This window comes from Brevibacillus schisleri, from assembly GCF_055685845.1.
This window is the reverse complement of the sequence record NZ_JBVNDM010000001.1, coordinates 27,501-84,022: the sequence shown is the minus strand read 5'-3', so window position 1 is coordinate 84,022 and position 56,522 is coordinate 27,501. Positions and strand designations below refer to the sequence as shown.

The following is a 56,522-nucleotide window of genomic DNA, read 5'->3' as shown; positions in this document are numbered from 1 at the left end:
TCGATATTCGGGTTGGTCGCCAAAATGACTTCCTTCACCTGCTCGTCACCGAGGCGCTTCAAGAGGTCAGGAATGCGAATATCCTCCGGACCGATCCCATCCATAGGAGAAATCGCCCCGTGCAAAACGTGATAATACCCTTCAAACTCTCGCGTCTTCTCCATCGCTACCACGTCTCGTGGCTCTTGCACCACACAGATGATGGAGCCGTCACGGCGTTTGTCCCGACAAATATGACATGGATCAAGATCGGTAATATTGTTGCAGACCGAGCAGTAATGAAGCTGACGCTTGGCATTGACCAATGCTTTTGCCAGATCAAGCACGTCGTCCTCTTTCATATTGAGCACAAAAAAGGCAAGCCGCCCAGCCGTTTTGGGACCAATGCCGGGCAATTTCATAAAACCATCAATGAGCTTTGAGACCGGTTCTGGATAAAACATCGCCTACTCCTCTTTTCCTGCCCAATTTTTAGAACAGGCCTGGGATGTTCATGCCTCCAGTAAATTTGCCCATTTCCTTGCCTACCATTTCATCTGCTTTGCGCAGTGCATCGTTCACAGCAGTGAGCACCAGGTCTTGCAGCATTTCCACATCTTCAGGGTCTACAACTTCTGGCTTGATCACGATGTCTTTGATTTGCTTATGTCCATCAATTTTCACAGTGATAGCACCGCCACCAGCAGAGCCTTCCACGATTCTCTCTTTCAAGCCTTCTTGCGCTTTTTGCATTTCTTCCTGCATTTTTTTCACTTGCTTCATCATTTGTTGCATTTGCTGCATGTTTTTCATTGAGGTATCCTCCCTAAATGGTTATGAGTGTATGATTTAGTCTTTGACTTCAACAAGACCTTCTCCGACGAGCTTGATGGCTTCCGCAAAAAACGGGTCCTCTTCCGGCTCATCAGAAGCGTCTTTTTGACCAACCTGCTGGTCTACACTTTGCCACTCTTCCTCCATGACAGACAAGAGCTGCAAGGGCCTGCCCAACACCGTAGACATAACGCGCTCGATCACGCTCCGAAGCTCTGCCTCCATCGTCTTATCGCAATGGATAGCACTGTTAAAGGTAACGACAACCGCTTCATTGCCAGCAGCTACCGGTTGACCATTGACTAGCCAAGCCTGGTACTGGATCTTGATCTTTTTCAGTTCGGTCAAAATTTGACTCCACTGCCCACGCACTTGTCTCGTCAAATTCTCATCCATGGCCTTCGCGACTTCCCTGACTCTATTCATCGGGGTTCGTGAACCACCCGAAGCCGCAGCTATGCGCCTTGGTTCGCTCTTGCGCGTTTCTTCGGCCTTTTGCTGGCCGGGAATGTTCACCTGACCTTGCATCACTTGAACCAAACGCTCTTCCAAAACGCGGATACGATTGGACATCGCTGTCAGTTCCTCGCTGTTAACGGGTGAGGCTCCCATAGATTCCGTCGCATTCGCATTAGGCTGGCACATTTTGACAAGGGTCAGTTCAACCAGCACCCTTGCATAGGTCGACCATTTTAATTGCGACAAAGCCTGATTGCAGGTCTCAATCGCTGCGTAAAGCACCGGAAACGAGTACAGCTTTGCAACCTCTGCAAACTGGTCATCAATCATGGTCCGCTCGACAATCTCTTCTAGCTGCGGCGCTGTCTTCAATAACAGCATATCGCGGTAATAGTAGAGGAAATCGTGCAGGAACTGCTCCGGGTCCTTCCCTTGCACCATGACTTTATCAAATTGCTCCATGACCTGCGCAATATCATTTTCGGCAATATGTCGCGCAAGCACAGAAAAGTGAGATTGGGCAACTGTGCCCGTAATCTGCATAATATCACTAGCACGAACCTCGTCCTTGCTATAGCTAATCGCTTGGTCCAACAAGCTAAGAGCATCACGGGCTCCACCTTCAGCCATCTTCGCTACGAGCTGCAGGGCCTGCTCCTCCACCTGCACCCCTTGTGATTGGCAAATCCTTTGCAAAAGATCGACCATCACTCTCAGTGGAATTCGGTGAAAATCAAAGCGCTGGCAACGAGAGATAATCGTAGCTGGCAGCTTGTGCGGCTCTGTCGTCGCCAAAATAAAAATGACGTGGGACGGCGGCTCTTCGAGGGTTTTTAACAAAGCGTTAAATGCCTCTGTCGTCAGCATATGCACCTCATCGATGATGTACACTTTATACCTGACGTCGCTCGGGGCAAATTTCACTTTGTCGCGAATGTCGCGGATCTCTTCAACACCACGGTTGGATGCAGCGTCGATTTCCAGCACATCCGTTACAGAACCGTTGGAGATGGCTCTACACGTATCGCAATGATTGCATGGCTCGCCATCTATGGGCTGCTCGCAGTTCACTGCTTTCGCCATAATTTTGGCTGCACTTGTTTTTCCCGTACCTCGGGGACCGTTGAATAAATAGGCATGGGACAGCCTATTTTCGCGTAAAGCATTACGCAAGGTTGTCGTAACATGCTCTTGTCCGACTACGTCTTGAAAAGTCTGCGGTCGGTATACGCGGTATAGCGCGGTATAAGCCATGTTCGTGTGACACTCCCCATCTGCACAGTCCTCTTCTATATCCTATTCAGTATACACGATTGCCACCGTTCGTACAAAGTGAACGGACATGTCTCACTTAAAAAACGCCCCGTTCACAATTGTGCGGGACGCATTCTACACCTAATATGGCAGCATGATATGGAAGGTCGTCCCAAACCCTTTGGAGGAGACACGGATTTGACCGCCAATATCGTGAATGATTTTTTGGCAGACAGACAATCCGAGCCCTGTCCCTTCCTCTTTTGTCGTAAAAAACGGATCAAAAATCTTATCAATAATGTAAAGCGGGATGCCTGGACCTGAATCGTGAATATCGATACTCACTTTGTCGCCATCCTGATCGAAATGATGGGAAATCTGAAGCGATCCCTGCTCTCCCATTGCTTCTATTCCATTTTTGCAGATATTAATGAACACTTGTTTCAATAGCTCGTTATCCCCGACGACCATCGGAAGCTTACCGCAAGAGGCAAACTGGACATCAATTCCGTACAGATTCGCCTGCGACTCGACGATCGGCAAAATCTCCTCAAAAACGGTATTTAAGTCGACCATGGAATATTGAATATTACGCGGCTTGCTCAATAGCAGGAATTCACTGACTAAAGAATTGATGCGATTGATTTCTGTGAGCATGATTTCGGTGTAGGTTTTCTCCCTCTCCATGCCACTGTCACCAAATAACTTGAGGAACATTTGCAGAAAACCTTTGATCGAGGTAAGGGGATTGCGAATCTCGTGTGCTGTACCAGCAGCAATTTGCCCGATCATCGCCAAGCGTTCATTCCGCTCGAGCTTTTGGGCGAAGGATCGCAGGTTTGTTATGTCTTTGAAAAGAATAAACGCCCCCACTATTTTCCCTGACTCGTCTTGGAGTGTATTTGCGTCGACAATCAGCTCATAGCGTTGGTTGTCATTAGTCCAGGAAGTCGCGACATTTTGCAGCTTTACGCCTTCCAACAATTCTTTTTTAATGAACCGATGTGGTTCGGGGATGCCGCTAAATACTTGATCGACGTGCTTATTGATGACGTCCAGTCTCTCCATACCCAGTAGCTTACACGCCGTCTGACTGGCTTCGATAATGATCGATTTCTCGTCGAGGATAAACAAGCCCATGCTTGTATCATAGGTCAGTTTGGTCAGCAATCGTTGCGATAAAAGCTGATCGCTTTCTTTTAGGAGTTGGGGAAAATGAATCATGTACAGAAGTTCTTCTGCTTGCTGTGCCATGATCATGACAGATGTGTTCCTGCATTTCCCTTGTTTATCACACCATTCCAGTTCGACCTCGCCTTTGGTTCCCACTTCTTCTTCCCTTCGCAAATATTCCTCATACAGGTGCTCTATGGAACCTCGATGGGGAAGAAGAGAGCTGATTGGCTGATTGACTAGTTGATCGCGTGAATATCCGGTTACACGAAGCAGTTGTTCGTTGACCTCCACGATACTACCCGCTTGATTCACCAATAAAACGGCAGTAGGCAGTTGATGCATGAACCGCTGCAATCGACCGGACGAGCCAACGAGATGTAACGAAGAAAGTGCACTCATTGCTTGTCCCTCCTGGCCTATGACGTATTTTGAAAGGAAAGAAACCGAAATCCTTTCCGCCTATTATGAAAATTCGTGAAAATATTCATAAAACCTTCATTCTATCCGCTTGAAAAGCATGGAAATATTTCGCTAGTTATCGTCAAATTGCAACAAAAAATAATTGTATCGTAAAATAAACATAAACAAAAATAGCATGCTTCCCTTAGGAAACATGCTATCTGTACATGCGTGATAAGTACCGTGCACCTATCTTCGATAATTCTCATCCGAGCGTTACTTATGGTAGCAGCTCAGAGCAGGCTACCCTGCGGCACACGCGATGATCCACTTATGGCTGCTTCCTTCCGGACCTGACCAGATTCATGGGTTCGCGTTGCACAGGACCCGCTCCTCAACACCGCCGCCATAAGGCAGCCTCACATAAGAAAACCTAGGATAGGAATTCAACCCTGCTATTGCGGATTGCAGGTTACAGGGCACCGCAACCTCCCCGTCTAGCACGGTAGAATTAGAATACCAAAGTTAATAGCCGATAGCAAGGAGTAAACCTATCCAGTGTTAGGAAATCTCTCTATCCTTACTAACTCTTCCCTTGCAATTCGCCGATTGTGTAATCTGAATAGCTCCATCCTCAAAGGCCTTCTTAAAAATCGAAACAATGGAGGGATCAAACTGTGTTTCTTGGCATCGCAGAATTTCTTCGTATGCCTCGTTTGCTGACATGGCTTTGCGATAGGAACGTGTAGAAGTCATCGCATCAAACGTATCTGCAACGGCAAGAATACGCCCGATCAGCGGGATTTCTTCCCCTTTGAGCTGATCAGGGTAACCTTTTCCATCCCATCGCTCATGATGATGTCGTACCCCTGGACTGATATGAGACAGGTTTTCTATCTGCTCCACAATTTTTCCACTGATGATGGAATGAGTTTTCATGCATTCATACTCGTCGGGTGAGAGCTTTCCTGTTTTTAAAAGGACGTGATCAGGAATAGCTACTTTTCCGATATCATGCATTAATCCAGCATAACGTAAATCATCTCGTGAAACGGCAAGCTGCTCCTGTTGCTGTAAATAATCATAGATGATAAGGGCGTAGTGTGTAACTCGTTCTGAATGTCCTGCTGTATAAGGGTCCTTCATCTCTACGGCTAAATAAAAGCTGCGAACGATTTGATCCAGGCTCTGTTGCGAATACTCCCGCTCTCGGATAATTAACGAATGCATCTGTTCTGCCATGGTGTTGAACTTATTCTCCAATAGCGTTATTTCTTTCATTCCCTGTATCGGGACGCGTATAGAAAAGTCACCTTTCAACAAGGAGTCAGTGGCGGATACCAAGCTATAGATCGGCTCACCAATCCATTTTGATAAACGATGAGCCACATAACAGGCAAATAAAATAACGATAAAAAGGGTGAAAAAAAAGAAGAGGTTCAATCGTTGTAACCGTTCATTAATCCCGTCTCTTGGCAACCACTCAAAATAAGCACCACCGCTTTTTTCAGATACTTGACGGTATACGTAAATGTCCTTGCCTTGGATGAGCAAAGAAAAGAGTCCTTTTTCATTGGATTGTTCCCACTGATTGCGCACGATTTCATAATGAGGTAGCCCCGAAACATGGCTTCCAATCATCGCTTTATCGGTGTGAATCATAATGGTTCGGGAGGGGGAAAGAACCATCATGCCATACTCTTTTGGAACGACGTAGGTACGAACCCAGTCAGTCAGTTTGTCCAGATCGATTTCCACCAATAAAAGCCCCGTAGCTTTTGAATTCGAATCCTCCAGGCGCTTCTCGAGAAAAAATGATCTTGGATACTCCTCTTTCTCCCTTTTGGTTAGAAAATCTACCCTGCTTTCTCCGGTTCCCCAATGCTCTCGTTCCATAAATTGATTATCCGCACTCCAGCTCTTATCTTCGCGTAAGGAGAAAACTCTCCCATCTTCACCGAGAAAAACAATATTGCCTACCACGTTTTGTTTGTCGGAGAAACGCTCGAATAGATTTTGGACGGCTTGTTCCTGCGATGGCCATCCACGCCGGATGCCATTTTTATTTCCCTCGACAAAAGATGGTCCCTCTGTCATACGCACTGTCAGCCTAATCGCCAATTCATCGGTATCCTTTTGGATAGACTGAAAAAGAGACAAAAGACGTTCATCGACGAGTCCTATATTCGCATTCATGTTCGTCTTGTATAGCTCAAATACTGCCTCTTTGGCTTGATCGTAAAAAAGGAAGCAAATAAAAATAGTCGGGCCTAGAACCAATAATAAAAATGTGGAAAATAATCGATCCCTCCACTTCAGGTACACAAGCCTCCCCCTTTTTTCTAAGCTGTTCACTAATCCTATAGCTACACCATTTGTAGTGGGTACGATTATATAGTGTCACTTCACTATTTCCCGCTGGGATCAAACTCAAACCTTTGTTCGAACCAAAAATGGAATCTTTTTCATCCATAGACAAACGGACGCTGTCGTAATATTCTAGCTAAGAATTATTATCGTATGTGAGGAGATGCATCAGATGAGATACATCCTCCTGGTTTTTCTCGGAGCATGTAGTTACGGCATACTATCAACCATCGTAAAGCTTGCCTACAAGCAAGGCTATTCGCCCGCAGAAGTAATTGGTGGGCAAATGTTTTTGGGCTTTGTGCTGACCTGGATACCCGCCCTTTTCTTCCTTCGGACCAAGCCTCCCCTTCGCCAGTTGCTATTATTGGTCGCTGTAGGTCTGACTGTCGGTTCGACGGGAATGATGTACTACAATGCCCTGCAATATATCCCAGCCTCGATCGCCATCGTCCTTTTGTTTCAATTCACGTGGATGGGCGTATTGATTGAAGCTGTGATCACTCGCCGGATGCCTGGAAAGGAGACGATTTTTTCCCTCCTCTTATTGCTGACAGGGACCCTTCTTGCAGGAGGAATTTTTGAGAGCGGTGGATTGGCCCAATTTCATATCCTCGGTGTCATATTCGGCCTTCTCTCAGCCGTTTCTTTTACGTTGTTTATTTTGTTCAGCGGGAAAACCGCCATTTCTGTTAATCCGTGGCTTCGTAGTTCCAGCATGGCGACGGGCTCTTTTCTGTTGGCCAGCCTGATTTACCCACCTGCTTTTCTATTCAACGGAGCATTGTTGGACGGGTTGTTTCCATACGTATTTTTACTCGCCTTTTTCGGGATTTTGATCCCGACGGTTTTTTTCAATTATGGTATGCCCCACATCGGCCCGGGGATGGGAGCCATATTGGGAGCAGCTGAGCTACCTATGGCTGTACTCTCCTCCTATGTCATTCTGAATGAATCTGTCTCTATTCTCCAAGTGAGCGGTGTCGTGATCATTTTACTCGGAATCATCTTGCCGGAATGGCTGCGCCAGCGAAACATTCGAAGAAACAAGGTTACCTCATAAACGTTGTCCAAAGCCCATCCATTGTGCCTCTACCGCACATACGGACGGGTTTTTTTATGATAAAAATAAAAAAACCTCTGCTCCACGCAGAGGGGTTGTTGACTTCGTCATTATTCCATTCGGGTTACTCTTTTCGATCTGGATCGATCATCAGTGGCTGTGGCGCAGCTGCCATGCTTTTTTGTTTTCTCCAAACGGTAAATCCATAATAAGCAGCAGCAATGAGAATCAGTACACCTAATACAGAAAAAATCACAGTTCGATTGTTCAACAAGGCCACATAGGAAGTAAGCAGCTCCACCTTATTGCCCATGAAATGACCGAGCAAAAACAAGATCAGTGTCCATACAAAACCGGTTGTGTACGAAAACAGAGCGTACCGTGGAAACGTCATTTTCCCGATTCCGACCAAGTAAGGAACCACATGCCTGACGACAGGAAAGAAATAGCTGATACATAGAGCGTAGCTTCCGTAACGATCGAGCAGCGACTGCGCTTGCTCTACGTACTTGTTCATTCCTTTTTTTCGACTGATCCAGTTCAGTGCAGGTGCACCTAGCCATCTCCCGAGCACATATCCCAATGACAGCCCAGACACAACACCCAAATAGGTCGCAATAAATGCAGGAAAGACATGCAGAAGTCCCATCGAGGTCAGCACTCCCGCAGACAGCACGATCACCTCGTCAGGAATCGGCATACCAACAATCCCTAGCCATAACATAAAGAAAAGCGCAAAATACCCAAACTGACCCACAGACTCGGACAGCATATCGACAATCATTTTGAAATCCTCCTAGCCGACACCCTCACCATCATCCTTTCGACAGATGTAGACAAAGGCAGGTGGCAGATTCAATGGAACCATTTTCACCGATACTTGTTCAAATACAGAGGAAAGCTGCTTTTTCATTTGCAACGAATATTGAAAGGCGACAAATACTCCGCCTGGTTTTAGCGCATGATATACCTGATCCATAATTTGATCACGCAGCTCTTGAGGGAAGTTGGCAAATGGCAATCCTGACAAAATACAGTCGGCTTTCCCCAATCCCGCTTCCGTAAGAACCCGATTCAAATCTACCGCATCTTCGTGGAAGCGTACATCGGGAAATTGTGGTTCCAACCTCTTGCGCATCTTGGTCTCCTTTTCAAAGGATACCAATACGGCTTCCGGTTTTTTCTTTTGCTCGATCCACTTCGTAAAAATCCCCGTTCCTGCTCCTAATTCCACAATTGTATGAGCTTGCTCCCAGTCGATGGGCGCAACCATTTGTTTACAAAGCGCACGGGAGCTAGGAGTAATACTGCCTACTTGGCCAGGTGACCGTAAAAAATTATAGAAGAACATCATCCGATCCTTCATGCTGGATGGATGATGATAATCGATCATCATGTTTATATACTCCCTTCTCAGTTCTTGCTTATCCATATATCATATCCAAAAAACATTACGAATTATCTACCAAAAACGAAAGATTTTCTTACTACTATAACAGTAAACGAATGTAAATAAAAATTCCTCCGTCTATAGTCGGAGTAAATAATCACGCTTATGATGGTTTTTTGAGTGATTTCTATACGTTACAATGTCACTAGATCAAGTTTTACATCGAATCAAGGAGGACTTATTTATGGATTATAGAGGTGTAAAAGTCATAACGCACGCTAGCACATTTTTTGCACCGATCCTTGTGCCCATTCTGGTCTGGCTGCTCGTACAAAATCGTGACGCCAAAAATATGGCGCTGCAAGCTTTGTTCTTCCACATCATGATGACGGTGCTCATCGCGATTTCCTGGTTCTTCACCTTCTTGTTGATCGGGATTCCGTTCCTGATTGTGTTTGGACTGATGGCGATCTACTACCCGATTAAAGGTATCCTTTACTCCTTAAATGGACGCCCGTTTTCCTACCCATTCGTCGGTGGGATTGGCCGATAATCTCGATACACGACAAAGACCAGCTATCCTTTGGTAGGAAGCTGGTCTTTTTGTTCAGGTAGAGCCTAATTCCAATCGAGATTAGGAGCCTACTGTGAAGCGCTCATTTTGATGCTTCGGATTTTCGATTTCATCGAGCATCGCCACTGCATAGTCAGCATAGCTCACATAGCTCTGTCCACTCGCGTTCACTAATAGATGGTCTTTTCCGAGTTGGTACGCACCTGTTCTCTCTCCTGCTGCGTCAAAAAAGGCAGATGGACTGATATACGTCCATTGAATGCCGTTTGACTCTTCCAATACACGCAAGTACTCTCCATGCTTTTGTGCAGTTGCCAAGTAAGCCTTAGGGAAGTCAGGAGTTTCTACTAGGCGCAGTGTTTTGGCTTCGTCTACAAACAAGCTGCCTGCACCACCTACAACGAGCAAACGAGTAGAAGGAGCACCCTTCAGTGCTTCAATCAGAGCCTTCCCAGACTCGACATGCAGATGTTCTTGACCTGCTGGTGCGCCAAAAGCGTTTACGACTACGTCAAATCCATTCAAATCTGCTGCTGTCAGGTCAAACACATCTTTCTGAATCACAGCTACATCTTTTTGCTCGATTTTGGATGCATCACGCACAATCGCTGTCACTTGATGGCCACGATCCAACGCCTCTTTCATAATTACCTTACCTGCTTTACCGCTTGCTGCTACAATTGCAATTTTCATGATGATATTCCCTCCGTTTTGTATGTTGTAGATGTAACCAAATTAGTTACAACACTTCCAAAAAGAATGGGCGTTTACTGCATCGCCCTGTTGTAATTATTTTAGTTACAACAAAACCAAATGTCAACCCTGTTTTTTCAACACATAAAAAAGCACCCGGGTATTCACACATACACCAGGTGCTAGCTGTTACTTCTTTTTTTTCGGACCACTCCATGTGATGAACCCGCCTTGCAGGTGAGCCATCTGCGAAACGCCGTGTTTCTTTAAAATTTTTGCTGCCCGCTTGCTACGCATCCCACTCCGGCAGTATAGCAATATATCGTTTTTGCTGGAAATTTCTTTTGCACGTTGGTCGAGCGCAGACAAAGGGATATTCACTGCTGATGGAATGTGACCCGCTTTATATTCGTGCGGTTCGCGTACATCGATGAGCAGCACCCTGCTTTTTGGGTTAACCCGTTCCTTGAACTGATCTGACTTGAGATTTTCCAAACCCTTTACAGGAAGGAAGCGAGAGATGAGATACCAAATAATGACCGCATAGGCGAACAGCAAAAGAATCGTAGTGAAACTCATAGGAAGCTCCTCTCCAAAATCGGTTTAACGGCTCTTGACCAAAAGCTCTACGGCTTCTTTCACCAGCTTGCTCGTGTCTCCTCCAGCAGCCTGCTCCTCTAGCAAACAGCGTTGCAGGTTTTCCGCTACAATCTGGGCAATCGCCTTGTCTGAAGCGTTGCGAACAGCAGAGAGCTGCGCTACTACGTCTTTGCAATTTTTCTGCTCGTCCATCATTTTCAGTACACCGCGGACTTGTCCTTCGATTCGTTTTAAACGTCTTTTGATATCGTCACTATAGTTGTAATCCATAAGAATTCCTCCTGTTTCACGACAAGGCATACGTATCAATCTTGGAACTACCTTACATACAGGTATCTTATGCGAAATCCAGGCAATGTCAAGCCAAGCGCCTACGCGGGCTGTATTAAATAAACAGGTTTACTTTTGCCTGTGTCGCATCCCCCAAATAAGCAGCTACACCTGCATACTCCATTCCGTCGAGCAATTCCTCCTGCTTGAGGCCGAGCAAGTCCATCGTCATCGTACAAGCGACCAGCTTCACTCCCTGCTCCTGTGCCAGCTCGATGAGTTGTGGAAGCGTCAGGGCATTGTGCTTTTTCATGACATGCTTGATCATTTCTGGACCCATGCCCATCATGTTCATTTTAGACAGTCCAAGCTTCTTGGCGCCCCTTGGCATCATCCAACCGAACGCTTTTTCAAGCCATCCCTTTTCTACCTTCACGATCTCATCCTTGCGCATCGTATTGAGTCCCCAGAAGGTGAAGAAAATCGTGACATCATGATCATAGGCAGCTGCTCCGTTCGCAATAATAAAGGCTGCAATCGCTTTATCCAAGTCACCGCTAAACAACACAATCGTCGTTTTTTCTTTTTGTTTTTCCATGTAAGAACACCCCTTCATAATACTCATACTTGTATAGGTATAAAAATAAGCGAAAGAAGCTTTTGCAACGAAAAGCGTCTTTCCTTATAGAATGTCACTCCAAATCTTGATCGCCGTTGCACAGATCAGCACAATTAGGCCATAACGCAAATATTTCACATCGCTCTTGGCGCTGACCATACTGCCCACCGGCGCCCCCAAAACACTTCCGATGACCGTATACAAAACGGGCAAGAGCGGAATTTGCCCACCCGACAGCTTCCCGATCACACCACCTATTGCGGAGATGAATACAATAGCCAAAGATGAGGCAATCGTCACCCGCGTAGGTATTTTCAGCACGGTCAGCATGATCGGAATGAGGATGAACGCTCCCCCTGCACCGACAATCCCGGATACGATTCCCACAACAAATGCAGCACCAGAAGCAATGAAGCGGTTATATGCGACCTCGCCTGCTGCCGCTTCTGTCCCTCTATTTTTCACGAGCATCAAAATCACAGCGATGATTGCCAGTATCCCGTACACCAAATTAATGCTTTCATTCGACAAGTATCGGGAGAGAACTGCACCAATCAGGCTTCCCGCCAAGATGCTTACCCCCATATCTCTGACGAGTCCTTTATGAATCAGGGGCGAGCTTTTCCCGTTTCTTTTGCGGAAAGCCAGTACGCCAGACAGCGACGCGAAAAATACTTGAAACATCGATATCACGGAAACCTCCTGGGCGGAAAACTGCGCCACCCCTAGTGCCGGTGGTATAAACAGGAGCATCGGATAGCTGATGATCGCTCCGCCAATCCCAAGCAACCCGGAAAAAAAGGAGCCGACAAAACCAATAGAGACCATAAGCAGAAGCAGCAAAACGTCCATATATCCTCCTTGCATTCCTACCTAACACATAGGAATGCTCAACCCTCTTTTCAAATGAACCATCATCAAGTAAAATTAATTCCAAGTAAATAACTGTGAATAAGGTGATTTCGATGATTCCCTTTTTCAAATCCATTTTTCAGCATCGGTGCCCTACCTGCCAAGAACCTTTGCGCTCACACAATAATGCCTTGTTCAGTGAAAAGCAGTGCCCAAATGGCCATTACAAAGAAGAAATCTATACGCACCTTGGCGTACGTATCGTTTATGAAAATCAGGAGTAAGCGAGCACTACACGAACCGTTAGCGGCTTCATCCAAAAGTGCTCGCTTCTGTCTTCCTACAGCTTTTTCACTAAAAATTTGTATACACCGTTCTTAACCTCATGGGAAACCAGCTCATTCCCGGTTTGCTTGACCCAAGCGGTGAAGTCGTTCAGAGAGCCTTTGTCCGTCGAGAGTACCTCCATGGTTTGACCGGATTGCATTCTGTCCATTGCTTTTTTTGCTTTGACGATTGGCATCGGGCAAGCCAGGCCTTTTGTATCTACCACCATATCCGCCATTTTTTATTCCTCCTGTTATATAAATGCGTGATCAAAAGACGATTTTTTGAACTACCTCTTGGTTATTTATCGTGAATGGCGCAGCGATTTGGCCCTACTTCCATCTCTTGTTGTTCCTCTTCGCTCGGTTTTAATTTCCCCATGTTCACTTGACGAATCTCTTGGTACGCATTCGGCTGTGGCGGCAAATGATGCGTAACGATATGCCGGAATTCACTTTCATCCGCAAACGTTAGCCCTGGATTGTTGCGATACAAATCACCCAAACGGGCGGATACGACACCCATCGAACCAATCTCCGTGTAGCTGCCAAAATGAGCAGGCAACACGACTAAATGCTCCGGAAGCTCTTTATATCGATTATACAAGGTGTTGTGCAGGTCTCCCACCCAATCTTCTGCTTTCCCGGCCAAATCCGGGCGCCCGATCGAAGCGACAAACAAACTGTCTCCTGTGAGAAAATACGTATCATCGACAAGCAGCGACGTACTCCCGATGGTATGCCCGGGGGAGTAGATCGGCAGGATCGCGATTTTGGTTGCACCCACCTGAATTTCCTGCCCTTCCTCTAGCTTACGATAGGAATACGTAACTTCTTCCGCATCTTTTTCTGGAAGCCAATACGATGCATCGAGCTGATCTGCCAGCTTCTTTCCACCGGAAATATGGTCGGCATGGAGATGGGTATCGATGGTGTGCTTGATCGTCCATTGATGCTTGGCTGCAAATGCTTCGTACACATCCGTCATCCGCAATGTATCGACGACAGCCGCTTCCCCTCCTGATACGATCATGTAAGACAAGCAGCCTTTTCCAATGCGGACAAACTGATAAATTGCACCGCCATCACGGAGGTCTCCTACCCTCACTGGCTCCAGATGCTCACTCCACGCCTTCATGCCACCTTGCAGGTAAGAAACGTCCGCAATGCCCCCTTCTGCCAGCATCTCTGCGATAAAAATGGACGAGCCCTCTTTTGCACAGACGACCAACACCTTTTGATTCACAGGGATTTTCTCCAGAACACTCTCCACCCCATCCAGCAAATCAAAGTAAGGGATGTTCATGCTCACGACTCTATGCCCTTCGATTCTCCAATTCTCGTAATCGCTCGTATTGCGAACGTCGAGTATAAACAATTCCTTCTGCGCAAAGAGAAGCTGCGTTAATTCGTTTGCTGCCATCGCTCGTACGTTTGTTTGTTGTTCCATCATCTTTCTCTCCCCCTTATTGTTTTTCTGCCGGGCCATTCCAGCCAGACATACCCGGTACTACATTGGTGATTTTGGTAAAACCTTTTTTGGCCAGCAACTGACATGCCATGTCGCTGCGTTTGCCGGATCGGCAGATCATGTAGATGTCGTCATCGAGCTGTAGCTCATCCAAGCGCTGCTCCAATACTCCCAGGGGTATCGAAATGGCTACAGAAATGCGGTGAAAAGCGTATTCCGCCGGTTCTCGCACATCAATGAGCGTCAGTTTCTCGTTGGCTTCCAGCTTTTTTTGGAGTTCTTCATTAGAAATGGTCCGCAAGAAATTCGTCTCCTCCTTCACCTCATGGGTACTCGCTTTTCGCAGGAAATGCTTCAAGACTTCCCCCTCCTGAATCGAGCCCAAATATTCATGCCCCGTATTGTTTGCCCAGCTCTTCAGGTCAGCCAATGACCCTTTATCCGTCGCCTGTACCTCCATCACTTGACCCGGTAACATCTCTTCCATTGCTTTTTTTGTGCGTACGACAGGCATTGGACATGCCAAGCCTTTGCAATCTAATGTTTTATCAGCAGAAAATTCGATTGTACGGACATGTTGTCTACCCCCTACGTTTTTGAATGGAAATGTGATTGATCAACTTTATACGTATACCCCTATGGGTATTATAATATGCCCCTCGTTTTTCTTTGTCAATAGTCGAAACGTGACCGACCTACTCTTTCATACGTATTTTCTTAGAAATGAACTTGTATCAACATGGAGGCGCCCAATGAAACTAGCTGACCGGATGAAGGAAAAGAACACGAAGACAACAGAGCTGTCTATTTGGGGACCATACTTACGGGAAGAATGGGAAAAGCATTTTGCGAGCCATCTGACCGAAGAGGATAAAGAGAGGATTTTTCTCAAAAATAAAGACGGCTACCAGGGGTATCTGTGGCATTTATTCAGCTATAAACTGAGGGATTGTCTTGAACGCGAGGAAGCGGATGAAGCCTTTCAACAGGTGGCCCATGAGTCGTACTATGTGTTTTACCAGCTTGCTAACGAAGTGCTGATCTTGGAAAATGCTGCGAGGTTTTCTGTCGCGGACTTGGAAAAGGAATACGATGTGTACGTCGTGGATAAGGACTTTACGTGGACCTATGTGAAGACCCACGAAACCAAGTGGTGTGGGCCTTATTTTTGTAGGAAGTAGAATGGGGAAAACAAAAAGAGGAAGCATTCGGATACCTTTAGGGGTATGCCGCTATGCTTCCTTTTTTGATGGATGGGTTGATTATCGTTTTTGGAGATACTGCAAACTGTTTTCCATGATTTCTTGGAAAGGGGGAGCAACAATTTCTTGTCCCCATAATCTTACCCAGAGGTCTGTATTCGGGTTATCAACAGCTATGTAAACCAATAGCTTTGGATCATCGCTGGGTGCAAAGCCGATAAAAGAATACGTATATTTTCCATCGATAATTTTTCCTTGCTGGTCGCGTTTCTGCACTATTCCTGTTCGCCCAGCGACTGCATATTCTTTCATGGAAAAAGCTGTATCAAAGCCAGGCTTGTTGTTTACTAACGTCTCTAAAATTTCTCGAACCTTTTTGGCTGTTTCCTCTGATATGACTCGACGCCCTTTGTCAATGTGATTCCTTTCCTCCCTCGTGACATGGGGTTTCATCCATTCACCCCCGTTGGCGATGGCCCCGACAGCAGCTACTTGTTGAATGGCAGAGGCAGAACCCCCAAGTCCATAGGCTGCCATTGCCTTATCATAGGGAGTATCCATGTTTGGTATCTTTCCAGGCTGTTCATTGATTTGTTCGATACCAGTTTTCGCTCCAAAACCGAACCGTTCAAAATATTGCTGTAATGAGTCATCGGGTATCTGTTCACTGAGCTTGGCAAAAGCGACATTTGAAGAACGTTGGATACCTTCTAAATACGAAATCTGCCCCCAGCCCTTCCCAACATTATGGTCTTTTATAAACTTGCCCGGGGTAATCTCGTAGGTTCCGGACTCGTAAGTTTTGTTGTCCGTATACTTCCCCTCTTCAATAGTAGCCGCCAACGTCACGATCGGAAATGCAGCCACAGGATCTGGTTTCGCTTTTACTATGTCTGGAACCCGGTCATTGGCATCCTGTTTTTTCAGATTCATCCCAAGAATTTCTCCGGTTTTTGGATCAGTAACGATTACCGTCATATTTTCGGGCTGATAGGCTTTGTTGGTCTTATGTACCGCTTCTTCTACATACTCCTGAATTTGTGAATCGAGGGTTAGAACCTTATCTGTTTGGGATGTCGTTCCTGCGGCTTGTGCCTTTTGACTCTCATCTGTATTCATCTGTTGCGCACTCGGCACGGCCTCCGAAGGCATCCACTGATAAGCGATAAACAATAAAGCAAAGGAAGCAACTGCCCCTCCGATTATCTTGGCATATTTTTTGCGCTTTTTCATTTGTTGGAGCAGCTCCCTTTCTCGACGGATATGACTGGCGATTTCACGTCGTTTTTCCTCGTCCAGCTTTAGCGACGGAAATGCTTGCAGCACTGTGCTTATCTCTTTTTCTTCAAAAGATGGCGTCATGTAGATTGACCTCCCTGCCGCTATTGCCCATTTGTTTTTGCAATTCCTTGATCGCTCGATGGAGCGTTGTGCTTACTTTTGCTTCACTCCAACCCAAAATTTCTGCTGTCTCTGATGTAGGTATTCCCTCTATCAGCCGCAGGATTAGAACCTCCCGATACGTGCTTTTGAGGTGATTCATCGCTTCATAAACTTCTTGCAATTGTTCCTTTAACACCAATGCCTTCTCAGGTGTTCGTTCTTTGGAAGTGAGGAGTCGGAGGACGTTTTCGGGGAACCAATCCATCATTTTTTGCTTTCGCCTATAATCAATCGCTGCATGGCGTGCGATGGTCAGAAGCCATGTCTTGGGCTGTGCCCTTCCTTCATAGCCAGATAAGGCTTTAAGCGCCTTTGTAAAAACCTCCTGGACTAAATCCTCGACATCTCTACGTCCGGTAAAATACGCGAGGTAATTGTAAATATCATTTCCGTATTGCTGGAACCATCGCTCTATTCGGTCATCGGAATCCATTCATACGCTCCTTTTTATGGGTTTGTACCTTATTAGACGCAAAAATGAGATTTGCTTACAGTTTTTGTGATATAAAAAAGAAAATGCCGGCCCACTTGAGCTATTATCTCGGGGGACAGCACCTTTTGGCGATAGAAATTGGCTATCAAACAAGTGGAGGCGTTCAAAAATGGAAGAAAAGAGTATTCGAGAAATTAGGGTCACGGATTATCATGGTATTTATTTGTTAAACCTAGACTTTAACCCGAATCTGCATCTATTTTCTGAAGAAAAAGTAAAAGAGAAGATTGAAATCATCACAAAGAAAACAAACGACATCATCTTTGTGTGTGAGCAAAACAACGAAGTAATCGGATATATCCATGGAAGTCCCTATGAATTGCTTTTTTCCGACTCTTTCGTAAACGTCCTAGGGTTTGTTGTGAAAGAAAAGGATAGGAATCAAGGTGTAGGTAGCATGTTGATTGAACATCTTGAACAGTGGGGAAAGAAGAATGGATTTTCTGGGATGAAACTGTTGTCCCACCCGAGTCGCATACATGCTCACAGGTTCTATGAACGACGTGGCTATCGATTTACAAAGGATCAGAAAAATTTTATAAAAAAGTTCTAAGCTAATGAAAAAACGCTTCTCCTGCCGCCCAGGGCAGCAGAAGAAGCAGTCTAATGTTTTAATCTATACTTTGAACTTGTTAATCTGCTCCTGAAGCTCCTCAGCCATCTTGGAGAGGGAACCCGCAGACGAAGCGATCTCCTCCGTGGAAGCCAGCTGCTGCTCCGTAGCGGCAGAGACGTTATTCACGCCGCCTGATGCTTCTTCCGCAATCGCTGAAATCTTCTCCACGTAATGGACGACCTCGTCCGTGCTTGCCGCCATCTGTTCCGCGCCTGCGGATACTTCCTGAATCTCGCCCGCGACCTTATTGACCGCATTCGAGATGTTCTCAAATGCCTGTCCAGCTGCTGTGACAATCTCCATGCCGCTTTGCGTTTCGTCGCTGTTCATTTTGACTGCCTCAACCGCCTGCCTTGTATCATTCTGGATCAGCTGCACCAGATCAGTAATGCGCTGCGCAGACAATGAGGATTCCTCAGCCAGTTTCCGAACCTCTTCGGCAACGACAGCGAAGCCGCGGCCATGCTCTCCAGCTCTTGCGGCCTCAATCGCCGCATTCAGTGCCAGCAGGTTCGTCTGACTCGCCAAATTATTAATGACCTCGGTGATCGTTCCGATCTCTGCCGAACGTTCTCCCAGTCCCGTAACCAGCTCCGATAGGGATGTGATAGAATTACGGACAGTATTCATCTGTTCGACCGCTGACTTGATGATCATATTTCCTTCCGCAGACTGGTTGGCCGCGTCAACGGCCGATATCGATACGCTCTGTGCCAACTGTGCGATCTGTTCCGAACCCAAAGCCATTTCGCCCATGGCCTGAGAGGAACGCTTGACAATATCCACCTGCTCGGAGGTACCCGTAGCCAATTCCTCCACTGTTAGGGTAATTTGCTCGGATGCCTTCGCATTTTGCTCTGCGCTGGCTAACAGTTCTTCCGACGAAGCTGCTACTTGCTCAGAAGTCGTAGCTACTGATTCAATCATAGCGCGCAGATTCGCCGTCATCGTGTTGAAGGATGCTGCCAACGTGCCCAGCTCGTCCTTGTTACGCAGCACAATCGTCTCGCCCGTTAGATCGCCACTCGCAATCCGGACAGCGGCCTGATTTATTTGCTGGATTGGCTTTGAGATGATATGTGCCATGAAGAAGGCGATAAGCAGCGCAATGGCCGCCGCTACGAAAGTAGTCACAAGAATGATGACAAACGCTTGCTGGGAAAGCTCCGAAGCGCTTTGACTAACCTTTCCGGCCCCCTCATTGTATATATCGATTAATTTGACAATATTATCATTGGCCGTGTGCCACAAAGGGTAGGCCACGCTATGTAACTTACTTGCCTCATCATATTTGTTTTCTCTGCCCAACTTCACGAACGCAGGCATTTTTTCCAAATAAGCATCGTATTTCGTGTTAAACTCTTCAAACAGATTAACAATCTCACTGCCTTCCGCATTGCTGGCATACACAAGCGTCTTCAGTTGTTTCCGTTCATCCTCGATCTTGGCAAGCAGTTGATCCAGAGCCTCCTTCTGCTTCGTGAGCTCCTCCTCGTTCTGTTCAACGATAATGTTGAGCGCAAGACGCTCCACGTCGGAAATGTCTCCATTCAACGTGCCAAGCAGGGTAACCGCTGGCATCCATGACTTATCGATATCCCCGGATATCATCGTCAAATCTCTGATCTGGCTTAATGCAAATGTACTCACAAATGCTAGGAGCGCAACAACTGTAAGAAACCCCGCCAGTAATTTGGTGCGAAGTGTAAGCCCTGTTTTTCCTGTTGCATTTCCCAACTTGCCGCTCATAATCCCCACTCCCCCAGCTACAAATAGATAAAATATATAATATATCTAATTAATATATCGTCATATAACACAATGAAGTATAGAGTGAATACGTTTATACATTAACAAAATCTACGGCTTTAAGTACGACTCAAAATTGCTTCATGCTTTTGCACACGGCTGTAAGGGGTAATTATTGTTAAACCCTCCTGCTTCTGACTGCGGGGCCTACCGAACGCAACGCCGCTTGCCTTCGCACGCAACCTTGATCTCTTCTGCCTGCCGCTGTCTGTTCTTCTTCCGCTCCTGCTCAGCCATGTAGACCAGTATACTCAAGAATTGATCAAGGGTTTTGGAATGAAAAAGAGGGTATCTCAAAAGTCGATTTTCCGACTTAGAGACACCCCCTTTTTCTGTGAAACATTATATACAGGCAGAGCTGATGTTGAAGTATATTCTTGCCAAAAAAATGGAAGCATATCTCCGCCTCATCGGCAAAAATATGCTTCATTCTCTTCTATCGAAGAATCTAAGCGGAGAGAGTGGGATTCGAACCCACGCACGCCTCACGACGCCTAACGCATTTCGAGTGCGTCCCCTTATGACCACTTGGGTATCTCTCCATATTTGGTTTGTCAGAAACATTACTTACTATAGCAAAATACAGTCAAAAATGCAAGACTCATTCCTCTGTATGCCCCTTGATTTGCGCGGCTCATTAGGCCAAACTAATAACAGCACACACGATTGGTATCCGATCAGAAGAAAAGCGAGGAACATATATGAAACGTGAACGTTTGGACAAGGTGCTGGCCAATATGGCAATCGGCACGCGCAAGGAAGTGAAAGCATTAGTAAAACAGCGACTGATCGTCGTAGACGGCGTTGTCGCAACAGACCCGGGAATGCATGTCATTGCCGAGGAGCAAGAAATCCTTGTGGATGGAGAACCGCTTAACTTTAAGCGCTGGGTATATGTTTTGCTGAACAAACCGCCGGGGGTGGTCTCAGCTACAGAAGACAATGTCCATGAAACCGTAGTGGACCTTCTCCCTTACGAGTGGGCAATCAAAGTGCATCCGGTAGGCCGACTGGATATTGATACAGAGGGTCTTCTGCTCTTGACCAATGACGGTCATCTCTCCCATAGCCTCTTGTCCCCGAAAAAGAAAGTGGACAAGGAGTACTTTGCACGTATCGAGGGCCGGGTTACTGAGCATCATGTTCAGGAGTTTGCCAAAGGCGTGGAATTAGAGGACTTCACTACACTGCCAGCCAAGCTGGAGATTATCTCTTCGGGAGAAACGTCAGAGATTCGTGTCACCATCATGGAAGGAAAGTTTCATCAGGTAAAACGGATGTTTGCTGCTTTCGACCTGCATGTCGCCTATTTGCAACGAATTCGTATGGGCCCGCTTCACCTTGACCCGTCACTCGCCCCTGGTGAGTATCGCGAACTGACCGAAGAAGAGCTACACATGTTGCAAAACGTAAACAAATAAAAACCGCCTGCATTACAGTACAGACGGTTTTTCCAGACAGCCCGGTCATTCCTGTACCGGCTGTCTTTTTTTGCGCAATCCACGAAAGAAGTCCTTGAGCATCTGCCCGCATTCCTCTGCAAGCACACCCTCGATGACTGGCACCTGATGATTGAAGCGCGGCTCCGCGAGTAGGTTCATTAATGTCCCGGCACATCCTGCCTTCGGATCGCGAGCGCCATACACGACCTGTTCGATACGGCTTTGAACGATTGCACCCGCACACATTGGACACGGCTCCAACGTCACGTACAGCGTACACCCGATCAAGCGCCATCCACCCAAGCGTTCACTCGCCTCCCGTATCGCGATCAATTCCGCGTGCAAGGTAGGGTCTTTTTGTGTTTCCCGCAAGTTGTAGCCGCGACCTACGATTTCCCCGTCGCGCACGATGACCGCACCGATTGGAACCTCACCAATCGCAGCGGCTTTCCGGGCCTCTTCCATGGCTTGTTTCATATAGTAATCATGTTCATTTGCTTGTATCACGTTTCCCTAAAGCTCCTTCAACAAACATTCTTTCGTCCCAACAAACGGACCCTTTTACCCAAAAAAGTTGATTCAAGAAGTTTTTGTCCCTACCCGTTCACATACTATCTGCGAGATTACATACATTAATGATGTAAGGAGAAGTATGCAAATCATTGTTAGCCTCTTTCTGGAGGGATGTGAGTGGGCTTAACCTCTGCAAATACGTTATTTGATCGCTTTCACAGTCCGACTAGAGGTCTACTGGCAAAAGAAGAAGTGTTTTCCCACATCGAACATACCATCTCATCAATAGGTGGTCCATTTGAAATTATTGTGGGGGCCGACTCTCAATTGAAAAGCCGCGGGACTTTTTTTGCCCTTGTTATCACAGTGATCCGTCCCGGCCATGGGGGTACCTTCTTTTATCACAAATTTCAGGAACGCCGGTACTCATCCTTGCAGCAGCGTATATTCCAGGAAGCGATGTACGCAGTCGGACTTGCCACAGAAGTACGCCAATATTTGCGGGACCGCCACTTAGATACTCCCATCCGCCTGCATTTTGATATCGGCACGAATGGTCCTACCCGTAAGTTTATCCAGTCTTTGTTGAGCTTAGCAGAAACCAATCACTTTCGTGCCGAGATCAAACCGAACTCCTTCTGTGCATCTACGATTGCCGACAAGTACACCAAGTAACAAAACAGGCGGATGGCTAATGGGGCGTCCGCCTGGCTTTGTTTTGCCCTTATCCTGTTGGTTCAACCAATTCGGGACAGGCTGCTGCATCTCCTGCCCACCGTGTTTTTCCCGCTAACGGAGTGATTGACAATGTACGAGACGTGAGCTATTATAAGCTTTAATTGAAGCGTTTTCACAAGGCGTGTTACTGGTAATGCAGGCATGAGCCGAGAAGATCTTTTTCTTGTTAAAAAGGTTTTTTCGGCTCTTTTTTCTGATTAACGTCATGGTTCATCGGCGTTTTTCATTAAATTGGATGTGACCGCTTGCGGTAAGCAAATACGGTCATGGACCGTTTTTGTCTATCTAAAGGTGGTGGAATGGATTGTCCCGTGAAAAGGAAAAAACGTACGCAATTACGCGTGTGTTGAACCATAATGTCGTACTCGTGGAAGAACCCGGATCCGGACAAGAAATTGTCCTGTTCGGAAAAGGAATCGGATTTGGCGCAAAACCCGGGAATACCATCCCCGCCCATGACTTGCGAGTGGAAAAGCGCTTCAGGCTCGAAAATGAAAATCATCAGAAGCAGTATCAGAACATTCTGAGCCAAGTAGATCCTGCTGTCGTAGGAATTGCGGAAGAAATCATCGCTCTCATTGCGAGTGAGATCACGCCAGAATTGAACGAACACGTCCACGTTGCCTTGCCTGACCATATCCAGTTTGCTATCTATCGGCTCAATAACGGCATGGAGATCGTGAATCCCTTCTTGTTCGAAATCCAGACGCTGTACACGAAGGAGTACGCACTGGCGAACCGGGCAGCGGATATGATCAAAAACGCATTCGACCTGGACATTCCCGACAGTGAAATCGGATTTCTGGCCTTGCACATTCATTCCGCGATCAGCTACGTCCCAGTAAAAAAGGCTGTCCAATTCACCAACATCATCACAGAGTTGGTAAGCCTGATTGAAGAGCGAACAGCTATTACGATTGAACGCAGTACGATTGATTACGTTCGCCTCATTACCCATTTGCGCTTTGCCGTTGAGCGCATCCGTCAACAAAAATTCATCAAGAACCCGCTTCTGGACCGAGTCAAAACCACCATGCCAGAAGCCTATCAATTGGCAACAGAGCTGGCTCAATACATCTCCACCCGTCTTGAGATCGCTGTACCAGAAGACGAGGTAGGTTACATGGCTCTGCACCTTTATCGCTTATTACAACAAAATTAAATCATAATCCTGCGTGTTACTAGCTCGACTAGGCATGAGCGGTGAGATCATACGGACATAGTAAGTATGTCGTCGTATGAATTCAACCGTCTCATGCCTTTTCTGGTTCAGACGCAAAAGGAGGATATTATGCTACGCGGTCTTTTTTCCCGGAAAAAACAACAACAAGAGGTAACCTTTCTTGCACCATTAACAGGTACCGTACTCCCTCTGTCCGAAGTTCCTGATCCTGTATTCGCAGGTAAAGTCGTGGGTGATGGTGTAGCGATTCTGCCAAGTGCAGACACTCTCGTCTCCCCTGTCGATGGAAAGGTAACGCATCTTTTCCCTACTCACCATGCTATCGGACTGTCGACTGAAAGTGGTCTTGAGATATTGATGCATATTGGAATTGATACCGTGAAATTAAACGGGAAGGGCTTTACCCCATTTGTCTCGGTTGGCGATCAAGTGAAAGCTGGCGACAAGCTCATCCAATTCGACAAGAGCGTACTGGAGGATGCGGGCTGTCCGATTGTGACACCGATCGTTATTACAAACGGTGATATGGTTGCTGAAAAAAATGTAGTGGCAAAAGCAACTGTGCAAGCAGGTCAAGAGCCACTGATGACTGTCGTCTTAAAATAAAGCGAAGCGCATGGTTGAGGGAGGTACAACATGGTTCAATTTGAAGTAACCGTCAATGTAGAGGGTGGGCTCCACGCGAGACCAGCTGCTCTACTCGTGAATTGTTCGTCGCAATCTCAGTCAAAGATTACGCTGAGCAAAGGGACAAAACACGCAGATGGCAAAAGCATTCTCGGCATCATGACGTTGGGTGTCTCCCAAGGCGACACCCTGACCGTTCAGATCGACGGAGCGGATGAACAAAACGTAGCCACTGCGATTCAGCAGCTATTGGAGCAATCCTCGTCAAACATATAGTGTAAACGACGGACAGGAAGGTGAAGGATGTATGTTAAAAGGAATCCCGGTTTCCGCTGGCATTTCGATTGCCCCTGTTTTACGCCTCACACACGAAACAGCCATCACGCAGGCAGAGTCCATCACTCCAGTAGATACGACTCAGGAGCTAGGACTACTTAGCAAGAGTGTAGAACAAGCACGCGAACAACTAGAAAAGCTAAAAGAACAGACAGAGGAACAATTAGGCTCGGAAAAAGCAGCCATCCTCTCTGCTCATATCGCCTTTCTGGATGACCCGGCATTTGTCGGGGAGATGAGTGCGCTCATTGAAAATCAACAACTCGCGGCATCTGCCGCCGTTTCGCAAGTAGCTGATCAGTTCATCGCTCTCTTTGAGAGTATGGACGATGCCTACATGAAAGAGCGCGCGGATGATATTCGTGATGTGAGCCGCCGTCTAATTCGAAATATTTCGGGCGGTGACACCGTCATCTCCTACCCGGAGGAGCCTTTTATCCTAGTTGCATGGGACGTCACCCCATCCGAGACTCTTCAGCTTCCACTCCAGCATGTACGAGGAATTGTCACGGCAAAAGGCGGCGCTACCTCTCATGCAGCCATCTTGGCACGCTCTCTCGGAATTCCCGCTGTCATGGGTGCAGGCGATGCCTTGATGGAAAAAGTAGACTCCGGAAGCTTGCTGATCATCGATGGAACCTCTGGACAACTGATTGTTTCGCCTGATACGGATACACTAGCTGCCTATCAGGAAAAAGCCGCGCAGGAAGAAAAGGAACGCCAATTGTACGAAGCCATTAAGGAACTGCCTGCCGAAACCACCGATGGCCACCGTGTTCACCTGATGGCAAACATGGCTGTGCCAGAAGAATCTGATGCATTGATCGTATCGGGTGTAGAAGGAATCGGTTTGTTCCGCTCCGAGTTTTTGTTCATGGATCGAAGCACTCTTCCCGATGAGGCCGAGCAATTTGCTGCATACAAGCATGTAGCCGCTGCTTTTGGCGACAAGCCAGTCATCATTCGCACCTTGGATGTTGGCGGCGACAAGCATTTGCCAGCACTCGCGCTACCACAGGAGGAAAACCCGTTCCTTGGCTTCCGCGCTATGCGCATCTCGTTAGCCAGACCAGAATTGTTCCTGGTGCAATTACGCGCGCTCTTGCGTGCCAGTGCATTCGGTCGCCTGCTGATCATGTTCCCGATGATTTCCCATATGGAGCAGCTGCGTGAAGCCAAACGATTGCTGGAGCTGGCAAAAGCAGAGCTACGGGCAGAAGGGGTCGCTTTTGACGAGAATATCGCAGTAGGCATGATGATGGAGATTCCGGGTGCCTGCCTGCAAGCAGATGCGTTTGCGAAAGAGGTAGACTTTTTCAGCATCGGCACGAATGATCTCGTTCAATATACGCTGGCAGTCGACCGGATGAATGCCAATATCGCCGAGCTGTACAGCTACTACCATCCAGCCGTATTACGCCTGATTTCCCAAGTCATCGAGGCTTCCCATCGGGCAGGTATTTGGACCGGGCTATGTGGGGAAATGGCGGGAGATCCGTTGGCAACCAAGCTCTTGCTCGGATTGGGGCTCGATGAGTTCAGCGGTGCCGCCTCGATCATGCCAAAAGTCAAAGAACGTATCCGCTCCAACAGCTTAGAGGAAGCGAAAAGATTGGCTGAACACGTCCTTACACTCTCTACTGTAGACGAGGTCGTTCAGTATCTGAAAGACAAAGCCTTATAAAAGGTTTTGTCGCCCGCGTGGTGAAAGCGCTTCCAATATACCGATCAGAATGGTCTCTCTCCGGCTTATTCCTTGTGCCCTCATCATTTTGCCATTCATCCGGAGAGCGGCTTCCCTGATAAATTCATCCCATTCCAAGGAGGTTTTATCCTATGCTCGCTTTTCTGCAAAAGATTGGGAGAGCCCTCATGCTCCCGGTCGCAACGTTGCCAGCCGCAGCGATTTTGCAAAGCTTTGGTCTTCTCAAATTCGAGAAGGATCTCAATCTCGGCGCCTTTGGTGCATTTATGGACACGTACATCGCTCCGCTTTTGGCTGCTGGCGGTTCAGCCATTTTTGACAACCTGGCATTAATCTTTGCTATCGGTGTTGCCATTGGCTTGGCTGGAGATGCTGTTGCTGCTTTGGCCGCCGTCATTGCCTACGTCGTATTGACGAAAGTACTTGCAGCTGTTCCTGCTGCCATGCCTTTTATTGCGGATGATGTAAAACTGAACATGGGTGTCATTGGCGGTATTTTGGCGGGTGCTATTGCAGCGTTCTTCTACAACCGCTACCATTCGATCAAGCTGCCTGAATGGCTAGGTTTCTTTGGTGGAAAACGCTTCGTCCCGATCGTCACTTCCCTTTCCATGGTTGTCGTCGGCTTGATTTTCGGAATCATTTGGGGTCCGATCCAGATTGCCCTTGACTCATTGGGTTCTTGGATCGTAGGTCTCGGCGCAACAGGTTCTTTCTTCTTCGGATTCTTCAACCGATTGCTCGTTCCATTTGGTCTGCACCACGTACTCAATGCGATTGCCTGGTTCCAAATCGGTGACTTTACCGATGCGACAGGAAAAGTGGTACACGGCGACTTGCATCGTTTCTTTGCGGGAGACCCATCAGCAGGAATGTTTATGACTGGCTTCTATCCGATCATGATGTTCGCACTTCCTGGAGCGGCTTTCGCTATTATTCACTCAGCGCGTCCTGAAAAACGCAAAGTAGTTGCTTCTATGTTTATTGGTGCAGCTCTCGCTTCGTTCCTGACTGGTATTACCGAGGTAGTTGAGTTTGCGTTTATGTTTGCTGCTCCACTCTTGTATTTTGTTCACGCAATATTGACGGGTGTATCCGGGTATATCGTGACATCTTTGGGCATCAAGCACGGCTTTGGATTCTCAGCGGGTCTGATCGACTACGGTATCAACTACCACCTCTCTACGAATGCTTGGATGATCATCCCGATTGGTCTGGCATTCGCCGTGGTCTACTACGCCCTGTTCCGTTTCCTAATCGTGAAGCTGAACCTCAAGACACCGGGACGTGAGGACGACGAAGAAATGACAACTACAGCTACGGGAAGGAACAATTCGATGCAGGATAAAGCGATCCAAGTGCTCACTCACATTGGTGGAAAAGAAAACGTCGTTAGCGTAGACGCTTGCATCACTCGTTTGCGTCTCATCTTAAAGGACGACAAGAAGGTCAATGACAAAGCTTTGAAGGACCTCGGTGCAGCAGGTGTTATGCGACTGGGTCAAGGAAGCGTGCAAGTCGTCTTCGGAACCCATTCCGAGCTGCTAAAAGAAGAGATCAGCAAGCTGTAAAAGATAAAGAATGCCCGGTCACGGTGAAATCCGTACCGGGCTTTTTTCTGTTTCCTGAATGGGTAACGGACGCGACCCGGCATCATTCCCACCATGTGTCGTACTATATGGGCATCGTGCGTTGTTTTCCAACTCCTTTTCAAACATGACTAAGCGCTCGAGAAATCCCTCGCAAGCTGGCATACTCTGTGGCGCCATCATTTCAATTTCATAAGCGACGGTCTTTCTCCATATTTCCAGCTGCCTTTTATTTGCCTCCCAAGCGTTCAATCCATCCCACCCCTTTTGCTAAATCAGCAAACCATTCTGATAAAAAGATCAAGCATGCTGCATCGTAGCTTTTTCGCCAACACTGGCAAATGATTAGCCTTGAAGTCATATTCTCCCTTCTCGTACTTCAAGTATGTCGAAGCATTTCGAAACCCGAGTGCTTCCGCCATTTCTTGCAAGGTTAGCTTGCACTCATTACGTCGTTGCGCGATAAACGGGAGGTTGAGCCGTTCCACCAGTTATCCCCTCCTGATTTGCAAAAATGGCAAATATTTATAGTTACATCATAGCCTTTCAATTTTAGCAAAGTCAATACAGATTTTGTCATATTAGCAATCTTGTTTTTTCCGTTTTGGAAAATTGTTAGAATGGAATTGCCAAAACGATAGAGGTGGTCTCACGATGTCCATAGTTGGTCAACGCATAAAATGGCTGCGCGAACAAAAACAATGGTCACAACTTCAATTAGCTGAAAAGCTGGGCATACATAATACAGTACTTTCGCGGATCGAGTCAGGTGAAAAGAAGGGCGTCGATGTTCATCTGATTTCCAAAGTCGCAGATTTATTTGAAGTATCCACCGATTTTCTCCACGGTCGCACGGAGGAACCATCTTGGCAACGCGGTTCTGTCCGGGAAACACCGGCGACCTTTTTGGATGTCGATGGCCTGACAGAGAAGGATCTAATTGAGGTCAAGCGCCATATTGAATTTTTAAAGTGGAAGGCTTTGCAAGAAAAGAACGAAGACCCTTCTTGAAGATTAACTAACGGATAACAGAAAAACCCCTGTCTCCAGGGGTTTTCATCGTGGCTAGCGTCAGGCATACTCTCCTGATGCTTTTTTATATTTGGCTGTGTTATTCTTCGCTGTCATTAGCCATTTCGTCTGCATTCAACTCGATCCAGCTCTGCGACCAAGACTCAATTCCTTTGAGCACTGGAGTCAAAGCTTTCCCCATTTCCGTTAAGGAATACTCTACGCGGACAGGAGCAGAATCAGTAAACACCTGCCGATGCACGAGTCCTTCCTTCTCCAAATCCTTCAAACGCTCAGAAAGTAGCCTTCCGCTTACTGGCAGGGCCCCTTCCAATGCACAAAATCGCTGTGGTCCCGACAACAACTGGAATAGAATTAGACCTGTCCATCGCTTCCCCAACAACTGCATACCTTTTTCGAACTTTGGACAGAGGGTAGACTGTTTCATAGGTATCACCTCATTCTCCTTTCAGTATACCGCTCTTTGTTCCATCCATCAAAAGCAATGATGTGAATCAACCTTGAAAATCGCACTTGCCAACTACTGGAATTTCATTGAATCACTTGACTTAGGAAATTATTATTGTATACTTACTAACGAAAAGTAACTTCATTACCATTTAAATTTTCGGAGGGATTCATACATGTCTAATCGTTTTGAATGGAGCACACTTATTCTACGTGTGATTGCCGGTCTGACTTTTGCCATTCACGGAGTGGCTAAATTCCAAATGGGGCTGGAGAATGTCGCTGGTTTCTTCGGGACCATGGGACTCCCTGCATTCATTGCTTATCTCGTAGCCTTCTTGGAGGTAGTAGGTGGTATTGCCTTGATCCTGGGGCTGGGTACTCGCGTATTCGCAGGTGCGTTGTCTGTTGTCATGCTTGGTGCGATCTTTAAAGCCAAGCTCGCTGCCGGCTTCATGGGCGGTGAAGGTGGAGCTGGTTATGAATTGGATCTGGCTTTGCTTGCGATATTGGTTGCTCTTGGTATCAGCGGCAGCACCAAGTTCGCACTCGACGCTATTCTGTTTGGAAAAAGATCGGTTGAGTAATACCATTGTGAAACATAGAAAAGCCAAGTCGAAGGGCACATTTGGGAGCCCTCTGACTTGGCTTTTTTTATTCCTTTTGCGGTGATTCCTCGATCATTTTTTTATTGATGACCCTTATTTTGTCTGCTGGTGATTGCTCGTCCTTTGCACTAATAAATACGGAGTTGTCTCCCGCTTCAAAAAACATGACATAATCCTGATCGACCATGCTCTTCTCTTCACTAACGGGTACCCCCAGATTTTTACGAATTGTGTCCAGATTCGTTTCATTGAGATGAAGACCGGCTAAATCAATTCCATACACGCGATCTTGCCCATCGAAAAAAATGAGCGCACTCTTTAGCTTCTCAAAGACTTCATAACGCCCGCCATCCCAATAATCCTGTTTCGTTACCTTGCCGTATAGCGCAGAAACCTCATCACGCTTCATCCCGATGTGGATATCGAAGCCACTGATTTCGTTTTTGGCGAGTAGCTTTAAAAATTGATCATCCAGTATAATTTGGCGCACGGTAGCGGATTGATTTTCTTGCTTTTGGTCGCCCTCGCTATTTCCCGTCTCTTGCTTCTGCTCGGTTACAGGCTGTTGTTTAGAATCTGTTGGCATGCTCGTTTCAGATGAACAGCCCCCCGCAATCAAACCTGCCATTACGATCAAACACACCCATTTTCTCACCCGACTTCGCTCCTTTTCTTCCTTTTTGAATGGTCTCATCGCAACTTCCTCACTGGTATAACCTATCTTTTAGTAAAAAGTGAGGTGTTGGTTGAATGCCACTCTGGTTACTCGTCGTACTTATTTTCGGAGGTCTCTTGCTGATTGGAGCTATCATCGATTGGATTGCCAAGCGCCGGAAGCAGAGAGTCCTCATAGAGCGTAACAACCGTGATTCCCATTCCTTTGATGAAGGATACAATCCGAGAAATAAAGACGAATATCTCAATTGATAGACGCTACTCCCCATCATTTGGTTACGAAACTGTCCCTAACAAAAAAGACCCCGGAAAGGGTCCCCCTCACACCACAATGCTGATGATAATTCCTGATAAAATGCTGACGAGTGTTGCCCCGTATAACAGCCTCAATCCAAACCGGGCGACGACATTCCCTTGTCTCTCATTCAAGCCTTTTACCGCACCAACAATTGTCCCGATGGAGCCAAAGTTCGCAAACGAGATCAAAAACACAGACACGATGGCGATCGTTCTTTCGCTTAACTGGCCTTGAATCTTCGTAAATTCGAGGATGGCGACAAACTCATTCGCCACTATTTTGGTGGCCATGATACTACCCGCTTGTACAGCTTCGTGCCAGGGAACCCCCATAAGAAAGGCGAGCGGGGCAAAGACGTACCCTAACAAAGCTTGGAACGAGATACCGAATACTGCACTGAATAACCCGTTCACCATCGCAATGAGTGCTATAAACCCGAGCAACATCGCAGCAACAACCACGGCTACTTTAAATCCATCCAGAATGTATTCCCCGAGCATTTCAAAAAAGGCCTGTTTCTCTCCCCTCTCTTGATCCAATAAGTCATCTTCCGGCTCCACTTCATACGGCGTAATAATGGAAGCAATGATAAAACCACCAAATAAGTTGAGTACCAATGCAGCTACCACATACTCCGGCTTGACCATGGTCATGAAGGAACCCACGATCGACATAGATACGGTGGACATCGCAGAGGCGCACAGCGTGTACAGCCTGTTTTCGGGAATGGCACCGAGCTGTTTTTTCACGGTAATAAACACTTCGGACTGCCCGACAATCGCCGAAGCAATCGCATTATAAGACTCCAATTTTCCCATGCCATTCACTTTGCTCAATACGAGCCCTACGTACTGAATGAATAAAGGGAGAATCCTTGTGTATTGCAAAATGCCGATCAGTGCCGATATGAACACGATGGGCAGCAAAACTTGCAAGAAAAACGGCGTCGCACCCGGATTCGCAATGCCACCGAAGACAAAATTAATCCCTTCGTAGGCATACTTCAGGAGTGTGGAAAAACTGTTGGCAATGCCTGATATGAAAATGAGTCCAATACTGGTTCGCAACAGCAGCAAGCCAAGTACGATCTGAATCAGAATCATGATGAGGAGAGGGCGATACCGAATGTGCTTTTTATCACTACTTGCCAGCCAAGCAAGCAAAAATACTGTAATCAAACCTATTCCTGCGATGATATAATTCATGCAACCAACCCCGATCCGCTTATCTCGCTCCATAATCTTCCCAAAAGAGCATAAAAAAACCCTTATGAACGATGAATAATCGAACAGAAGGGGGATGAGACAACTACACATCTGCCACGGCAATGGCCTCAATCTCGATCAACAGCTCTTCCCTAATTAGCTTGCTCACTTCAACAGCAGAGCTCGCTGGCGGGGTTTCTGTATTCACGTACTGATCTCGAATCTCACGGACAATTTGCATCTTGGAGATGTCCGTCACGAAAAAGGTTAATTTCACTACATGATCAAAGCTGACACCTGCCGCTTCTAACGCGAATCGGATATTTTCGAAAACTTGTGTTGTCTGTGCAGCTAAATCACCTGTGCCGACCACTTGGCCCTCCTTGTTGAGAGCCACCTGACCCGATACATAAATCGTCCGTGCGTTGCGAACCTCCACCGCATGGGTGTAGCCGAATGTAGATGGCATTGTTTCAGGGTTAATGAATTTGATTCGCTTATCATTTTGCATCCGACATGCTCCTCCGATTCACATTTGTTGGTAAACCATTTTATCATACCCGAAAAATTCTGACCATTCTTCGAGTTCTTAAAGAAAAAGAGGAGAGCCTCATGATTATTACATGTGATGCTTACTACAATTCATATCCCGTCGAGTACTTGTTAGCTCCGTAGTTTATTTTAAGTGAGTATACGTTATAGTATGGAATGAAAAACCCGTCTCCAGCTAGGCTCAGGACGGGTTTTTACTTATCAATGGTTGTTTTTAATTTGATCAAACAGCCCGCTTCCAGAGCTTTTCGGCTGTTCTTTTTTGTTTGCGGCTTCAAATTGCTGAAACAGTCCGCCGTCATACTTCTTTTTTCTTCTACTCTTATTTCTTTCTTTTTAGGTAGGAGCTGTTGAATCGGTGTTCTTTCAGGCTTTACATTCTTTTTCTTTCTCGTATGGTTGTATTTTTCTTAATGACATTGTTAGGAGGTTGCTTCTTCTTCTTTCTTTTTCTAGTCATATACCAATAGGATAAAGGAAAAATACCGAGCATAATCGCACCGGCTGTAATCAAATACAGCTTCCAGATCGATTGCCTTTTCTCTTCTTCTTGTTTTTCTTTCCGCATCTTTTGGACAACCTGTTCAAAATCGCGAACCTTATATCCTTCTTCAACAGACGACAGGTTCTTTACAAACCCAACCGAACGGCTTCCATAATAGATAAAATGTCGCGGGGCATTGTTCACTGTCATCTGATATATGTATCCTGTCGGGACCCCTGAATCTTGGATTTTTTCTTCGATCTCGTTCAAAAGATCAGGAGAAGTCGGATCAATCATTTGGTCATATTCCAAAACTTCATAGCTCTTAAGTTCTTTTTTTCCTACTAACTGAACATTTTCTTCATTGTTAAACAGAAAATACCTCGGAATTCTATTGATATTCTTCCGGTAGACTTTGTTTTTCGGGAAATTATGCAAGGCCATTTGGTTGCTATACATTTCCAGTGTCTGCTCTGACAGCAGTACCTCTTCTGCTTCTATAATGGGGAGGTTTTTCTCTAATGCTTCATATTTAGGGAGCCATTGAATGAGACCATCTGGGTCTAAGAACATGTAAATATCCTGATATTGAAAGGATGCCACATAGATTTGATCCGTTGGCAGGCTATTAAGATAAAACTCTTTTTCAAATGGTGTTGGATCGAAATGGTATGGGATGTTAAATACTGTTGCCCCATTTATCTCACTCTCATCTACCTCTTCTAACTGTCCGTTATTATGTACGGTAAAGTATAGGGGGCCATTATGAGTTGGGTCTCCCCAAATGGTCGTTTGATAATATTGATTCGGTTGTAAATGGTATGGTCCAATACCACCATCGATTTCGATTAAGAGTTCGGACCGCTTGATTCTTTCCTCTTCCGCAGCGGCTTCTTCGCTCGTCTCCTCTTCTTGGCTTGAATCTTCTTCCACGTTTTCATCATCGTCATCGTCATGCTTTTTGATTTTAACCGGCTTGGATGATTTGAAACCGCTTGAAGACTTTGCGCTTTTTATCGAGGAGCTTGAACTTTTGCTGGTTGAGCCTGAGCTTTTTCCTGAAGAGTACGAGCTTCTGCCCGACGAATATGAGCTCGTACTAGACGAACCTGAACTTCTGCCGGACGAATATGAGTTGGTACTCGATGATCCTGAACTTTTGCCAGACGAATATGAGCTGGTACTAGACGAACCTGAGCTTCTGCCTGAACTACTGGAGCTAGATGAACTTGAGCCTCTAGATGACGCAGGCTCTACAGGAAGGATTACTAGACTAATCATTACAGCGATAAGAAAACAGGCAAGCAATTTCCGCATGAAATATGACCCCTCTATGAACCAACCAATGGTCCTCTCTATATAACAGTTAAATACTACCACTTCACATCACGGCAGTGCTACAAAATTCCTACCCTTCCTTCTTCATCCTCTTTTGACTTTTTACGATTACATCTATCCTGTATAATTTTTGAAAAACGGGCAAATAGAAAGAGAGGATTTGCTAATGACAACGGTATACGATAAAGCGAAATATCATTACGAAAACTTTGAGGAGAATCTGCCTCAAAAACAGGCATATGTACATACAGGCTTTTTCATTGGCTGGTTGATTGAAAATGATATGGTTAGCGAGGATTTCCAAAAGAGTTACGAAAACCTAATCGCTGATTTTAAACAAAGGAAGATGACTGGTCCAGAGGTCTATGAGAAATCGGGTGGAGTATTGGCTAAAGACATGCTAAATGAAGAAGGAAACCAGTTCGCGATGTTTTACTTCGATTTCGAAACTGGGGAGTATCGCTATCATTATCTAGAAGCTTTTGATTGCGAGCCAAGTGTGTATCACGTGGAAGATACTTGGGAGAATTACGACCATATTAAAGATTGGATCGACAATGAGTACGAGTACTGGTGCGAGAAAAATGAATAAGACCGCGTGACTACGCGGCCTACAAACAAGTCACTATTTTATTTCTTCAGGATGAAATCAGACATGACTGCCTTTTCCCATTGGACTCCTTTTGGACTCACATTGGTGTAAAGCGTTATGGAGCCCGCATCTTCCATTACCGCTTTCAAATGAAAATTCATGTCCTTGGGCTGCAAATACTCATCATACAGCTGTTGGTAGTTGGGGTCGTTCTTTTCTTTTGCAGCCTTGATGTAGTCTACGGTGTCAGGGTCTTTTTCAAAGTTTTTGTATTTCACTTGGTATCCGAATGTCGCTTCTACTTTTCCATCCACTGTTTTCTCTTCATAATCCGACAGGGTAAACTCGAGCAGCTCATAGTAGGGAGAGAAAGTTTTGTTGCTCTCTTCTTGCAAATAGCCCGCAATTTTGTCATAGCTTGTAGTGCTGTCCACCGATTGTTTCTGTTCTGTGCCAGTGTTCGTTACCTCTTTTGCAGGTGGCGCTGCAGTCTGATTTTGTACGACCGCAGCTGAGCTGCAGCCGCTAAAGAAAATAGCCAAGACCATGCTTACGATCACTTTTTTCAAAGGAAACACCCCTTATCTCCGCCGTTTTTTGCTACAAGGTATACGTGTGAGACAAGATCTACGTCTCAGTATTTTCCAAATAAACGATGAGTGGATGCATAAAAAAGAAAAAACCTTGATACACCAAGGTTTTCCCTACAATGGCGTCCCCGAGAGGATTCGAACCTCCGACCTACAGTTTAGGAAAGTGAGCCTAACCTACAAACTGTGGAACCTGAACCTGTGTTGGTGTTGGCCTCGTTCATGATTAACTTATCTTATCAATTATAAACTCTGTAACTTCCGGTGTTATTGTCTCTATAAATCCCTTGTAGCTACCACTTACTGGATTAACAGTTATCGCCCATCTGTTCCATTCATGGTTCTTAACTGACCAATCAACGGTATCAAGTTGTTCTACTTCGGATTCCCAATCTTCTTTCCAATTTAGTGTATCAGAGTCGTTAATAATAATTACTGTATTGAGATACAACGCCAAAGCATTTTGAATCGGCTCATGACCAAGAACATATTTAAGAACATCCCCTGGTGTGTCAGGTAGCACAGAAAAGAACACAGTAAAGAACTTACTTAAGAAACTAACTATTTCGTCATATTGATTCTTTATTAATTGCTCATCTTTTCTGCTCGGTGTTTTTTTCCCAAACAACAAGTAACTGATGAATGTTTTTAATCTAACACCAGTTGAAAATGCTTGGTTGGATGGTCTAAGTATCTTACTCTTGTTTAATTCAATTTGAACAACCTTTAACACAAGCGTTGATCTGTACAATTCTTGTATAAGCAAATTCATAATATCCCTTGAGTCGTATTGTGTGACCAATGACATTGATACCCTTCGAGCGTTCGAATTAATATCTGAAAACAGCTTACGTTCATCTTCTTCAGATAAGCCAAAATAAATTTGTGCAGTAAGAGCGTTACTAATAAAGTTATTGTACAGATCGAAGTTATTTTTGATCTTTTCAACGTATCTTTCCATTGCTTTAACCCTATGTTGTCCATCAATGATGACCAATCTCTCAGAATCATTTAGCTCCAAAGTACTTGTTCCCCGATTAAAACGATCAATCGGATTTCCTCGATATGAGAAAACTAATGCTGGAAGAAAAATACCCATTTCTGATTCTGCTTTTTCGAAATATTTTAGAAGAGCAGGTAGCCGATTATACGACAAGTCTCGATTTATCTTATGGTCAATTTCATACAATTGCAAAATGTCGCCTACTGTTATTTGTGTAGACATCATCCCTTTGCTCTTAGCTTTATTAATTGTATCGATCGTTCCTCTCAGATTAATTTTGAACATAAACTTCAACTCCTTCATATTTTTTAATTAAATACTCAGAAAAAGTTCGTACAATTCTTCCTATTGATCCGAAATTGTATTTTTTAGTGTGATTATTGTATTTTGCAGCAAGTTTTTTGAAGTCACTATTTTTATGACTCCAATCTATGCCATACACAGCTTTTTTAAAAAATTCCTCCATTGGTGTCTGAGGATATTTCTTTTTCATCTCATATATAAATTTAGCGATGGCAACCATCACGTTTGATGAATGAACCACATATTTGTCACGATCTAAAGCATCTTTTGGTGTATATTTCACTAAAAGAGTTAAAAACTCTTCTGTGTTTTTCTTAAATTCCTTGAAATTATCTTTATGTATTTTAATATTCGGATTTCTGTTATAAACCCCTTCATTTAATGTTCTTACGATAACGTACACAGTTGCTGCTGTTGCTAATTTAGTTCGCGTTGTCTTTGATCTACACTCAAACAAGTCGGGCGATATTGTTGGATGGTTTGACACTATTTCTTTAACCAGTTCACCATATAAGTCATCTTTCTTATACATTACCAACAACGTGTTGTTGACTGCTGACGACTTAGTATTTACATCTGTAAAGAGTTGCCGTTCTCTAGATAAATCTAAATTTGAATATATTTGAACTGTTAAAGGGAAGGCTTCTAGGTTATCCATAAATTCGATTAAGTAAGTGTCTTGTGGTTTCTGTTGAATTATGGCTTCAATTCTGTTTTTTAAATGTTCAAATGCCTTTATCCTATGCTGACCATCTAAAATAACTAATTTATCATTCATATTTAGCCTATATTCGGCAGTATCTTCGTCATATTCACCTCGTCCCCTTGCAGAGAAAATTAAAGGTGAAAAGAATATGTCTTCACCTTCAATACCAGACTGTATGTACTTACTAATAGCTGACACTCTTTCGGGTGCAACATCCCTTTGGACATCTCTATCTATCATAAGAAACTTAAGAACATCGTTAACCGAACATTGGGCCGTGATAATCTCCTGTCCAAATTGAAATCCTTTTGTCGCTTTCAAAACAATTTGGTTGCTCTTTTTACCCAATACTGACAAATCCATTTCTCATTCCTCCTTTTTATTGTTCCGTCTCCTTTTTTCTTATCTATATATTAACGAAAATTTAATTTATTTACAATGTTTTACTTTTTTGTGTTCATTTTCATCCTTTGAATATTTTACACTGCGCCACGTACACTAGATTCATCTCTTTGGGGTATGGGTTGAACAATTCAAGTAAATCACATCATTCCACCTCATAGTTACTCATCTTCATTTCTCAAAGTTTAATCTAATTGTTGAATTGTTGTGGGGTGTTGTTAATTTCCAATTAATGTTTTAAAACATGCTTAATCATCAACTTGATGACCAAGCTTTTCATTGCGGTGAGGTATTCCTACGTATTTCTCTTTAACATACATTAAGTGGTTGATGTATGTTCGGATCAATGAAGTTGATATGTCTTGAACTAGTACAACGTCTGCATGATACTGTTGTAGCCACTCAACAAAGTATCTGTACTGGATATAGTATTCGTTCTTTGTACGTGGCTTTGCATTCTCTTCTTCCTTAATGGATACAAACACGTTAAATGCATCTTGTATGCTTATCTGACCCTCTCCTAATTCAGTTGTGCCACGTTGTAGGACAATCCGTTTCCCTTTTTTACGTTCAATTCCTATTTCCAATGAATTCCCCTCCTGTTTTGGAGGTAACGCAGTCTGTAATAAGCTAGGCTTTTCGACCAACAGTTTCATCACATTTAAACCCACAGTCTACCTATATTTCAAGAGTAAACTGTTGGTCAACATATCGGTCATAAAAAGAAAAAAACCTTGGTATACCAAGGTCAGCCTGAAGAGAAACCCCCTTTTGGGGGATTTCTTTTTAGTATTGTTCAGCACGAAGTGCTGAAAAAAAGGATAGCCTGCACCTAACTTGCTTTCGCTAGGTGTAGCGCTATCCTTTTAATGTTTTGTACTGTTGCTGTCATCAATACCTGCTCTTGGACATTTTCACGTCCGCGTAACCTACAATAGCGAAGCCCATGCAGTTCTTTAGCATCTGCAAAGCTTCGCTCTATGGTTTGGTATCTTAATCTATATAAATATTTCCCCGATTTACTTAAACGGTTCTGTCGAACCCATTCCTTACTCTCTTCCCAAACGTGCCTGCTTATCACCTTTTGGTGATTTTTAGATCGGGTACACTCAGAAAGCCTTGGACAAGTTTTACATATTTCTTTATTGGACTTATACATCCTGTATCCGTTTCGATCGGTAGTCGAATAAGTAAGCGTATGTTTTTGAGGACATGTGTACACATCGCACTCCAGATCATATTTAAAGCGCCATTTAGCAAAAAGACCTTTAACAGGTGTAAAGGCACGATGACCGATGACAGCAAATACATTTATATCGTGAAGTGCCTTGCAGATTGGAGTAGTTAAATAACCAGCATCTAATGCAATAGCTTCAATTGTATCCTGAAACCCAAACTTCTCGATTTGGAGATTCAGCCTATCTATGTAAGGAACGGAATCATGGACATTGCCAGCAGTGACATGGACATCGGTAATAATATTGTACTTATGATCGACAGTCCGGTGATCGAGATAGAAAAAGCCTTCGGGCTTGCTGTCTCGAACCATGTAGCCACTTTCCGGATCAGTGGTACTCATCTTGATTTCCTTTTCTTCCTTCACACCCTCTCTAGGCTTCAATCCTTTTTTCCATGTACCTCACGGTCTTCATTAATTGCTACCTCTAAATCTTTGAGATAGGCACGACTCGTTTTCTCGATGACATGCTTCTTAAATTTTCGTTTATTCGCATTTGCTTTAAGATGCGTAGAATCACTTATCAATACACGTCCAGCGACCATTCGATGCTGAATCGCCAAGCGAACAATTTCATCAAAAATCTCCTGAAAAACATTTGTATTTTTAAAACGGGTTCGACGATTCCAACTGATTGTTGTGTGATCTGGAACTCGATCTGTTAAAGAAAGGCCAAGAAACCAACGATAGGCGATATTAGTCTGGATTTCTTTTTCGAGTTGCCTCTCTGAGCGGATACCGTAAAGGTATCCAATGAAAATCATTTTAAATAAAACAATAGGATCAATCGACGGTCTACCGTTATCCTCGCAATAATATTGACGTACTTTTTCTCGGATGAAGGAGAAATCTATATGTTTCTGGATGACCCTTAATAAATGGTCCTCTGGGACCAATTCATCAAGACACACAAATTCGTAATGCATTTGTGGATTTTTATCATTGGAGGTAAGCACAATAATCACCTACTATAAAATGTAATTATAAGAATTATAACAAATTAACGCGGTGTCGCTTTAAAATTAAGTGAAATAAAAATGGCTGTCGACTTTCTCGACAGCCTGACCTTGGTATACCAAGGTTTTCCGACTTAAATGGCGTCCCCGAGAGGATTCGAACCTCCGACCTACAGTTTAGGAAACCGTTGCTCTATCCTGCTGAGCTACGGGGACAAATATGATTTGCGGCAAAGAGACTTTTTCTGACGCCGCACCTACATTCTTATTATATGTGTTTATCCATTTTTCGGCAAATACAAGTCGGATCTAAAGACAACAAAAAAACCTTGGCATTCCAAGGTTTTTTGCATCTCAATCCTATTTTGTTCAAAACACGCTGCTTTTCACAGTCAAGCATAGCGGATCGGCTTCATGATCCGTTGACGACCGGAAAAAGTGGCAATTTCCGTTACCCCCATTGAATGGAGGATTTCCAGATTCACCGCCACGTATCTGCCAATATCATCGGGAAAGTGCGCGTCAGACGAGAGTGTCAGTGGAACACCATGCGCCACCAAAACATCGAGGAAAGCGGGACTGGGGCACATTTCCTGAACGGGATAGCGGTAGTACAAGCCCGCATTGATTTCGGTCGCTGTATCCGTTTCCTTCAAAGCAGTTGCGATTCGGTGGTAATAGGGAACAAGCTCCGATTCCTCTGGACGATAGGAGAACACTTTCAGATTGTCCAGATGGGCAACAAAATCAAACAAATTGCTCCTGATCATGGACTCAACTGTGTGGAAAAAGTCCGCGTATAGCTGTTTCAGGTCATGCTGCTCAAACAGATGGCGAGTATCGGGATTGTCAAAGCCCCATCCTTGCAAAAAATGAACAGAACCGATCACATAATCCCACGAAGCACCTGCGAGCAAGCTTTCCAATTCTGCTTCCCCGCCGATAAAGTAATCCGCTTCCAGCCCCAACCGCAACTCCACACCGCTTGCCGACCAACGCTGCTTTGCTTCCTCAATGGCGACACAAAAGTCACTGAGGCTCTCGGTGCATACTTGATCAAGCCACGTTCGCTGCAAACGACCCAACTCGGTGTCCCCCAGCTCCATAAACCGTTCAAAGTAAGGACGGGCTTCACGAAAGCGGTATAAATGATCGACGATCCCCACTTCCTTCAATCCTTTGTTTAACGCTTCACGTAAATACAGATCGATCCAGGATGGGTCGTATGCCCCCAAAGACATGCGGTTATTTAATCGCGCAAGACTGTCCAGCAGCCAGTCACGGGTATGTCGAGGTTCAGTTAACGGATAAAAATGGTCGAGGGCCATATTGGTACGGTCGAGCCAACGCAATGAAAAAGGCCCTTCTTCTAGATGAAGATGATAGTCGATCAACATGTGAAATCTCTCCTTCCCGGATGTTCGCTTATCCAGGTCGTTTGCATGCCAGACGATAGCCATTCATCTGGCATCGGCTGGTCACAAACAACCGCGCTGACATCCTGCCAGCCGCAAATATGGAAAAATTGCGTTTGGCCGATCTTCGATGTGTCTCCCAATACATAGACTTGCTCCGATCGCTGTACCATCATGGTCGAGCACAGCGTTTCTTCCATATCATAATCGGTGAAGCCATCAGCCGTGATCCCTCCACAAGAAATGAATGCCTTATCAAAATGAAAACGAGAGAGCAGCTCGCAGGTAAACGCCCCGGCAACCGATTTTTGGGCCGGATGGGTCAGCCCCCCCAGCATAATGACCTGACCGTTGAATTGATTGGCTTCCAACAGCTCGTTTAGTAAAGAAGCGGCGGGGAGTGAATTCGTGACAATCGTTAATTGATTGAGGCCCTTGATAGCACGTGCCAATTCCAGTGTTGTCGTCCCGACATCGAGCGCGATGGTATCCCCGTCAGACAAAAGTTCTGCCGCGATTTGCCCGATTTTCGTTTTTGCCGTCTGTTGGATCGCCTGTTTCTTTTCAAAATGCGGCTCGCGTTTCGCCAAATGATAAGGGATCGCTCCTCCGTACACTCGTTTTAACAAACGCTGCTGCTCCAACTGGTCCAGATCACGCCGTATGGTCTCCGGTGTTACTGCCAGGGTTTTTGCCAGACTCATCACCTGAATTTTACCGTGACGATTCAATTCGTCGAGAATCACTTGCTGTCGTTCTTCAGGCAATAGTGTCATAAAGCGGAATCACATCCTTGGGACTTACATACAATGTTTTTGTTGTGCCTATCTGCTCCTGCTCGAAGGACAGATGAAGAGTGTCCACCAGTACAGGAACATCACCAATGTTCAGCTCGTAACGGGTAATGTTGCCGAGCATGGTTACCTGAGCGATATTCCCGGTCAAACAGATGTCCTCCCCATTCAAAGGCTGCTCACGAAACGTCTCGGGACGAATTGCAAAACGTTCAACTCCCGGCTGAGGCAAATTAGGTGTTATTCGGGTAAGCTGTTCGGCAGTCAGTACGTTGTAATTGCCAATGAAGCGAGCGACAAATTCAGAACGAGGTTGCGTATAAATCTCTTTAGGACTGCCATTCTGAACGATTCGTCCGCCATTCATGATATAGATGCGGTCGCTGACAGCCATGGCTTCTTCTTGATCGTGAGTAACCAGCACAGTCGTCATATTTAACTCACGTTGGATGGTGCGTAGCTGCTTTTGCAAATTTTTACGAATCTGGGCGTCAAGCGCACTTAGCGGCTCATCGAGCAAAAGCACTTTTGGCCGGGTGACCAGAGAACGAGCAAGTGCCACACGCTGCTGCTGACCACCAGACAATTCACGTGGGTAAGCCTGCTCCTTTCCCACCAATCCCACCAGCTCAATCATTTCCTGGACACGCAGACGAATCTCCGTTTTCGAGATTTTGTTCATTTCCAGGCCAAAGGCAATGTTTTGACTGACCGTAAGATTGGGAAAGAGCGCATACGATTGGAACACCATGCCGATCTGCCTGTTTTTTGGCGACACGTCCGTCACATCTTTGCCGTCAATGTAGATCATGCCCGTATCAGGAGCCGTCAAACCACTGAGGATGCGTAACAGCGTACTTTTGCCACACCCGCTAGGGCCAAGCAAGGTAACCAGCTCGCCTTTTTCAATCGCAAGATCAAGTTGCTGCAGCACGTGTTGACCGTGAAAGGTTTTGGACAAGTTTTTGATTTGGACGTAACTCATCAGGGGACCTCCTTGCGTGCGAAGCTTCGGCGCGTGAATTTTACAACCAGCCCAGTGATGATAGCCATCAGGACAAAATAAGTGACCGTAATCGCGCTGGCGACATGTCCACTTGATGATAACTTGGCGTACAGATACATCTGCAGGGTTTCAAACCTTCCCCCCACCAGGATGTTAATCAGAACGAATTCACCAAACAAAATGGAGAACGACAAGAGTGAGGACACGAAAATTCCAGACATGATATTCGGAACGATAAGCCGTACAAACGCCTGCCAGTGGCTCGCACCCAATAGCTCGGCTGCCTCCATCAACGAACGTGCCTGCATGGCAAGCAGGCTATTGCGCGTTCCCTGATAAAGATACGGAAGCAAACCGACCAAATACGCCCCTGCTGTGATGATCACCATGGGAATTCCGTTTCCTGAATAAGTACGGATCAATCCGACCGCCATAATGACACCCGGAACGGCGTAGGTCAGCATCACCAAAATCTGAACCAGCCTCTCCATCCGGGGAGCGTAGACGATGATGGAGAATACAGCAGGAACAATAATGACGACGGCAACGACTGTCGTCAGAAAGCTGAGTAGAAAAGAACGCCCGAATGCCTGCAAGAATCGGGGATCGGCATACAGCTCCGCAAACCATTTTCCTGTGAGTCCTTCCGGCAAGACCGTGCTATTCCACTCGGTTGCCAGTGAGTAAAGGATGGTTGCAGCTACTGGCAAAAACAAATACAGCATGACCAACGCAAACGACAAGGATGGCAAACTGATCCGCTTCAAGATAAATCCCTCCGAATCTTCCGCGTCAGCCACTCGTTCACGAGCAGAGCGGCGGCAAGCGTCAGGCCAAGCAGTACTGCGAGTGCGCTACCTAGCTCGGGTCTTGCAAAAATGTCGCCAGATACTAGCGCACCAATCCGAATGGGCACTAGATTGTAGTTGCTCCCGGTGAGCGCGTAGGCAGAAGCATAAGCACCCATTGCATTGGCAAACAGAATGCTGAATGTGCCGACGATACCCGGAAGGAGTACCGGAAACCCGATTCTCAGCCAAAACTCCCATGGACTTGCCCCAAGCAGCTCGGCCGCTTCCATCCATTGCTTCTGAATGGCGTTGTACAGGGGATACAGAAGCATTACCGCCAGAGGTAGTTGAAAATAAATATACACAAGCGTCAAGCCGCTCCACGAATACAGAGTAAAGGACTGACCAAAATCAATCCCCAGTTGCTTGGCGAGCAAAACAAACAATCCACTGTTTCCCAACAGGACAATGAAGGCAAAAGCGAGCGGAATCCCCGCAAAATTGGAGGTTAGATTGGTAATGACAAGCACTCGCTGTTGCAGAGCCTGTGGGAAACGGGTAATCGCATAGGTGGCAAAAACAGCAACAACGATTCCAATGAGAGCAGACAGGAACGAGATGAGCACACTGTTCTCAAAAGCCTGCAAGTAATACGGATTTGAAAAAATCTCACGATAGTTACTTATGGTAAAACCGCCGCCCCCCTCGGCCTGAAAGCTCCCTCCAATCATGGAAAGCAACGGGACGAGAAGAAACAGAGCGATCATTGCAAAGAACGGAATCGTCGTGACCCAAAACATACTGACAAATCGTTTCATCGCAAAAGCTCCTTTCTTAGAAGAAAAGACGCCCCCTTAGGGAGACGTCTTGCTCAGCCCTCATACGTTCAATGGCTGCATCTCTTTCGAGGGGGGGATGCCGAGCAAATGGCAGGCAAGCGGAGCCACCTGCAATTGCGGAATTGCCTCCTCGCGAATACCCGGAGATATCAGGTTGCTGATGACAAACAAGGGAACGTCCCGGTCAGCGCTAGAGGTGCCACCATGATTTCCATCGGCTGTCATCCCGTGATCGGCTGTCACGATGATTTGATAACCCGCATCGATCCACGCAGGAAGCACGTTTGCCAGTATCGAATCTGCCGCAAGAACGCGATTTCGATATTGCGTGGAATCGGCCGTATGCTTATGGCCATCATCGTCGATATTCATGGAGTGGACGTAAAGAAAATCCGGATTGTATCCATTCAACAAAAAGTTGGCATCAGCAAACAAGTGTGTATCCGGGTAGTGATCTTCCCAGTAGAACATCCCGTTTTGTATCGGCTTGTCGGAGTTCAATTGGATTCGGTCGTGAAACGGGTTGAATGGAGCCTTGTTATATAGCTCGCTTACCCAGCCATAAGCGGCAGCAGCGTTGGACATCCCGTTTTTTTGCGTCAGGTGAAAGAGACTCTCCTGATGCGAAAGTCGAACCGTCTGATTGCTAGAAATGCCGTTCTTCCACACAGGAGTTCCTGTTAAAAGAACCTCGTACAAAGGACGAGACAGACTGGGTAATTCTGATCTCACCTGAAACCGGGCCGCAATGCCGTATTCGACCAGGTGATGCAGATACCCCATGTGCGAGACGGCTGTGTCAAATCTCAATCCGTCGAGCACAATCATGGCGAGCTTGCTAGCGCACATGGATTAACACCTTCTCTTGCCATAACTGCGGCAACTTTTTAGCCGTCTCTTCCCAAGCAGTCAAATCGCCCACCGGACGTGCGTTTTTATACATATCATCGGGGAGCAGTTTGGCTTTAGCGGATTCATCCAGCTTGGCGTTAGCGCGAATCGGTCGTGCATAGCCGCGAGCCAAATTGGACTGTCCAGCGTCGGAGAGAATGTATTCACGAGCCAGCATGGCAGCGTGTGGGTGCTTGGCGTACTTGTTGATTACTGTAGCGTACCCGCTGCTGACTGATGCTTCCTCCGGGATGAGGACATCAAAGCGGTTTTTATCGATTTTGTCCCGATACCCGAGCGCGTTGAAGTCCCACAAGATTGCGACTTCGACCTCACCCTTTTCTAGATTGGCAAGGCTCGGATCGCTCGTACTGAGCCGCTTGTTTTTGGCCAATTCAGCGAAAAAGTCAATGCCGGGCTGAATATTTTTCTCATCTCCCCCATTAGCATAGGCGGCGGCCAAAACGGCAAACTGCGCCTGGTTCGCTTTCATGACATCGCCGATCGCGACCTTATAGCTTCCGTTTTTCAAATCTGCCCAGGACTTGGGAGGATTTTGCACCTTTGTCTTGTCAGTGATAAAAGCCAGCGTTCCGGTATAGCCTAGCAACCAATGTCCTTCATCATCTTTTGCCCAGTCGGGAATGTCGTTCCAGTAAGAGGTTTTGTAAGGCAGCGTCAGCCCTTTTTGCTTGGCTAACGGTCCAAAAGCGATACCTACGTCACCGATATCTGCAGTAGCGTCTTCTTTTTCTGCTTCAAACTTAGCCAATTCTTCTGCGCTCGACATGTCGGTGTCCGTATGCTTCAGGCCGTATTCCTTTCCGAGATTGCCCCAGGTCTCTACCCAGTTTGCCCACGTGTCTGGCATACCCACGGAGTTGACTTCTCCCTCCTGCTTCGCTTTTTCTACAATTTGATCCAGGGTCAATTGCGACGTATCCAGAGAAGTGCCTGATTTCGTCTCGGTGGCACATCCCGCAAGCAGAAAAACGGATGTCATGACAACAATGGTTCGTTTCCAGCTTAACTGGTTCCCTCTCATCTTTAAGGCCCCTTTTCGTTTTTATTTGTGTTTGGTCTTTTGGCTTTTTCTAACCCAATCGTAAACAATCAAAATGAAACTGATATAAATGCGTTGTTAAAAAGCTATTAAGACTCTATGAAAAATAGAAGTGAACGCAAAAAGTGGCCCTCTGAATACCAGAGAACCACCTAGGCCTTCGTTTTTCCTCTTTAATTGTGAGCAAATTGCTCCTCTTCCGTTGACCCGCTGAGGGCAGTCGTAGAGGAATTGCCGCCAGAGATGACCTGCGCAACCTCATCGAAATACCCGGTACCCACTTCACGCTGATGACGAGTGGCCGTATAGCCATGGACTTCGCTATCAAACTCAGCCTGCTGCAATTCAGAGTAGGCAGCCATTCCGCGGTCACGATAGCCGCGTGCCAATTCAAACATGCTGTAATTCAGGGAGTGGAAGCCAGCGAGCGTGACAAATTGGAACTTGTAGCCCATCTCGCCGATCTCTTCCTGGAAGCGAGCGATAGTCTGTTCATCCAGCTTCTTTTTCCAGTTGAAAGAAGGAGAGCAATTGTACGCTAACAGTTTGCCCGGGTATTTGGCATGGATCGCTTCGGCAAAACGGCGTGCTTCCTCCAAATTCGGCTCAGAAGTCTCGCACCAGATCAAATCTGCATAAGGAGCGTACGCAAGACCACGGGCAATCGCTGCATCCAATCCGCCGCGTAGACGGAAGAATCCTTCTGCTGTTCGTTCACCCGTCAGGAATGGTTTATCCTGCTCGTCGATGTCGCTGGTGATCAGGAAAGCGCCATTGGCATCGGTACGTGCCACGATAATTGTCGGGACTCCCATCACATCTGCCGCAAATCGAGCGGAAATCAGATTACGTACAGCCGCCTGCGTCGGAATGAGTACCTTTCCGCCCATATGCCCGCATTTTTTCTCAGAAGCGAGTTGGTCTTCAAAATGCACGCCTGCTGCGCCCGCTTCAATCATACCTTTCATCAATTCGAAGACATTGAGTGGGCCACCAAAACCCGCTTCTGCGTCTGCTACGATTGGAGCAAACCAATGCGTGTCGGTACCTCCCTCTGATTGATCGATCTGATCCGCCCGTTGCAATGCCTGATTAATTCTTTTTACGACTTGGGGAACACTGTTTGCCGGGTAGAGGCTTTGATCAGGATACATCTGCCCAGACAGATTGGCATCGGCCGCTACCTGCCAGCCACTCAAATAAATCGCTTTTAATCCTGCCTTTACCTGCTGAATCGCTTGATTCCCGGTCAAAGCCCCCAACGCTTTAATATGGTGCTCGGTATGCAAAAGATCCCATAGACGCTCTGCTCCCAGACGAGCCAGTGTATGTTCGATTTGTACGGAACCGCGCAGACGAATGACATCTTCTGCCGTATACGGGCGTGTAATTCCTTTAAAACGCTCACCCTGCCAGCTTTGCTCCACCTGTTGAATCGCTTCCTGTTTGTTTACTTTTTTCATTTTCATTTCCCCCACTCTTATTATTTTTACAAATAGCGATAACCCGGTACTGTTAGGAAGTCTTCAAAATCTTCTGTCGTTACCAATTGCAAGAACAGATCTCCAGCAGTCGGATACTTGCTTTTGTCGTATCTCTCCTGGCCAATTGCTTGCTTGATCGCTTGCAGCTCCTCACTCAGCCACTGCTTCACCAAGCCTTCCGTCACCTTTCTACCATCCTGCAAGACTCCGTGACGATGACGCATCCATTGCCAGACTTGTGCCCTCGAAATTTCTGCTGTAGCCGCATCCTCCATCAGATTGTTGATCGGCACAGCCCCAGAGCCTCGCAACCAAGCCTCGATGTACTGCAAGCCTACACTTATGTTCGTACGGACACCCGCTTCTGTAATCGTGCCCTCTGGGACTGCCAGCAGGTGACTAGCAGATACGTCTACGTCTTCACGTTTGTACCAAATTTGGTTCGGCTCTCTCATCAGGCGATCGAACACTTCCATGGCTACCGGCACTAGCCCGGGGTGAGCAACCCAAGTCCCATCATGTCCATCGTACGCTTCCCGCTCTTTGTCAGCGCGCACTTTGGCAATGGCTTCTGCGTTTTGTACCGGGTCATTTTTCACCGGAATTTGTGCAGCCATTCCGCCGATGCATGGTGCCATCCGTTTATGGCAAGTCTTCACGGCCAGCGTGGTGTATGCTTTCATGAACGGAACGGTCATGGTTACTTGCGCACGATCCGGTGTAATCACATCAGGCTGATTCCGCAGCTTTTTGATATAGCTGAAAATGTAATCCCAACGTCCGCAATTCAGTCCTGCACTATGCTCGCGCAGCTCATACAGAATCTCATCCATCTCAAAAGCCGCAAGAATCGTTTCGATCAATACTGTCGCGCGAATAGTACCGCGTGGAATATTTAATTCATCCTGTGCGAAAAGGAAGACGTCGTTCCAGAGGCGAGCCTCCAAGTGGCTTTCCAGTTTCGGTAAGTAGAAATACGGTGCTGTCTGATTCGCGATAAGAGCATCTACGTTGTGGTAAAAGTAAAGTCCGAAATCAAGCAGGCTGCCGGAGATCGGTTTTTGATCGAGTAGGATGTGCTTTTCTTCAAGATGCCAGCCACGAGGACGCACGATCAAAACCGCTGTTTTTTCATTGAGGGTGTATGATTTGCCCTCCGGACTGATGTAAGAGATATTGCGGCGTACCGCATCCTTCATGTTGATTTGGCCTTGGATGGTGTTCTCCCAGGTCGGTGAGTTCGCGTCCTCAAAGTCAGCCATGAAAAGCCGAGCACCCGAGTTCAGTGCATTGATGACCATTTTTCGGTCACCCGAAGGTCCTGTAATCTCCACCCGTCTGTCCTGCAAATCTTTGGGCAATGGAGCAACAGTCCAATCTCCTTTACGAATGTCCGCTGTCTCCTGTAGAAAATCCGGCAGTTGACCTGCATCGATTTGCAATTGACGCTCCACGCGTTTCGCCAACAATTGTTGTCGTCTGTCGCCAAACCTTTGCTCCAGCTTCATCACGAATTGAATCGCTTCTGGTGTCAGGATTTCTTGATAACCAGGGTGCATCTCACCGGAAATCTGCACCTCCAGCGGATATGGATTCGTTGGTACGGTAGTCAAAACAGCTCCTCCTCCCTTAACTCAAAGTTATTATGGTACAGATCAATAAAACTATTTTTATTATATAACAGTAGTGACAAAAAAAATGTCCTTACTCCTGATACCCGCTGCCACTACAATGACTGCAGCATACATGCCCGTCTCCCATGCACTTGTGGCAAGCCGCTCCGTTGGCATCACGACCAACGCCTCCACATCTTGGGCAATTTTGTTCTCCGTTTCCTTCACACCGATAGCAGTCCATTCTCCATTCCTCCATTTCTGTATTAAAACAATATTCTTAAGATTTGTTTTTATTATATAACAGAAATTAGTACAGTGCAACGCGTTTTTTTAAAAATTCCACCTGTATTAGTACACAATATAAAACAGCCCTTGACCCGTTATGGATCAAGAGCTGTTTTCCAAATCTCTCGCTTATTACTTCGGTGCGATCTTATCTACTCCGCCCATGTATGGACGAAGAACTTCTGGAATCACGATTGCTCCGTCTGCCTCTTGGTAGTTCTCCAAGATCGCTGCTACTGTACGTCCAATCGCCAAACCAGAACCATTCAAGGTATGCACAAATTCTAGCTTCGATTTCGTATCGCGACGGAAACGGATATTGGCACGACGCGCTTGGAAATCTTCAAAGTTCGAGCAAGACGAGATTTCACGGTATGTGCCGCCGCTTGGAATCCAAACTTCCAGGTCGAATTTCTTCGCAGCCGTAAAACCAAGATCACCTGTGCACATGCTCAGAACACGGTATGGCAATCCAAGCAGTTGAAGCACCTTTTCAGCGTTTTTCACCAGCTTGTCGAGTTCGTCATAAGACTCTTCTGGTTTCACGAATTTCACCAGCTCAACTTTGTTGAATTGATGCTGACGAATCAACCCACGCGTATCACGGCCAGCAGAGCCCGCTTCCGAGCGGAAACACGCGCTGAAAGCAGTGTAGTAGCGAGGGAGATCCGCTCCATCCATGATTTCATCACGATGCATATTGGTGACTGGCACCTCTGCTGTTGGAATCAGGAAGTAATCTGGTCCCTCGATTTTGAATGCATCCTCTTCAAACTTAGGCAATTGACCCGTTCCCGTCATGCTCGTACGGTTGACGATAAACGGTGGAATCACTTCTTCATAGCCATGCTCGTTCGAGTGCAAATCCATCATGAAGTTCATCAGTGCGCGCTCCAGACGTGCGCCCAAGCCTTTATAGAAAACAAAACGGCTTCCTGTTACTTTTGCCGCGGTTTCAAAATCGAGGATGCCTGCTTGGCTAGCCAGCTCCCAGTGAGGCTTAATCTCGAACTCAAACGCACGTGGCTCTCCCCATGTCCAGGCAATCACGTTATCGTCTTCTGTCGTACCGATCGGCGTGCTTTCATGCGGAAGGTTCGGCAGGCTCAGCAAAATGAACTCGAGCTGTTCATCCAGTTGGCGCAGCTCTTCATCCAAAGCCTTGATGCGCTCATTTACTTCTTTCATTTCCGCGATCAGATGGTCTGCATTTTCCTTATTGCGTTTCATAACCGCTACTTGCTCGGATACCGTGTTACGCTTATTTTTCAGCGCTTCTGCTTCTTGGATGACTTCGCGACGCTTTTCATCTACTTCTACGAATTGATCCAACGCAGAAATATCCTCATTGCGGTGAGCCAAACGGCGTTTTACTTCTTCTAGATCCTGACGCAATACTTTTACGTCCAACATGTGTAAATCCCTCCGAATCGTTTTGAAAAAAAACAAAAAACACCCGTCCCCTGGTAAGGGACGAGTGTTGTATACCCGCGTTGCCACCCTCGTTGACACATGCACATTCCTTCGTTCATATGTCCACTCTTCCGTCATAACGGGACGGTTCCGGGCAAAGTTGTTGTTCCTTTGCCACTCCGAGATGGATTCCCTCACATAACCGGATCGGTTCGCACCTACCACCGACTCTCTAGGCCTGGCTCTTGTGAAGTACTTGTTCTCATCATCGCATTCTCATTCATGAATACTATTATTGTTAACTGTACTACAGGTTCTATACGTATGTAAAGAGCACCCCACCTCGATCTTTACAGAAAAAAGAAGATCGGTGCCTTTTTAAGGACCCGATCTTCCAGTATGACAGCTAGCTTCTATATTCCTTAACCATGTCGAGAAAGTATTTGTGCAGTCTTGTATCTTCGGTCAATTCCGGGTGAAAGGCTGCTGCCAAATAGTGACCGCTTCGGGCGACAACAATCTTGTCTTCGTGCTTAGCCAAGACTTGACCGTTCTCTCCCACTTCCATGATATACGGTGCCCGGATGAACACTGCCGGGTAATCTGCACCCACATCGGCAACAGGCATCAAGACTTCAAAGCTCTCCTTTTGGCGACCAAAAGCATTCCGCTCCACTTTGATATCCATCAAGCCTAAATGGTGATCGTCTTGTCCTTGAATCCGTTTCGCCAGAAGAATCGCTCCTGCGCAAGTTCCGAAGATCGGCTTGTTCACTTTACCGAACTCTTGAACCGCCTCCATGAATCCGTACTTGTGCATCAGCTTGCTAATCGTGGTGCTTTCTCCGCCAGGAATAACCAGTCCATCAAGGTCATCCAGTTCTTCTACTCGTTTGACCGGGACAGCTGTGGCACCAACCTCTTCTAGCATTCGAAGATGTTCTGCTACAGCTCCTTGTAGAGCGAGTACGCCGATTTTCATGCTATTCACCTTACCAGCCGCGCTCTTGCATGCGATCAGCTTCACGAATTTTGGAGATTTCGATTCCTGGCATTGCCGTCCCCAAGCCTTTGGATACGCGAGCAATCAGTTCGTAATCCGTGTAGTGGGTAGTCGCTTCCACAATCGCGCGAGCAAACTTCTCTGGATTCTCTGATTTAAAGATACCAGAGCCAACAAACACGCCATCGGAACCGAGTTGCATCATCAGGGCAGCATCTGCTGGTGTTGCTACTCCACCTGCTGCGAAGTTTACGACTGGCAGCTTACCTGTTTTGTGTACCTCTTCAAGCAGTTCGTATGGGGCACCCAGGTTTTTGGCTTCCGCCATCAGTTCATCGTAGGACATGGCTTGCACTTTACGGATTTGGGACATCATCGTGCGCATGTGACGAACAGCCTCTACAATGTTTCCGGTACCTGGCTCACCTTTTGTACGGATCATGGAAGCACCTTCCCCAATACGGCGGAGGGCTTCACCCAGATCACGGGCGCCACATACAAACGGTACAGTGAACTCTTTTTTATTGATATGATACAAGTCATCTGCCGGAGTGAGCACTTCACTCTCATCGAGATAATCTACACCCAGAGATTCGAGAACACGCGCTTCAACAAAATGACCGATACGAGCTTTTGCCATAACAGGGATGGAAACAGCATTCAGTACTTCCTCTACAATGCTAAGGTCAGCCATACGCGCAACTCCACCAGCTGCACGAATGTCAGACGGTACACGCTCCAAAGCCATTACAGCAACAGCACCCGCTGCTTCTGCAATTTTCGCTTGTTCAGCATTCACGACGTCCATAATGACGCCGCCTTTTTGCATTTCAGCCATACCTCTTTTAACGCGGGACGTTCCTACTTGTACCATTACAAATACCCCCTACATCATGAGTCAGAACCGAAACTGTTATGCGGTGTTATGGTTCCTGTTACCGTCATTGTAAACGATAGATGTAGGGGAAAACAATAGTTATTTAATTTCCTGTTCCACTGCTAAACAAATTGCTGAAAAACTCTATGATGCTGCGGAAGAACAGACGAATCCAGCTGGCTTCCTCTACAGCCTGTCCTGCTACGATATCCACGCCTGCTTTTTCTGCGTCTTCAGGCTGCAAGTAATCCGATTCTTTCATACCTTCTTCTTTCAAAACGATCTTACCGACAACTTGTCCTTGCTGAATCGGTGCGGTTAGCTCCTGGAAGGTAACCGTTGGCGTGTATTTTGCTTCCGTACCGGTTTTGGTGATCATATTTACTTCGCTGCCTGTAACGACTGGTACAGTTACCTCTACACCGTTTTTCACAGGAGCTGTTTCAAAGCCTTTGACTGGTACATTCTTGTCCATTTGTTTTGTGAGTTTGAAATTGCCAAAACCGTAGTCAAACAGTTTTCTCGTCTCAGCAAAACGCTTTGATTCGGTGCTTGCTTTCATCACGACGCTAATCAAACGCATGTTGTCGCGAACAGCCGTACCTGTAAAACAATAACCTGCTGCATCTGTGTGCCCCGTTTTTAATCCGTCTACACCTGGGTAGTAACTGATCAGACTAGGCAGCATCCAGTTATAGTTTTTCTTAGTCCACTCATTTGGTGTACCTGTACGGAAGGTGAAGATTGGTTTTTTGGAGGTCTCCAACGCATTCGGGAAATCGTGAATCAGCGCACGGGCAAGGATCGCTGAATCTCGAGCAGACATCAGGTTTTCTTTTTGATCGGTCTGGACTGAGTATGGACCTAACTCATCGGCTGGCAAACCAGTAGAAGTAACGAACGAAGTATTTTTCATACCAAGCTCTGCTGCCTTTTTGTTCATCAGTTCAACAAAGGCTGCCTCACTGCCTGCGATATGCTCAGCCAAAAGTACAGTAGCGTCATTGGCCGATACAATTGCCATCGCTTCGTACAATTGTTTAACCGTAAAGGATTCGCCTAAATTCAAATACACACCAGACGAATCAGAAATTTTAGCGATATAAAACGCATAATCACTTACAGGGACGACATCATCCCATTTCATCTTCTTTTGCTTGATGGCATCATGAACCAGATATTCGGTCATCATTTTACTCATACTCGCAGGCGGAAGTGCTACGTCAGGATCTTTACTATAGAGAACCTTTCCCGTCGATGCCTCAACAAGAATGGCTGACTTCGCTTCCAATTGTAGATTCGCTTGAGATGCTACAGGGGCGGCTTCCACCTTTGAAACCATTCCTCCCATTGCTGTAGCAAAAACAGCGACAGAAAGGAACAGACCCGTCAATCGCTTTGTCCATGTCTTTCGCTTCATGTAATCTCTCACTCTCCTATTTCTGTCGATTTTATTTTTTCATGAAACAAGCACACAATTGTAAGTGTACCATAGGTTGCAGGGTGGCTTGAAGCGAGATTCCCCCTTATTCCATATGTTAGTAGCTAGTAAAAATCCCCTCTCTTTATAAAAGAAAGGGGACGTAGGTCTTCCGTATCATTTTTCGCTTAGGAAATCGAGTAGTTTGGTGATTCTTTAGTAATTTGTACATCGTGTGGGTGGCTTTCACGCAAGCCAGCGCCGGTAATGCGAACGAACTGGGAGTTTTGAATCAAATCTTCGATGGTCTTCGCTCCGCAGTATCCCATACCTGCACGCAGTCCACCAATCAACTGATACGTGACATCTGCCAATGGGCCTTTGTAAGGAACACGGCCTTCGATCCCTTCCGGAACGAGCTTTTGTGCGTTCTCTTGGAAGTAACGGTCCTTACTGCCGGCTTTCATCGCGCCAATCGATCCCATTCCGCGATATACCTTGAAACGGCGACCTTGGAAAATCTCGAATTCACCTGGGCTTTCTTCTGTACCAGCGAACAGACTTCCGATCATGATCACTGAAGCACCTGCACCAATTGCTTTTGGCAAATCACCGGAGTATTTAATGCCGCCGTCGGCAATAATTGGAATATTGTACTCTCGTGCTACCTGTGCACAATCGTGGATCGCTGTAATTTGCGGAACCCCGATACCTGCTACAACACGAGTTGTACAAATGGAACCAGGACCGATACCAACCTTCACTACAGATGCGCCAGCTTCGATCAGATCGCGAGTAGCTTGTCCAGTTGCAACGTTTCCTGCGACGATGGTGAGCGTTGGGTATTCTTTGCGAACGGCTTTTACCGTTTCAATTACGCCTTTGGAATGCCCATGAGCCGTATCGATTACCAAAACGTCTACGCCCGCTTGTACAAGTGCTGCGGCACGCTCAAACGTGTCTGCTGATACCCCAACGGCAGCACCACACAGCAAGCGGCCTTGGTTATCTTTTGCTGCATTTGGGTATTGGATTGCTTTTTCAATATCTTTAATCGTAATGAGTCCACGCAGGGTGTTATTCTCATCCACCAATGGGAGCTTTTCAATCTTATGTTGTTGAAGAATCAATTCTGCCTGTTGCAGTGTAGTACCAACAGGAGCCGTCACCAGATT

At 46.2% G+C, this 56,522-nt stretch carries 62 protein-coding genes, 2 tRNA genes, 1 other RNA gene and 1 other annotated feature (2 of these 66 cut by a window edge); of the genes, 16 read left to right on the top strand and 49 right to left on the bottom strand.

What is annotated here, in order from left to right:
• The 6 genes from recR to ACUUHJ_RS00505 form a co-directional block, all read right to left on the bottom strand.
• Window positions 1-443: the 5' portion of a recombination mediator RecR gene (gene recR, locus ACUUHJ_RS00530; protein WP_012683846.1), read on the bottom strand. Its footprint begins 154 nt before the window's first position; 443 of the gene's 597 nt are visible here — the first part of the coding sequence; the start codon lies at window positions 441-443; its stop codon lies beyond the left edge, outside the window.
• A gap of 28 nt (window positions 444-471) precedes the next feature.
• Entirely contained in the window at window positions 472-783 is a 312-nt protein-coding gene (locus ACUUHJ_RS00525; RefSeq protein ID WP_026134079.1) for a YbaB/EbfC family nucleoid-associated protein, read from the bottom strand.
• A 45-nt stretch (window positions 784-828) separates the two neighbouring features.
• Window positions 829-2,526, bottom strand: a complete 1,698-nt coding sequence (gene dnaX, locus ACUUHJ_RS00520; RefSeq protein WP_472298060.1) for a DNA polymerase III subunit gamma/tau — start codon at window positions 2,524-2,526, stop codon at window positions 829-831.
• Between the two features lie 141 nt (window positions 2,527-2,667).
• Window positions 2,668-4,101: a PAS domain-containing sensor histidine kinase gene (locus ACUUHJ_RS00515; protein WP_289675468.1), complete on the bottom strand. Its 1,434-nt coding sequence runs from the start codon at window positions 4,099-4,101 to the stop codon at window positions 2,668-2,670.
• A 241-nt stretch (window positions 4,102-4,342) separates the two neighbouring features.
• Window positions 4,343-4,607: signal recognition particle sRNA large type (gene ffs / locus ACUUHJ_RS00510), an RNA gene on the bottom strand.
• A 55-nt stretch (window positions 4,608-4,662) separates the two neighbouring features.
• Complete coding sequence (locus tag ACUUHJ_RS00505; RefSeq protein ID WP_472298059.1) at window positions 4,663-6,426, bottom strand: HD domain-containing phosphohydrolase; 1,764 nt, start codon at window positions 6,424-6,426, stop codon at window positions 4,663-4,665.
• A gap of 214 nt (window positions 6,427-6,640) precedes the next feature.
• On the opposite strand from ACUUHJ_RS00505, the gene ACUUHJ_RS00500 reads away from it, so the two are divergent.
• The gene (locus tag ACUUHJ_RS00500) at window positions 6,641-7,531 is read left to right on the top strand and encodes an EamA family transporter (protein ID WP_289675464.1); all 891 of its coding nucleotides are present in this window, start codon (window positions 6,641-6,643) and stop codon (window positions 7,529-7,531) included.
• Between the two features lie 124 nt (window positions 7,532-7,655).
• Here the strand turns inward: ACUUHJ_RS00500 and ACUUHJ_RS00495 are convergent, their stop codons facing one another.
• Both ACUUHJ_RS00495 and ACUUHJ_RS00490 read right to left on the bottom strand, forming a co-directional pair.
• Window positions 7,656-8,315: a DedA family protein gene (locus ACUUHJ_RS00495; RefSeq protein WP_472298058.1), complete on the bottom strand. Its 660-nt coding sequence runs from the start codon at window positions 8,313-8,315 to the stop codon at window positions 7,656-7,658.
• 12 nt (window positions 8,316-8,327) lie between these two features.
• Window positions 8,328-8,927 carry a class I SAM-dependent methyltransferase gene (locus ACUUHJ_RS00490; protein ID WP_289675461.1) on the bottom strand — a complete coding sequence of 200 codons (600 nt, stop codon included), beginning with the start codon at window positions 8,925-8,927 and terminating at the stop codon, window positions 8,328-8,330.
• A gap of 238 nt (window positions 8,928-9,165) precedes the next feature.
• On the opposite strand from ACUUHJ_RS00490, the gene ACUUHJ_RS00485 reads away from it, so the two are divergent.
• Window positions 9,166-9,474, top strand: a complete 309-nt coding sequence (locus ACUUHJ_RS00485) for a DUF4870 domain-containing protein (protein ID WP_289675460.1) — start codon at window positions 9,166-9,168, stop codon at window positions 9,472-9,474.
• Window positions 9,475-9,555: 81 nt separating this feature from the next.
• Here ACUUHJ_RS00485 and ACUUHJ_RS00480 read toward each other — a convergent pair whose 3' ends face one another.
• The 8 genes from ACUUHJ_RS00480 to ACUUHJ_RS00445 form a co-directional block, all read right to left on the bottom strand.
• A complete protein-coding gene (locus ACUUHJ_RS00480) occupies window positions 9,556-10,188 on the bottom strand; it encodes an NAD(P)-dependent oxidoreductase (RefSeq protein ID WP_289675459.1) in 633 nt (210 codons plus the stop codon).
• 189 nt (window positions 10,189-10,377) lie between these two features.
• On the bottom strand, window positions 10,378-10,767 hold the full coding sequence (locus tag ACUUHJ_RS00475) for a rhodanese-like domain-containing protein (protein ID WP_472298057.1): 390 nt from the start codon (window positions 10,765-10,767) through the stop codon (window positions 10,378-10,380).
• Window positions 10,768-10,791: 24 nt separating this feature from the next.
• Complete coding sequence (locus tag ACUUHJ_RS00470; RefSeq protein WP_012683835.1) at window positions 10,792-11,058, bottom strand: metal-sensitive transcriptional regulator; 267 nt, start codon at window positions 11,056-11,058, stop codon at window positions 10,792-10,794.
• 115 nt (window positions 11,059-11,173) lie between these two features.
• A complete protein-coding gene (locus ACUUHJ_RS00465) occupies window positions 11,174-11,656 on the bottom strand; it encodes a DsrE/DsrF/DrsH-like family protein (RefSeq protein WP_007719857.1) in 483 nt (160 codons plus the stop codon).
• Between the two features lie 84 nt (window positions 11,657-11,740).
• On the bottom strand, window positions 11,741-12,529 hold the full coding sequence (locus tag ACUUHJ_RS00460) for a sulfite exporter TauE/SafE family protein (protein WP_289675455.1): 789 nt from the start codon (window positions 12,527-12,529) through the stop codon (window positions 11,741-11,743).
• A gap of 340 nt (window positions 12,530-12,869) precedes the next feature.
• Complete coding sequence (locus ACUUHJ_RS00455; RefSeq protein WP_472298056.1) at window positions 12,870-13,094, bottom strand: sulfurtransferase TusA family protein; 225 nt, start codon at window positions 13,092-13,094, stop codon at window positions 12,870-12,872.
• A 62-nt stretch (window positions 13,095-13,156) separates the two neighbouring features.
• Window positions 13,157-14,308, bottom strand: a complete 1,152-nt coding sequence (locus ACUUHJ_RS00450; RefSeq protein WP_289675454.1) for an MBL fold metallo-hydrolase — start codon at window positions 14,306-14,308, stop codon at window positions 13,157-13,159.
• A 13-nt stretch (window positions 14,309-14,321) separates the two neighbouring features.
• Window positions 14,322-14,891 (bottom strand): sulfurtransferase TusA family protein, encoded by a 570-nt coding sequence (locus ACUUHJ_RS00445; protein ID WP_289678022.1) that lies wholly within the window; start codon window positions 14,889-14,891, stop codon window positions 14,322-14,324.
• 187 nt (window positions 14,892-15,078) lie between these two features.
• Between ACUUHJ_RS00445 and ACUUHJ_RS00440 the strand changes: the two genes are divergently transcribed.
• Window positions 15,079-15,507: a DUF4275 family protein gene (locus ACUUHJ_RS00440; RefSeq protein ID WP_142498782.1), complete on the top strand. Its 429-nt coding sequence runs from the start codon at window positions 15,079-15,081 to the stop codon at window positions 15,505-15,507.
• Between the two features lie 81 nt (window positions 15,508-15,588).
• Here ACUUHJ_RS00440 and ACUUHJ_RS00435 read toward each other — a convergent pair whose 3' ends face one another.
• Window positions 15,589-16,890, bottom strand: a complete 1,302-nt coding sequence (locus ACUUHJ_RS00435; protein ID WP_472298055.1) for a peptidoglycan D,D-transpeptidase FtsI family protein — start codon at window positions 16,888-16,890, stop codon at window positions 15,589-15,591.
• Window positions 16,874-17,404 (bottom strand): RNA polymerase sigma factor, encoded by a 531-nt coding sequence (locus ACUUHJ_RS00430; RefSeq protein ID WP_289675451.1) that lies wholly within the window; start codon window positions 17,402-17,404, stop codon window positions 16,874-16,876. The genes ACUUHJ_RS00435 and ACUUHJ_RS00430 overlap by 17 nt, the downstream gene beginning before the upstream one ends.
• 169 nt (window positions 17,405-17,573) lie before the next feature.
• Here ACUUHJ_RS00430 and ACUUHJ_RS00425 point away from each other — a divergent pair, with 169 nt between their 5' ends.
• Entirely contained in the window at window positions 17,574-18,017 is a 444-nt protein-coding gene (locus ACUUHJ_RS00425; RefSeq protein ID WP_472298054.1) for a GNAT family N-acetyltransferase, read from the top strand.
• A 63-nt stretch (window positions 18,018-18,080) separates the two neighbouring features.
• Here ACUUHJ_RS00425 and ACUUHJ_RS00420 read toward each other — a convergent pair whose 3' ends face one another.
• The gene (locus ACUUHJ_RS00420; RefSeq protein ID WP_289675448.1) at window positions 18,081-19,829 is read right to left on the bottom strand and encodes a methyl-accepting chemotaxis protein; all 1,749 of its coding nucleotides are present in this window, start codon (window positions 19,827-19,829) and stop codon (window positions 18,081-18,083) included.
• Between the two features lie 513 nt (window positions 19,830-20,342).
• Window positions 20,343-20,431, bottom strand: a tRNA-Ser gene (locus ACUUHJ_RS00415).
• Window positions 20,432-20,590: 159 nt separating this feature from the next.
• Here ACUUHJ_RS00415 and ACUUHJ_RS00410 point away from each other — a divergent pair.
• On the top strand, window positions 20,591-21,310 hold the full coding sequence (locus tag ACUUHJ_RS00410; protein WP_064202264.1) for a pseudouridine synthase: 720 nt from the start codon (window positions 20,591-20,593) through the stop codon (window positions 21,308-21,310).
• Between the two features lie 45 nt (window positions 21,311-21,355).
• Here ACUUHJ_RS00410 and tadA read toward each other — a convergent pair whose 3' ends face one another.
• Window positions 21,356-21,838, bottom strand: a complete 483-nt coding sequence (gene tadA, locus ACUUHJ_RS00405) for a tRNA adenosine(34) deaminase TadA (protein ID WP_016740879.1) — start codon at window positions 21,836-21,838, stop codon at window positions 21,356-21,358.
• Window positions 21,839-22,021: 183 nt separating this feature from the next.
• Between tadA and ACUUHJ_RS00400 the strand changes: the two genes are divergently transcribed.
• From ACUUHJ_RS00400 to nagE, 6 genes are all read left to right on the top strand, one after another.
• Complete coding sequence (locus ACUUHJ_RS00400) at window positions 22,022-22,519, top strand: ribonuclease H-like YkuK family protein (RefSeq protein WP_012683824.1); 498 nt, start codon at window positions 22,022-22,024, stop codon at window positions 22,517-22,519.
• Between the two features lie 367 nt (window positions 22,520-22,886).
• The gene (gene glcT, locus ACUUHJ_RS00395) at window positions 22,887-23,744 is read left to right on the top strand and encodes a glucose PTS transporter transcription antiterminator GlcT (RefSeq protein ID WP_289675443.1); all 858 of its coding nucleotides are present in this window, start codon (window positions 22,887-22,889) and stop codon (window positions 23,742-23,744) included.
• Between the two features lie 129 nt (window positions 23,745-23,873).
• Window positions 23,874-24,371 carry a PTS sugar transporter subunit IIA gene (locus tag ACUUHJ_RS00390; protein WP_289675441.1) on the top strand — a complete coding sequence of 166 codons (498 nt, stop codon included), beginning with the start codon at window positions 23,874-23,876 and terminating at the stop codon, window positions 24,369-24,371.
• Window positions 24,372-24,401: 30 nt separating this feature from the next.
• Entirely contained in the window at window positions 24,402-24,668 is a 267-nt protein-coding gene (locus ACUUHJ_RS00385; RefSeq protein ID WP_012683821.1) for an HPr family phosphocarrier protein, read from the top strand.
• Between the two features lie 31 nt (window positions 24,669-24,699).
• Window positions 24,700-26,412, top strand: a complete 1,713-nt coding sequence (gene ptsP / locus ACUUHJ_RS00380; RefSeq protein WP_472298053.1) for a phosphoenolpyruvate--protein phosphotransferase — start codon at window positions 24,700-24,702, stop codon at window positions 26,410-26,412.
• A gap of 152 nt (window positions 26,413-26,564) precedes the next feature.
• Complete coding sequence (nagE, locus tag ACUUHJ_RS00375) at window positions 26,565-28,004, top strand: N-acetylglucosamine-specific PTS transporter subunit IIBC (protein WP_016740874.1); 1,440 nt, start codon at window positions 26,565-26,567, stop codon at window positions 28,002-28,004.
• 18 nt (window positions 28,005-28,022) lie between these two features.
• On the opposite strand, the gene ACUUHJ_RS00370 is transcribed toward nagE, so the two are convergent.
• Both ACUUHJ_RS00370 and ACUUHJ_RS00365 read right to left on the bottom strand, forming a co-directional pair.
• Window positions 28,023-28,274, bottom strand: a complete 252-nt coding sequence (locus ACUUHJ_RS00370) for a hypothetical protein (protein ID WP_064202271.1) — start codon at window positions 28,272-28,274, stop codon at window positions 28,023-28,025.
• A 23-nt stretch (window positions 28,275-28,297) separates the two neighbouring features.
• Entirely contained in the window at window positions 28,298-28,510 is a 213-nt protein-coding gene (locus ACUUHJ_RS00365) for a helix-turn-helix domain-containing protein (protein ID WP_012683818.1), read from the bottom strand.
• A gap of 166 nt (window positions 28,511-28,676) precedes the next feature.
• Here ACUUHJ_RS00365 and ACUUHJ_RS00360 point away from each other — a divergent pair, with 166 nt between their 5' ends.
• A complete protein-coding gene (locus ACUUHJ_RS00360; RefSeq protein WP_026134077.1) occupies window positions 28,677-29,033 on the top strand; it encodes a helix-turn-helix domain-containing protein in 357 nt (118 codons plus the stop codon).
• A 100-nt stretch (window positions 29,034-29,133) separates the two neighbouring features.
• Here the strand turns inward: ACUUHJ_RS00360 and ACUUHJ_RS00355 are convergent, their stop codons facing one another.
• On the bottom strand, window positions 29,134-29,481 hold the full coding sequence (locus tag ACUUHJ_RS00355) for a winged helix-turn-helix transcriptional regulator (RefSeq protein ID WP_012683816.1): 348 nt from the start codon (window positions 29,479-29,481) through the stop codon (window positions 29,134-29,136).
• Between the two features lie 196 nt (window positions 29,482-29,677).
• Here ACUUHJ_RS00355 and ACUUHJ_RS00350 point away from each other — a divergent pair, with 196 nt between their 5' ends.
• Complete coding sequence (locus ACUUHJ_RS00350; protein ID WP_016740871.1) at window positions 29,678-30,088, top strand: DoxX family protein; 411 nt, start codon at window positions 29,678-29,680, stop codon at window positions 30,086-30,088.
• Window positions 30,089-30,155: 67 nt separating this feature from the next.
• Here the strand turns inward: ACUUHJ_RS00350 and ACUUHJ_RS00345 are convergent, their stop codons facing one another.
• A complete protein-coding gene (locus tag ACUUHJ_RS00345; RefSeq protein WP_472298052.1) occupies window positions 30,156-30,803 on the bottom strand; it encodes a hypothetical protein in 648 nt (215 codons plus the stop codon).
• 56 nt (window positions 30,804-30,859) lie between these two features.
• On the opposite strand from ACUUHJ_RS00345, the gene ACUUHJ_RS00340 reads away from it, so the two are divergent.
• Window positions 30,860-31,036, top strand: coding sequence for a hypothetical protein (locus ACUUHJ_RS00340; RefSeq protein ID WP_016740869.1), 177 nt, complete (start codon window positions 30,860-30,862; stop codon window positions 31,034-31,036).
• Between the two features lie 69 nt (window positions 31,037-31,105).
• Here the strand turns inward: ACUUHJ_RS00340 and ACUUHJ_RS00335 are convergent, their stop codons facing one another.
• The 3 genes from ACUUHJ_RS00335 to ACUUHJ_RS00325 all read right to left on the bottom strand — a co-directional run bounded on the left by ACUUHJ_RS00335 (window position 31,106) and on the right by ACUUHJ_RS00325 (window position 34,256).
• A complete protein-coding gene (locus ACUUHJ_RS00335; RefSeq protein WP_472298051.1) occupies window positions 31,106-32,287 on the bottom strand; it encodes a NupC/NupG family nucleoside CNT transporter in 1,182 nt (393 codons plus the stop codon).
• A gap of 103 nt (window positions 32,288-32,390) precedes the next feature.
• Window positions 32,391-32,798 carry a RidA family protein gene (locus ACUUHJ_RS00330; RefSeq protein WP_472298050.1) on the bottom strand — a complete coding sequence of 136 codons (408 nt, stop codon included), beginning with the start codon at window positions 32,796-32,798 and terminating at the stop codon, window positions 32,391-32,393.
• Window positions 32,799-33,212: 414 nt separating this feature from the next.
• The gene (locus ACUUHJ_RS00325; protein WP_289675430.1) at window positions 33,213-34,256 is read right to left on the bottom strand and encodes a hypothetical protein; all 1,044 of its coding nucleotides are present in this window, start codon (window positions 34,254-34,256) and stop codon (window positions 33,213-33,215) included.
• Between the two features lie 43 nt (window positions 34,257-34,299).
• Here ACUUHJ_RS00325 and ACUUHJ_RS00320 point away from each other — a divergent pair, with 43 nt between their 5' ends.
• Both ACUUHJ_RS00320 and ACUUHJ_RS00315 read left to right on the top strand, forming a co-directional pair.
• Window positions 34,300-34,686, top strand: a complete 387-nt coding sequence (locus ACUUHJ_RS00320; protein ID WP_289675428.1) for a hypothetical protein — start codon at window positions 34,300-34,302, stop codon at window positions 34,684-34,686.
• Between the two features lie 141 nt (window positions 34,687-34,827).
• On the top strand, window positions 34,828-35,253 hold the full coding sequence (locus ACUUHJ_RS00315; protein ID WP_289675427.1) for a DUF7832 domain-containing protein: 426 nt from the start codon (window positions 34,828-34,830) through the stop codon (window positions 35,251-35,253).
• Between the two features lie 38 nt (window positions 35,254-35,291).
• Here the strand turns inward: ACUUHJ_RS00315 and ACUUHJ_RS00310 are convergent, their stop codons facing one another.
• The 21 genes from ACUUHJ_RS00310 to guaB all read right to left on the bottom strand — a co-directional run.
• A complete protein-coding gene (locus tag ACUUHJ_RS00310; protein WP_354142413.1) occupies window positions 35,292-35,831 on the bottom strand; it encodes a hypothetical protein in 540 nt (179 codons plus the stop codon).
• Between the two features lie 238 nt (window positions 35,832-36,069).
• Complete coding sequence (locus tag ACUUHJ_RS00305; protein ID WP_472298049.1) at window positions 36,070-37,131, bottom strand: DNA sulfur modification protein DndB; 1,062 nt, start codon at window positions 37,129-37,131, stop codon at window positions 36,070-36,072.
• The gene (locus ACUUHJ_RS00300) at window positions 37,118-38,218 is read right to left on the bottom strand and encodes a DNA sulfur modification protein DndB (protein WP_472298048.1); all 1,101 of its coding nucleotides are present in this window, start codon (window positions 38,216-38,218) and stop codon (window positions 37,118-37,120) included. Before ACUUHJ_RS00300 ends, ACUUHJ_RS00305 begins: the two co-directional genes overlap by 14 nt.
• Before the next feature lie 287 nt (window positions 38,219-38,505).
• Complete coding sequence (locus tag ACUUHJ_RS00295; protein ID WP_472298047.1) at window positions 38,506-38,844, bottom strand: hypothetical protein; 339 nt, start codon at window positions 38,842-38,844, stop codon at window positions 38,506-38,508.
• A gap of 245 nt (window positions 38,845-39,089) precedes the next feature.
• Window positions 39,090-40,420, bottom strand: a protein-coding gene (locus ACUUHJ_RS00290) for an IS1182 family transposase (RefSeq protein ID WP_472301122.1) whose coding sequence is annotated in 2 segments (ribosomal slippage) — window positions 39,090-39,880 and window positions 39,880-40,420 — 1,332 coding nt in all. Because the reading frame shifts where the segments join, the coding sequence is not laid out codon by codon here.
• Window positions 40,421-40,589: 169 nt separating this feature from the next.
• A tRNA-Arg gene (locus tag ACUUHJ_RS00285) sits at window positions 40,590-40,666 on the bottom strand.
• A 176-nt stretch (window positions 40,667-40,842) separates the two neighbouring features.
• The gene (locus tag ACUUHJ_RS00280; RefSeq protein ID WP_472298046.1) at window positions 40,843-41,847 is read right to left on the bottom strand and encodes a histidinol phosphate phosphatase domain-containing protein; all 1,005 of its coding nucleotides are present in this window, start codon (window positions 41,845-41,847) and stop codon (window positions 40,843-40,845) included.
• Complete coding sequence (locus ACUUHJ_RS00275) at window positions 41,841-42,641, bottom strand: DeoR/GlpR family DNA-binding transcription regulator (RefSeq protein WP_472298045.1); 801 nt, start codon at window positions 42,639-42,641, stop codon at window positions 41,841-41,843. Before ACUUHJ_RS00275 ends, ACUUHJ_RS00280 begins: the two co-directional genes overlap by 7 nt.
• Window positions 42,625-43,644: an ABC transporter ATP-binding protein gene (locus ACUUHJ_RS00270; RefSeq protein ID WP_289675420.1), complete on the bottom strand. Its 1,020-nt coding sequence runs from the start codon at window positions 43,642-43,644 to the stop codon at window positions 42,625-42,627. Before ACUUHJ_RS00270 ends, ACUUHJ_RS00275 begins: the two co-directional genes overlap by 17 nt.
• Window positions 43,644-44,432 carry an ABC transporter permease gene (locus tag ACUUHJ_RS00265; RefSeq protein ID WP_472298044.1) on the bottom strand — a complete coding sequence of 263 codons (789 nt, stop codon included), beginning with the start codon at window positions 44,430-44,432 and terminating at the stop codon, window positions 43,644-43,646. Before ACUUHJ_RS00265 ends, ACUUHJ_RS00270 begins: the two co-directional genes overlap by 1 nt.
• On the bottom strand, window positions 44,429-45,274 hold the full coding sequence (locus ACUUHJ_RS00260) for an ABC transporter permease (RefSeq protein ID WP_472298043.1): 846 nt from the start codon (window positions 45,272-45,274) through the stop codon (window positions 44,429-44,431). Before ACUUHJ_RS00260 ends, ACUUHJ_RS00265 begins: the two co-directional genes overlap by 4 nt.
• 60 nt (window positions 45,275-45,334) lie before the next feature.
• Complete coding sequence (locus ACUUHJ_RS00255) at window positions 45,335-46,144, bottom strand: alkaline phosphatase family protein (RefSeq protein ID WP_289675417.1); 810 nt, start codon at window positions 46,142-46,144, stop codon at window positions 45,335-45,337.
• Entirely contained in the window at window positions 46,134-47,231 is a 1,098-nt protein-coding gene (locus tag ACUUHJ_RS00250; RefSeq protein ID WP_289675416.1) for an ABC transporter substrate-binding protein, read from the bottom strand. Before ACUUHJ_RS00250 ends, ACUUHJ_RS00255 begins: the two co-directional genes overlap by 11 nt.
• Before the next feature lie 191 nt (window positions 47,232-47,422).
• Window positions 47,423-48,712: an isocitrate lyase gene (gene aceA / locus ACUUHJ_RS00245; protein WP_289675414.1), complete on the bottom strand. Its 1,290-nt coding sequence runs from the start codon at window positions 48,710-48,712 to the stop codon at window positions 47,423-47,425.
• Between the two features lie 26 nt (window positions 48,713-48,738).
• Window positions 48,739-50,346 (bottom strand): malate synthase A, encoded by a 1,608-nt coding sequence (aceB, locus tag ACUUHJ_RS00240; RefSeq protein WP_289675411.1) that lies wholly within the window; start codon window positions 50,344-50,346, stop codon window positions 48,739-48,741.
• Window positions 50,347-50,406: 60 nt separating this feature from the next.
• The gene (locus ACUUHJ_RS00235) at window positions 50,407-50,574 is read right to left on the bottom strand and encodes a hypothetical protein (protein WP_231850539.1); all 168 of its coding nucleotides are present in this window, start codon (window positions 50,572-50,574) and stop codon (window positions 50,407-50,409) included.
• A 192-nt stretch (window positions 50,575-50,766) separates the two neighbouring features.
• A complete protein-coding gene (gene serS, locus ACUUHJ_RS00230; protein WP_289675408.1) occupies window positions 50,767-52,047 on the bottom strand; it encodes a serine--tRNA ligase in 1,281 nt (426 codons plus the stop codon).
• A gap of 53 nt (window positions 52,048-52,100) precedes the next feature.
• Window positions 52,101-52,325 (bottom strand) — a binding site (T-box leader).
• A 128-nt stretch (window positions 52,326-52,453) separates the two neighbouring features.
• A complete protein-coding gene (gene pdxT, locus ACUUHJ_RS00225; protein WP_472298042.1) occupies window positions 52,454-53,029 on the bottom strand; it encodes a pyridoxal 5'-phosphate synthase glutaminase subunit PdxT in 576 nt (191 codons plus the stop codon).
• 10 nt (window positions 53,030-53,039) lie between these two features.
• Window positions 53,040-53,924: a pyridoxal 5'-phosphate synthase lyase subunit PdxS gene (gene pdxS / locus ACUUHJ_RS00220; protein ID WP_012683798.1), complete on the bottom strand. Its 885-nt coding sequence runs from the start codon at window positions 53,922-53,924 to the stop codon at window positions 53,040-53,042.
• Between the two features lie 106 nt (window positions 53,925-54,030).
• Window positions 54,031-55,347: a D-alanyl-D-alanine carboxypeptidase family protein gene (locus tag ACUUHJ_RS00215; protein ID WP_289675405.1), complete on the bottom strand. Its 1,317-nt coding sequence runs from the start codon at window positions 55,345-55,347 to the stop codon at window positions 54,031-54,033.
• A 188-nt stretch (window positions 55,348-55,535) separates the two neighbouring features.
• Window positions 55,536-56,522: the 3' portion of an IMP dehydrogenase gene (guaB, locus tag ACUUHJ_RS00210; protein ID WP_289675404.1), read on the bottom strand. Its footprint extends 474 nt past the window's final position; 987 of the gene's 1,461 nt are visible here — the last part of the coding sequence; its start codon lies beyond the right edge, outside the window — the gene reads right to left on this strand; it ends in the stop codon at window positions 55,536-55,538.

Bases quoted from the DNA above. Each gene is read 5' to 3' on its own strand.
- ACUUHJ_RS00525 (WP_026134079.1), bottom strand. From the start codon at position 783: ATGCAGCAAATGCAACAAATGATGAAGCAAGTGAAAAAAATGCAGGAA.
- dnaX (WP_472298060.1), bottom strand. From the start codon at position 2,526: ATGGCTTATACCGCGCTATACCGCGTATACCGACCGCAGACTTTTCAA.
- ACUUHJ_RS00515 (WP_289675468.1), bottom strand. From the start codon at position 4,101: ATGAGTGCACTTTCTTCGTTACATCTCGTTGGCTCGTCCGGTCGATTG.
- ACUUHJ_RS00500 (WP_289675464.1), top strand. From the start codon at position 6,641: ATGAGATACATCCTCCTGGTTTTTCTCGGAGCATGTAGTTACGGCATA.
- ACUUHJ_RS00495 (WP_472298058.1), bottom strand. From the start codon at position 8,315: ATGATTGTCGATATGCTGTCCGAGTCTGTGGGTCAGTTTGGGTATTTT.
- ACUUHJ_RS00490 (WP_289675461.1), bottom strand. From the start codon at position 8,927: ATGATGATCGATTATCATCATCCATCCAGCATGAAGGATCGGATGATG.
- ACUUHJ_RS00485 (WP_289675460.1), top strand. From the start codon at position 9,166: ATGGATTATAGAGGTGTAAAAGTCATAACGCACGCTAGCACATTTTTT.
- ACUUHJ_RS00480 (WP_289675459.1), bottom strand. From the start codon at position 10,188: ATGAAAATTGCAATTGTAGCAGCAAGCGGTAAAGCAGGTAAGGTAATT.
- ACUUHJ_RS00475 (WP_472298057.1), bottom strand. From the start codon at position 10,767: ATGAGTTTCACTACGATTCTTTTGCTGTTCGCCTATGCGGTCATTATT.
- ACUUHJ_RS00470 (WP_012683835.1), bottom strand. From the start codon at position 11,058: ATGGATTACAACTATAGTGACGATATCAAAAGACGTTTAAAACGAATC.
- ACUUHJ_RS00465 (WP_007719857.1), bottom strand. From the start codon at position 11,656: ATGGAAAAACAAAAAGAAAAAACGACGATTGTGTTGTTTAGCGGTGAC.
- ACUUHJ_RS00460 (WP_289675455.1), bottom strand. From the start codon at position 12,529: ATGGACGTTTTGCTGCTTCTGCTTATGGTCTCTATTGGTTTTGTCGGC.
- ACUUHJ_RS00455 (WP_472298056.1), bottom strand. From the start codon at position 13,094: ATGGCGGATATGGTGGTAGATACAAAAGGCCTGGCTTGCCCGATGCCA.
- ACUUHJ_RS00450 (WP_289675454.1), bottom strand. From the start codon at position 14,308: ATGATGGAACAACAAACAAACGTACGAGCGATGGCAGCAAACGAATTA.
- ACUUHJ_RS00440 (WP_142498782.1), top strand. From the start codon at position 15,079: ATGAAACTAGCTGACCGGATGAAGGAAAAGAACACGAAGACAACAGAG.
- ACUUHJ_RS00435 (WP_472298055.1), bottom strand. From the start codon at position 16,890: ATGACGCCATCTTTTGAAGAAAAAGAGATAAGCACAGTGCTGCAAGCA.
- ACUUHJ_RS00430 (WP_289675451.1), bottom strand. From the start codon at position 17,404: ATGGATTCCGATGACCGAATAGAGCGATGGTTCCAGCAATACGGAAAT.
- ACUUHJ_RS00425 (WP_472298054.1), top strand. From the start codon at position 17,574: ATGGAAGAAAAGAGTATTCGAGAAATTAGGGTCACGGATTATCATGGT.
- ACUUHJ_RS00420 (WP_289675448.1), bottom strand. From the start codon at position 19,829: ATGAGCGGCAAGTTGGGAAATGCAACAGGAAAAACAGGGCTTACACTT.
- ACUUHJ_RS00410 (WP_064202264.1), top strand. From the start codon at position 20,591: ATGAAACGTGAACGTTTGGACAAGGTGCTGGCCAATATGGCAATCGGC.
- ACUUHJ_RS00390 (WP_289675441.1), top strand. From the start codon at position 23,874: ATGCTACGCGGTCTTTTTTCCCGGAAAAAACAACAACAAGAGGTAACC.
- ACUUHJ_RS00385 (WP_012683821.1), top strand. From the start codon at position 24,402: ATGGTTCAATTTGAAGTAACCGTCAATGTAGAGGGTGGGCTCCACGCG.
- ptsP (WP_472298053.1), top strand. From the start codon at position 24,700: ATGTTAAAAGGAATCCCGGTTTCCGCTGGCATTTCGATTGCCCCTGTT.
- nagE (WP_016740874.1), top strand. From the start codon at position 26,565: ATGCTCGCTTTTCTGCAAAAGATTGGGAGAGCCCTCATGCTCCCGGTC.
- ACUUHJ_RS00360 (WP_026134077.1), top strand. From the start codon at position 28,677: ATGTCCATAGTTGGTCAACGCATAAAATGGCTGCGCGAACAAAAACAA.
- ACUUHJ_RS00355 (WP_012683816.1), bottom strand. From the start codon at position 29,481: ATGAAACAGTCTACCCTCTGTCCAAAGTTCGAAAAAGGTATGCAGTTG.
- ACUUHJ_RS00350 (WP_016740871.1), top strand. From the start codon at position 29,678: ATGTCTAATCGTTTTGAATGGAGCACACTTATTCTACGTGTGATTGCC.
- ACUUHJ_RS00345 (WP_472298052.1), bottom strand. From the start codon at position 30,803: ATGAGACCATTCAAAAAGGAAGAAAAGGAGCGAAGTCGGGTGAGAAAA.
- ACUUHJ_RS00340 (WP_016740869.1), top strand. From the start codon at position 30,860: ATGCCACTCTGGTTACTCGTCGTACTTATTTTCGGAGGTCTCTTGCTG.
- ACUUHJ_RS00335 (WP_472298051.1), bottom strand. From the start codon at position 32,287: ATGAATTATATCATCGCAGGAATAGGTTTGATTACAGTATTTTTGCTT.
- ACUUHJ_RS00330 (WP_472298050.1), bottom strand. From the start codon at position 32,798: ATGCAAAATGATAAGCGAATCAAATTCATTAACCCTGAAACAATGCCA.
- ACUUHJ_RS00315 (WP_289675427.1), top strand. From the start codon at position 34,828: ATGACAACGGTATACGATAAAGCGAAATATCATTACGAAAACTTTGAG.
- ACUUHJ_RS00305 (WP_472298049.1), bottom strand. From the start codon at position 37,131: ATGTTCAAAATTAATCTGAGAGGAACGATCGATACAATTAATAAAGCT.
- ACUUHJ_RS00300 (WP_472298048.1), bottom strand. From the start codon at position 38,218: ATGGATTTGTCAGTATTGGGTAAAAAGAGCAACCAAATTGTTTTGAAA.
- ACUUHJ_RS00280 (WP_472298046.1), bottom strand. From the start codon at position 41,847: ATGTTGATCGACTATCATCTTCATCTAGAAGAAGGGCCTTTTTCATTG.
- ACUUHJ_RS00275 (WP_472298045.1), bottom strand. From the start codon at position 42,641: ATGACACTATTGCCTGAAGAACGACAGCAAGTGATTCTCGACGAATTG.
- ACUUHJ_RS00270 (WP_289675420.1), bottom strand. From the start codon at position 43,644: ATGAGTTACGTCCAAATCAAAAACTTGTCCAAAACCTTTCACGGTCAA.
- ACUUHJ_RS00260 (WP_472298043.1), bottom strand. From the start codon at position 45,274: ATGAAACGATTTGTCAGTATGTTTTGGGTCACGACGATTCCGTTCTTT.
- ACUUHJ_RS00255 (WP_289675417.1), bottom strand. From the start codon at position 46,144: ATGTGCGCTAGCAAGCTCGCCATGATTGTGCTCGACGGATTGAGATTT.
- ACUUHJ_RS00250 (WP_289675416.1), bottom strand. From the start codon at position 47,231: ATGAGAGGGAACCAGTTAAGCTGGAAACGAACCATTGTTGTCATGACA.
- aceA (WP_289675414.1), bottom strand. From the start codon at position 48,712: ATGAAAAAAGTAAACAAACAGGAAGCGATTCAACAGGTGGAGCAAAGC.
- serS (WP_289675408.1), bottom strand. From the start codon at position 52,047: ATGTTGGACGTAAAAGTATTGCGTCAGGATCTAGAAGAAGTAAAACGC.
- pdxT (WP_472298042.1), bottom strand. From the start codon at position 53,029: ATGAAAATCGGCGTACTCGCTCTACAAGGAGCTGTAGCAGAACATCTT.
- pdxS (WP_012683798.1), bottom strand. From the start codon at position 53,924: ATGGTACAAGTAGGAACGTCCCGCGTTAAAAGAGGTATGGCTGAAATG.
- ACUUHJ_RS00215 (WP_289675405.1), bottom strand. From the start codon at position 55,347: ATGAAGCGAAAGACATGGACAAAGCGATTGACGGGTCTGTTCCTTTCT.